Origin of the sequence: Neisseria subflava (genome assembly GCF_003044645.1) — a bacterium.
In the GTDB taxonomy this organism is placed as follows: Bacteria; Pseudomonadota; Gammaproteobacteria; order Burkholderiales; family Neisseriaceae; genus Neisseria; species Neisseria subflava_B.
In genome coordinates, this window is the sequence record NZ_POXL01000003.1 from 286,039 (window position 1) to 341,468 (window position 55,430).

The following is a 55,430-nucleotide window of genomic DNA, read 5'->3' on the forward strand; positions in this document are numbered from 1 at the left end:
ACCATTCGTGTGTCCGGTTATGCGGTTCGCTTCAACTCGTTGACCCGCGAACAACAGCTTGACGTGATTACCCGTACGTTCACAGAAACCATGTAATCCGGGTAGCGAAACAAACCAGAAGCCAAATTTGCATTTGGTTTGTTTTGAAACAAAGCTCCAAGGCCGTCTGAAATGTTCAGACGGCCTTTATTGCCGTACAATTCACATCAGCAAAATTATTTTTGAGCCGAACACTATGTCCACGACTTTTGCCATTACCCCCGAGCCGGAACTAAAAAACCTTGGCCACCGTCACTATAACGGCAAAGGCATTATTCATTCGATTGAATCTTGCGGTGCAGTCGATGGTCCGGGTTTACGCTATGTCCTCTTTTTGCAAGGTTGCCTGATGCGTTGCCTTTATTGCCATAATCGCGATACTTGGGATTTGCATACCGAGCAGGCGCAGGAATTGGATGTGGCAACTGTAATGAAGCAGGTCATGACATATCGCCATTATTTGCGCGCGACAGGCGGAGGGGTAACGGCAACCGGCGGCGAGCCGTTATTGCAGTATGAGTTTGTGCGCGATTGGTTTACGGCCTGTCGGGAACACGATATCCATACCTGTCTCGACAGTAATGGCTATGCTTTGCACTATGATTCGATTTTGGATGATTTGCTCGATCATACCAATTTAGTCATGCTTGACTTAAAACAAATCGATCCTGAAATTCATAAAGTGCTTGTCGGTATCCCAAATACCAAAACGCTGAAATTCGCGCGCTATCTTGCCGAACGCAATCAGCCGACGCGGATTCGTTATGTGGTTGTTCCAGGCTACACCGATGATGAGCGTTCAGCGCATTTATTGGGCGAGTTTATCGGTGATATGGATAATGTCGAAATGGTCGAGCTTTTGCCGTATCACGAATTGGGCGCACATAAATGGGCTTTGTGCGGCGATGAGTACAAGTTAAAAGGCGTACATCCGCCGCCTAAAGAAACCATTTTGAAAATCAAAGAAATATTAGAGAGCTACGGAAAAAACATTATTTATTAAAACAGAAAAAGGCCGTCTGAAACGAAATAATCAGTTTCAGACGGCCTTTTCATTATTGAAAAAAACTTAAACGTTCAATGCGGCCAAAACCTTGGCGACAACTTCTGATACCGCAACGGCTTGAGCCTGATTGTCACGGCGTTCGGCATATTCGACATTGCCTTCTTTTAAGGCTCGATCGCCGATCACGATGCGGTGAGGAATACCCAACAGCTCGGAGTCATTCAGCAATACGCCCGCACGTTCGTCGCGGTCATCCAGCAATACATCCGCACCGACAGCTAGAAGCTCGGCATAGATTTTGTCGGCGGCTTCGCGTACGGCTTCAGATTTTTTGTAGTTCATCGGCACGATAACGACTTCAAACGGTGCCATTGCTTTGGTCCAAACAATGCCTTTTTCGTCGTTGTTTTGCTCGATGGCTGCAGCAACAACGCGGGTGATACCGATACCGTAGCAGCCCATTTCCATGATTTGGGATTTGCCGTTATTGTCCAAGAAGCTGACATTCATGGCTTGGGTATATTTGTCGCGCAATTGGAAGACATGGCCGACTTCAATACCGCGCGCCAGTTTCAGACGGCCTTGTTCATCAGGGCTGATGTCGCCTTCAATGACATTGCGCAAATCAACAAATTCAGGCTCGGCAGCATCGCGGCCGAAGTTGAAGCCGGTATAATGGTAGTCGTCTTCGTTCGCGCCGATAACCCAGTCTGCGCCTTTCTCGGTGGCGAAATCGGCATAGACTTTACCTTTGAAGTTGACAGGGCCGAGAGAGCCGCCGTTTGCGCCGAACTGTTCAACAATCGCTGCAGGGCTTGCCATGGTCAGCGGTGATTTCACACCGGCCAGTTTTTCTGCCTTGATGTCGTTAAACTCATGGTCGCCACGCAACAGCAGCAGGACGAGTTCGCCTTCGTTTTCGCCTTCAACCACGATGGATTTGAGGGTTTGTTCAACCGGAATATTCAGGAATTCAACCAAAGACTCAATGGTTTTGACGTTTGGTGTATGTACTTTGGTCAACTCGGCCTGAGCAGCAGCGCGTTCGCCTTTGAGCGGCAAAGTCGGTGCCAATTCGATATTGGCGGCGTAATCGGAAGTGTCGCTATATGCAATCACATCTTCACCACTTTCAGCCAATACTTGGAATTCGTGAGAGCCGGTACCGCCGATGCTGCCGGTATCTGCGGCAACAGGACGGAATTCCAAACCCAAACGGGTGAAGATACGGCAGTAAGCGTCGTACATATCTTGATAGGTCGTCTGAAGCGAGGCATAGTCGGCATGGAAGGAATAAGCGTCTTTCATGACGAACTCGCGCGCACGCATCACACCGAAGCGCGGACGCACTTCATCGCGGAATTTGGTTTGGATGTGGTAAAAGTTTTTCGGCAGTTGTTTGTAGCTGTTGACTTCTTTGCGCACGATGTCGGCAATGACTTCTTCGCAAGTCGGACCCATACAGAAATCGCGGTCATGACGGTCTTTTAGACGCAGCAGTTCTTTACCGTAAAACTCCCAGCGGCCGGATTCTTGCCACAGTTCGGCAGGTTGTACCACCGGCATCAGCAGCTCCACGCTACCCGCGCGGGCCATTTCTTCACGCACGATGTTTTCAACTTTACGCAATACGCGCAGGCCCATCGGCATCCAAGTATAAAGACCGGATGCGTTGGCTTTGATTAAACCGGCACGAATCATCAGCTTGTGGCTGGCAAGTGCGGCTTCGGCAGGGGCTTCTTTAAGGGTAGAAATGAAGAACTGGGAGGCTTTCATGGCGTATTTTTCTTTCTTAAAAATAAGTGCGTATTGTAACGCAAAATGTGTGGCCGCGTGTCTTTTGAATGGCATCTGATGAAATCGGCCGTTGTTTCATGCAGCTTTTGATTCGGGGCGATTTTTAGGGATGTCAACCCTAATTTATGCACAAAGCCGCATAACCTTGTTTTACCTATAAATTTTCACTGTATGATTATATTAAAATCTTATAAATATAACTATTTGATTTTATTAAGTTTTATTTGATTAAATTTTAGTCAATTTAAGACTTGGTTTGTTCCTAAAGAAAATTTTACGATTACCCAAAGCTTATCAACAGATTTATCCACAGAGATTGTGTATAGATTTTAAATGCCGTCAGCGTAATGATTTCGCATGATTGGCAAGCCTTGTTTAAAGCAGATTTGGTTGCCTTAAAAAGATGGGGTAACAACACGATGGATAGGTTTTGCGCTAACATTCTGCTTATTGTTGTTTCCTTACAAGGAATAAAATGAAAAATTCAGAATTGCATTTGCTGGAACACAGAAAGATGTTTAACGGGCATCAGGAACGGTACTGCCACTTTTCTCAAACCTGCCGGACGGATATGGTATTTGATGTCTATCTGCCGCCACAAGTCTTAAAAGGCTATCCCGCGCCTGTTTTATATTTTCTTTCCGGCTTAAATAGTGATGGTTCTGAATTGGTTCGGCAAAGCGGAATCCAACGTTTTGCGGTGCAATGGAATATTATCGTAGTTTTCCCGGATACCTCGCCACGCGGTCAGCATGTTGCCGACAGCGGTGAACATTATCTTGGACAGGGCGCCGGATTTTATGTCAATGCAACTGAAGCACCTTGGGCGCAGCATTACCAAATGGAGAGCTATATCAGCCAAGAATTGCCTGATTTAATCGAACATCATTTTCCAGTAACGCAAGAGCGAAGCATTGCAGGTTTCAGCATGGGCGGGCATGGCGCGCTGCATTTGGCTTTGAACTATCCCGGCCGATATGCTGCAGTTTCCGCTTTTGCGCCTTTATGTCATCCTATCGATACGGAAGGCGGCAGGCAGGCGTTTTCAGCTTATTTGGGTCAAAAGGTGGAAGCATGGAAACGCTATGACAGTACCGAGCTGCTTCAGACGGCCTCGCATAAATTGCCTGTTTTGATTGATGTCGGCAGTGAAGATGCTTTGTATCCTGAAGTCCTGCAACCGGAAGTGTTTGTCCGCTCAGCACGTGAAAAAGGTTTCAATATCCAATATAAAGTACGCCCGGGTTATGGGCATGACTATTTCTTTATTGCCAGCTTTATCGATTCGCATATTGAGTTTCACGCTCAGGCATTAGGGCTTTAAGCAGCATTGAATAAAAGGCCGTCTGAAATCCGATTAATGGTCGGATTTCAGACGGCCTTTATTTGGTCTTTTTTGACCTTTAATTTCAAACAGACTTATTCCTCAGGACGTTCGCCGTCGGTATCGTCCAATTTGCCTTCGGTAATATCGACATTGATACCGACTGCCGCACGGATTTTGGCATCGATTTCGTTGGCGATATCAGGGTTTTCTTTCAGCCAAACGCGTACATTGTCTTTACCTTGGCCGATTTTTGCGCCGTTGTAGCTGTACCATGCACCGGATTTCTCAACGATGTCATGTTTGACGCCCAAGTCGATCAATTCACCTTCCCAGCTGATGCCTTCACCGTAAAGAATATCGAATTCGGCTTGACGGAATGGAGGCGCAACTTTGTTTTTGATGACTTTGACTTTGGTTTCGTTACCAATAACGTCATCGCCTTTTTTAATCTGACCGGTACGGCGGATGTCGAGGCGGACGGAGGCGTAGAATTTGAGTGCGTTACCGCCGGTCGTGGTTTCAGGGCTGCCGAACATCACGCCGATTTTCATACGGATTTGGTTAATGAAAACAACCAATGTATTGGTGCGTTTGATGTGGCCGGTCAGTTTGCGCAAGGCTTGGCTCATCAGGCGGGCTTGCAGGCCGACGTGGCTGTCGCCCATTTCGCCTTCGATCTCGGCTTTAGGCACAAGTGCGGCTACGGAGTCGACAACGACCATATCGATACCGCCAGAACGTACCAATGTATCGCAGATTTCCAATGCCTGTTCGCCGGTATCCGGTTGCGAGAGATAGAGTTCTTCGACTTTTACGCCGAGTTTGCGGGCGTAAATCGGGTCAAAAGCATGCTCGGCATCGATGAATGCACAGATGCCGCCATTTTTTTGGCATTGGGCAATGGCTTCGAGACAGAGTGTAGTTTTACCGGAGGATTCCGGGCCGAAAATTTCAACCACACGGCCGCGGGGCAGACCGCCAACGCCGAGTGCCAAGTCCACGCCGAGGGAGCCGGTGGAAATAACATCAAGGTTTTCTTCCTGTTGGCTGCCGTCCATTTTCATGATGGAGCCTTTGCCGAAGTTTTTTTCGATTTGGGCAAGGGCGGCGGCTAAGGCTTTGCTTTTTTCGTCTGACATGTTTTCTCTCCGAAAGGAAATATGAATCGCTAAGAATTTATTTAGCTATTATCGCATAAATTAAGAAAAAGTATAGTTTTATTTTTATTTTTCAGACGGCCTGTGTTTTTTGTATGCAACAGGCCGTCTGAAACTTTGAATAATCAATCAGTTGGTCAATGATGCAAAAACTTGGAAATAGTCGGGGAAAGTTTTATGCGTACATTTTGGGTCGTTGATGATGACAGGGACGCCCAAAAGCGAAACCAGCGAGAAACACATGGCCATGCGGTGGTCATCGTAAGTATCGATGACGGCATCGGGGGTAAGCGTTTCGGGCGGCGTAATATGGATGGCTTCGGCTTCTTCAACGACTTCTGCACCCAGTTTGCGCAGTTCGGTTGCCATGGCGGCGATACGGTCGGTTTCTTTGACGCGCCATGAGCCGATATTGCGCAGGGTGCAGGGCTGTTTGGTAGCCAGAGCAACAATGGCCAGAGTCATGGCCGCATCAGGAATATGGTTGGCATCCAAATCAAAAGCCTGAATCTTGCGTTCGGCAGGACGGGAAATTTCAACAAAATTTTCGCCCCAAATGACATCCGCACCGATTTTCTCCAATTCACGTGCAAAGGCAACGTCGCCTTGAATGCTGTGTGCGCCGATACCGGTTACGCGGATGGGAGTACCCGCAATCAGGCCTGCGCCCAAGAAATAAGACGCGCTGGATGCATCGCCTTCTACATATAAATGTTCGGGCGCATGATATTTGGCACCGGCCGGGATGTTAAATACACGGTAGTCTTCATTGATGATGTCCACACCGAACTGCGCCATCAGCTTGAGCGTGATGTCGATATAAGGTTTGGAAATCAACTCGCCTACCATGTGGATTTCAAATGCTTGTCCGGTCAGGGGCAAAGCCATCAGCAGGGCGGTCAGGAATTGGCTGGAAACATTGCCTTTAATCGGAATAACGCGCTCGCCGTTGTCTTGGCGTTTGCCGATCTGAAGCGGAGGATAGTTTTCATTGCCCAGATATTGTACGTCCGCGCCTGCAATGCGCAATGCGTCCACCAAATCGCCAATAGGGCGTTCGTGCATACGCGGCACACCATGAAGATGATAGTCGCCACCCAAAACGGCAAGCGCGGCAGTCAAGGGGCGGAATGCCGTACCGGCGTTGCCTAAAAACAAATCGGCGGTTTGGTTGGGAAAGCGGCCGCCGGTGCCATGAACTTTCAGACGGCCTTCAGGTAAAGATTCAATTTGAACACCGAGTTTATCGAGTGCTTCAAGCATTCGGTCGGTATCGTCGGATTTGAGCAAAGAATGGATTTCGCAAACGTTGTCGGAGAGTGCCGCCAAGAGTAGCGTGCGGTTGCTGATGCTTTTGGAACCGGGCAGGGAAACGGTCGAAGGCTTGAGTGTAGAAGCGGGCAGGCGGATGGATTCGGTCATGGCTGGACTAAGCTCGTATGAATTGTAAATAGACCGATATTATACGCAGGCAAAGGCCGTCTGAAAAATGAAGAGGTCGCAATTTATTTGTGGAAAAATGAATTTTTATATCGTTACACAATTTTCTAATCATTTATTTTGAAATTTTCTGCTCCTGTTTTGTGTTTGCCGCTATAACTTATTTTGTTGTGGCAGGTATATAACCAAACACCATAAGAAAATCAGAAACCATTCTTTCCTATTTTTTCAGACGGCCTTTAATATCGGCGGACAATCATTGATAAAGCAAGAGCACGACCATGAGCCATTATCCTTTGTTTGCTGATTTGAGAAACCGCCCTGTTTTACTGGCAGGCGCGGGCAAGGTTGCCGAGCGCAAGGCGGAAAGTCTGTTTTCTGCCGGAGCGCGCGTGCGCGTTGTTGCGGAAACTTTGAATCCTCAGTTTCAGCAATGGGCGGATGAAGGGAAAATAGTTTGGCTGGGCGGCTTGTTTGAAGAAGCCATGCTGGACGAGGTGTATTTCGTTATTGCGGCGACGGATGACGGTATGTTTAACCGCCGTATTTTTGAAGCGGCGGAACGACGGGCAAAATTGTGCAATACGGTGGATACGGCGGATTTGTGTTCGTTTATCGTGCCTGCCGTTGTGGATAGAGGGCCGTTGAAGATAGCCATATCCAGCGGCGGTACTGCGCCTGTATTGGCGCGGAAATGGCGGCAAATTATTGAAACATTGATTCCGCTACATACGGGCACGATGGCGCGTATTGCCGGAAAATGGCGCGAAAAGGTTAAGCAAGTGCTGAATAATGTCGAACAACGCCGTTATTTTTGGGAGAAGTTGTTTGATGGCCGTTTTGGTATTTTTGCGGCTCAAAACAATATCGAGGCGGCAGAACGTGAATTGATCACGCAGTTAAACCGGGAAACGCCGTTTGGCGGCGAAGTGGTTTTGGTGGGCGCAGGGCCGGGAGATCCGGGCTTGCTGACCATACATGCTTTGCAGGCGATACAGGCTGCGGATACCGTGTTTTACGATGCTTTGGTGTCGGATGAGATTTTGGCGATGGTGCGTAAAGATGCGGTGAAAATCAGCGTGGGCAAGCGGGCTGGTGCGCACCATGTTCAGCAGGAAGAAACCAACCGTCTATTGGTTGAACACGCTCAAAAAGGCGAGCGCGTGGTAAGGCTGAAAGGCGGCGATCCTTTTGTGTTCGGGCGTGGCGGGGAGGAAGTACAAACCCTGCATCAGGCCGGAATTGCCTACCGCATTGTGCCGGGCATTACTGCTGCACTTGGAGCTACTGCTTATGCCGGTATTCCGTTAACCCATCGCGATTGCGCCCAAAGTGCTTTATTTGTAACTGGCCACAGCAAACACGAGGGCAATCAGCCTGATTGGCAGACTTTGGCTTTAAGCCGCCAAACGTTGGTAATCTATATGGGTACGCTTAAAGCGGCTGAGATTGCGGAAAAGTTGATGGCTTATGGCAGGCAGCCTTCTACACCTGTTGCCGTGATTTCCAATGGGACTTTACCCAATCAAACCGTGCGGATAGGCCGTCTGAAAGATTTGGGCTTGCTGGCTGCCGAAGCAGAGCGTCCAGCTTTAATGGTGATTGGCGAAGTGGTTGCCCTGCGCAATGAGATGAAATGGTTCGGAGAAGGTGTCGAATATTTCGAAGAAGCGGCGTAAAGAGGATTGATCAAATAAGGCCGTCTGAATATTGGTTTTCAGACGGCCTTGCCTTATTTAAAAGCTTGGTAATATTGCTGATAACGTTCTGCCAGTCCATATAGGATGATTGCTGTCAGACCCCAAATGTCGTAGTGTCGGAAAGGTAGGGCGGGGAGGGCGAGGGTTTGATTGTTGTGATGAAGATGACGGTATGAGTAGTTTTGCAGGTTTAAGGCGAAATCCAAAGGCAGATAAAAAATTTCAGCTACTTCGTCGGGATTGGCTTTTGGGTTGACGGGCTGGGTGCAAATTGCCGGAACAGGCGTAACACGGTAGCCGGAAGGCGTGTCATAAAAGGGTAGCGGCGCAAAAGTCTGCCATGCGGTAATCGGAATCGCGGTTTCTTCATAAGCTTCTCTTAGCGCCGTTGCCGTTAGGCTGTCGTCTTGGGTATCTTTGCGGCCGCCGGCAAAGGCGATTTGCCCAGTGTGCTGTCTTAAGGTTTCGGCCCTTTTGGTCAGTAAAATTTGCCACGCTCCTTCATGCAAGACAATGCCGACCAAAACGGCTGCTTCTTTGACTGTTTGGGCGGTAAATAATTGATTGCGCTCTGCTTGCATACGGCTGCTGAAGCGTGAAGCTTGAGTTAGGAAGTGGATAAGTTGGTCGGTATTCATTTTTGGCGCTGATCGTTTTATGCAGATGAGGATTACACAAGGTTTACGGTTACCGTGTCAACAAAATAGGGTGCGTGTGTTACAGTTATGCCTGAATGATAAATAAAGCTTTGCATCTGTTCTGCAAGTGCTTAGGCCGTCTGAAAATGCCGGCAGGTTCTCAAAAAGGATAGTTATGTTGTTTTCCCCATCCCGTATTCGAGTAGCAGCTGCGGCTGTCATGATGTTGTTCGCTGCACAAACTTTTGCCGCGCCCGGCGATTCAAAGGTTGTTTTTGAATCGGCTAAGATTATCAAAAAGAAAAGCCGTGCCGACCGTTTTTCTCCTGAAGAGCGCGAGCAGGAGCGGATACGTCTGTTGGGTATACAAAACCGTACTTCGCAGGTTTTCACTTTGTTAAATTCAGAACTGGCTCTGCAAAAAGGTGATGCGGCTTCTGCACTGTTTACTTATATTTTGGCGTTGCATCGCACCAAATCTCCCGAAGTGGCCGAACGGGCTTTGGAGATGGCGGTTTCTCTAAATGCCTTTGAACAGGCTGAAGCTATTTACCAAAAATGGCGCGAAATCGAGCCGGAGCCTGGTGAAACTCAAAAGCGTATGACTTGGTTGCGCAATTTGCTGCTGGGCAAAGCCGATAAGAATTTGAGCGGATTGGACAAGGTGATTGCCGGCGGTAGTGAAGATGAGCAAAAGCGCGTGTTCCTGCTTTTGGCACAAACCGCAGCCCAACAGTCGAATCTGACCAGTGATGCGGTCAAACAGGTGCATAAAACGGCCTTGAATTATAAAGACTTTCCAGAAGCGGCGATTGCGGATGCAATTTTTAGTGCAAAAGATGGTCAAAAGAAACATGCCATTGCCGCATTGCAACGCTTGGCCAAGTTGGACAACGAAATTCTGCCGCCGACTTTTGTTACCCTGCGTCTGATGGCGCAACGGCATCCTGATATTCTGGACGGCTTTTTCAAAGAGACAGACACCAAAACCTTATCTCCGATTTGGCAGGAATTGGATATCGCCAATTTGATCGCCCATGGCCAAAATGATAAGGCTTTTAAGCGTTTGCAGACTTTGTTGGAAGAAAATCCAAACCCTGATTTGTATATTCAGGCCGCCTTATTGTCCGCCAGCAAGACGGAAAATATTTCTGCGGTAAACAGCTATCTGGAAAAGGCTTATAAAGCCGGTACGGAAGAGCAGCGCAGTCGTGCAGCGTTGATTGGCGCGGTTTCATATAATGATGTAGAAGAATTGGCCAAAGCCAAACAATGGCTGGATAAGGTAACGGTAACGGCTTATACGTTTGATAAAACTATTTTGGCCGCTTCCATCGAAGCCAAACAGGGTAACCATAAAGAGGCTTGGGCATTGGTGCAACGCGCACAAAAAATGCCCGAGCAAAGAGGACGTTATTTTGAAGCTAAGGATTTGTTGAGTACGGCTTTGTTCGTATTGTCTAAAAATACCAATCTTCAAGAATCGTTGAACGCTTTAAACAGCTTGGTAAATTCCACCGAAAAATCCTTGAAAACCCAAGCTTCTCCGGAGTTGCTTGCTAATGTGTTGTATCAGCGTTCGATGGTTTATGAGAAGCTGAATCAGCCAGGCAAGGCGATTGCCGATTTGCGTCGAGTGGTAGAGCTGTATCCGGACAATCCGCACGGTTGGAATGCTTTGGGCTATACCTTGCTGTCCAACGGCAAGGATTTGGAAGAAGCGTTTAAAATGGTTCAGACGGCCTATCAAATGGAGCCGGAAAGCGCAGCCATTAATGATAGTGTAGGCTGGGTTTATTATCTTAAAGGCGATGCTCAAATGGCTTTGCCGTATATCCAATATGCCTATGAAAAAGAACCTGAAGCCGAAGTCGCCGCGCATTTGGGCGAAGTCCTATGGACGCTTGGCGACCAAGACAAGGCCAAAGAAATCTGGAATGACGGCTTGAAACGTGGAAGCAATCTCCGAGTATTAAAAGAGACAATGTCCAAATTCGGTATAACGCCCAGCAAACCGCATACTCAAAAACACAAATAAAACCAAAAGGCCGTCTGAAAAGCGTTTGATTTCAGACGGCCTATGAAGGAATATCCATGAATTTAAAACAATTATCATCGGTTGCAGCCTTATTGCTTTTGGCTGCCTGTGCGCAGCCAAACTTACCTCAACAAAACAGTTGGCAAGCAGCAGAGCAGGTGCAGGATTTTAGTGCGGATGGCCGATTGGCTGTCAAAGTGGAAGGAAAAGGCTCTTATGCCAATTTCGACTGGACTTATCAGAACGCGGTTCAAACCATTGATGTGAATACACCGTTGGGCAATACCGTAGGTCAGCTATGTCAAGACAGTGAAGGCGTATTGGCAGTAGACAGTAAGGGTAAGGTTTATCAGGCGGAAACGGCTGAGGAATTGAGCAGACAGCTTTTAGGCTTTGCTTTGCCGGTTCAATATCTGCATATTTGGGCTGATGGTAAACGCGTTGCCAATGCGCCATACAAAATCCTGCCTGATGGCCGTCTGGAGCAGTTTGACTGGACAATATCGCGTACTTTAAATAGTTCAGGACAGCCCAAAACGCTTCAACTTGAGAATGCCAAGTTTAATATCCGCTTGGTGTTCGATACAGTAAACCACTCTTTGGATAAAAATGGACAAACCCGATGCGCAGCACGCAAATAGAGGATGCCATGTCTGTTTCAGAGGAAATCCAAGCCTTTCCTGCGCCGGCTAAATTAAATTTGGATTTGAGGATTACCGGCCGCAGGAGCGATGGTTATCATAATTTGGAAAGTATTTTCTGTTTGATCGGCTTATACGATACCGTTCATCTGAAAATGCGTACTGATGAGCGAGTTATTCTGCATACGCCGGTCGAAGGGCTTGAACCCGAACAGGACTTGACTTATCGGGCGGCTAAATTATTACTGCCATATGCACGCGTGGCGCATGGTGTCGAAATCTGGTTGGATAAGGTGATTCCGACCGGAGGCGGATTGGGCGGCGGCAGCTCTGATGCAGCCACAGTCTTAATGGTTTTAAACCAATGGTGGCAATGCGGTTTGAGCAGGCAGCAACTGATTGATTTAGGTGTAAGTCTTGGTGCGGATGTTCCTTTTTTTATTTTTGGAAGAAGTGCTTTTGCCAAAGGCGTAGGCGAGAAGCTGGCTGAAATAGATGTCCCTAAACAATGGTATGTTATCGTTAAGCCCCCCGTTCATGTGGCAACAGCTAAAATTTTTGCGCATGAAGGCTTGACACGGGATTCCAAACCCAGCATAATGCCGACTTTCCAATCGTTACAGCCGTTTCAAAATGATATGCAGGCGGTTGTGTTTCAGGAATATCCTGAAGTTTGGAAGGCTTATATTGAGTTATCCCAATATGGTCATGCATTAATGACTGGTTCCGGGGCTTGTTTGTTTATAGCAAGTAAATCTCATCAAAAAGCACATACAATTTACCAACAGGTTTCTCAATCATATGAAGCTTATTGTGTGGAAGGATTAGATGTTCATCCGCTGTATCATATGATTTAGTAAGTTGGGGAGTCGTCAAGCGGTTAAGACACTGGATTTTGATTCCAGCATGCGAAGGTTCGAATCCTTCCTCCCCAGCCAAACCCTTTGTTGGGGAGTCGTCAAGCGGTTAAGACACTGGATTTTGATTCCAGCATGCGAAGGTTCGAATCCTTCCTCCCCAGCCAACACCCTTTATTGGGGAGTCGTCAAGCGGTTAAGACACTGGATTTTGATTCCAGCATGCGAAGGTTCGAATCCTTCCTCCCCAGCCAAATAAAAGCGTGTAAGTTTTCTTACACGCTTTTTTACGCTCAGAGCGAAATAACGCTGAAAAACTTTTTTTTACCCGTCTTTACGCGTATAATCGCGTGATTAGTGTCTTAGACATAGGGCGAAGGGAAGCGTAATGTTTTCTGCGCGTAAATCAAATCTAGAATCAGGTGAAGATATGGCTGCTTATGACAGTTTAATGGTGTTTACCGGTAATGCAAATCCGGAATTGGCGCAACGTGTTGTCAAACATTTGGATATTTCACTCGGTGAAGCCACTGTTTCCAAATTCTCTGATGGCGAAGTAGCCATTGAATTGTTGGAAAATGTGCGTGGTCGCGATGTGTTTATTTTGCAACCTACCTGCGCGCCTACCAATGACAACCTGATGGAAATTTTGACTATGGCTGATGCACTCAAACGTGCTTCTGCTGGTCGTATTACTGCCGCGATTCCTTACTTTGGCTATGCGCGTCAAGATCGTCGTCCTCGCTCTGTTCGTGTACCGATTTCTGCTAAATTGGTAGCAAATATGTTGTACTCAGCAGGTATCGACCGCGTATTGACTGTTGACTTACATGCCGACCAAATTCAAGGTTTCTTCGATATTCCGGTAGATAATATTTACGCTACCCCAATTTTATTGAACGATATTAAACAACAGCGCATTGAGAACCTGACTGTTGTCAGCCCTGATATCGGTGGTGTTGTACGTGCACGTGCTGTTGCTAAATCTTTAAATGCTGATTTGGCTATTATCGACAAGCGTCGTCCTAAAGCCAATGTGGCTGAAGTGATGAACATCATTGGCGATATTCAAGGCCGTACTTGCTTGATCGTAGATGATATGATCGATACGGCAAACACCTTGTGTAAAGCGGCTGTTGCCCTGAAAGAGCGCGGTGCAGATCGTGTACTGGCATACGCCAGCCATGCAGTATTCTCCGGCGAAGCAGTGAATCGAATTGCTTCTTCTGAAATTGACCAAGTAGTTGTAACAGATACGATTCCGTTGTCTGAAGCAGCTAAAAAATGTGAACGCATCCGTCAAGTAACTATTGCCGGTTTGCTGGCTGAAACGGTACGCCGTATCAGCAATGAAGAATCCGTCTCATATCTTTTCAATGAAGATGTGATGACTGGCGGCATGTTGCTGCCATAACCCGATGTCGTCTTAAGCTGGTCGCGGCCGATGACGACGATTTTATCTAAATTGGAGTATTAAACATGACTTACGAAATTCAAGCCTCTGTTCGCGAAGCCCAAGGCACTGGTGCGAGCCGCCGCCTGCGTCGCGAAGGCCAAATCCCTGGCATTCTGTACGGTGAAGGTCAAGAGCCTGTTGCTATCGCTGTAGACCACAAAACTGTATTCTACGCATTGGAAAAAGAATCTTTCCATACTGCTTTGATTAAACTGTCTTTGAACGGTGAAACTAAATACGTTATCGTGCGTGACTTCCAAATGCACCCATTCCGTCGTGAAGTTCAACACATCGACTTCCAAGCTGTAAAAGCTGACCAAGTTGTACGTATCCGTGTTCCTCTGCACATTGTTAACGCTGAAAACTCTCAAGCTGTTAAATTGCAAGGTGGTCGCGTATCTCTGTTGAACACTTCTGTTGAAGTAGTTGCTTTGCCTGCAAACATTCCTGCTTTCTTGGAGCTGGATTGTGCATCAGTAGTTGCCGGCGATATTCTGCACTTGTCAGACATCAAATTGCCAGAAGGTGTTGAAAGCGTTTCTCTGAAACGTAACGAAAACCTGGCTGTTGCTACTGTTACCGGTAAAAAACGCTAATCGGTAGTTAATATAAGAAAACCGTATCAGATTTATCTGATACGGTTTTTGTTTACATATATAATCATTTGCTATAAAACTTGGGTAAATGTAATAGCATATGCACTTTATAAGATTGAAGCAATTTCATTGCGAAGTTTATTAAGAAAGCGTCCATGCTGTACCCATTGTACGGCTGATTCATAATCCTGTTGTTCAAATGCTTGTTGCAAATCTTGATATAGGTTGCTTTGTACTTCTTGGATTTCTTGATCCAGTGCTCGGATGGCATCATGGTTTTGTTCTATTTGAGCATCCATCAATGTTTCCCGCCATTCCATCTGCTGCATGAGGAATTCTGGTGAAAACGAAGTGTGTTCAGGTGCATCAGCATCGATATTTTGGCTTTTCAAGAGATAAGCGGCCCGATCAATAGGGCTTTTTAATGTGCGGTAGGCATCATTAATTGTAGAAGACATCATAACGGCTTGTTTCTGCTCAAAAGCTGAAGCAGAAGCAAATTTATCGGGATGAAATCGGGCAGCTAAAGCTCGATAGGTCTGTTCGAGTGCTTCGGTATCAATATTGAAAGATGGCTCAAGCTGGAAGAGGTTGAAGTATTGAGACATGATATTAAAGGAAAAAATCTAAAGAACAGGATTATTTTACGATATAATCCGGAAACTGTTTATACGAAAGGAAAACAATATGACCGGTAAGATGCAGCACAATAAAGGCAAAATACGAGACAATGCCTTAAAAGCCTTAGTCAAATCTGATTTGTTCCGACACAAAGTAGAACGAAAAAGAAAAGGCAAGGGTAGCTATAATAGACAAGAAGCCAAAAAATGGCGGGATGGTTTTGATACTTTCCTGCCATTTTTTATATTTTAAACGTGGAAGCTCTCGCCGCAGCCGCAAGAATCTTTGACATTCGGATTTTCAAATTTGAAACCTTCCTGCAAACCTTCTTTGGTGTAATCGACTTGTGTGCCGTCCAGATAAACTAAGCTTTTCGGGTCGATATAAATGCGTGCGCCGTGTTCTTCGAAAATCAGGTCGTCCTCGTTCGCTTCATCGACAAATTCAAGGTTGTATGCCATTCCTGAGCAGCCACTGGTTTTCACACCCAAGCGCACGCCCAATCCTTTGCCGCGTTTGGTCAGGTAGTTATTGATGTATTTGGCTGCGTTTTCTGTGATGGTAATCATGCTTTTTTCCTCATTTCGCAATCATTTTCTGTTTTGCCTGCTTTTTTATTCCAGACGGCCTCTTGAACTATCAGGCCGTCTGAAAACGCTGTTTTGCCCACTCTATTGCGGCGGCAATAGCAGCTTTAGCCTGCGGACTATTTTTCCAACAGGTCGAGCCGGTCAATTTTGCGCCTTGTTCCAAAATATTGTCCAAATCTGCCACCGCCAGCTTGGCAATATCATCCAACCCTATTTGCTGCAAACGCGTCAATATGGTTTTATCTATGCCTTTGACAGCAAGTAGGGATTGGATTTCTTCATCGGTAAAAGGCATATCGTCTTCTTTGATTTTGCAGGTACTGGCGCACTTAATATGGCAGTTGGTGCCCATCAAGCCGATTTAGACATTAATAAGTATCTGGCAAACAAGATTATTTATTTTCCTGACGTTTGCGATAGTCGGCAACAGCTGCTTTTACCGCATCTTCAGCCAAGATGGAGCAGTGGATTTTCACTGGGGGCAGTTCCAATTCTTCGGCGATTTCGCTGTTTTTGATTGCCAGCGCGTCATCCAGACTTTTGCCTTTGACCCACTCGGTAATCAAACTGGAAGAAGCAATGGCGGAGCCGCAGCCGTAAGTTTTGAATTTTGCATCTTCAATGATACCCTCATCGTTTACTTTGATTTGCAGACGCATTACGTCACCGCAGGCCGGTGCACCGACCATGCCGGTACCGACAGATTCGTCATTTTTGTCGAAAGTACCAACGTTGCGGGGATTTTCGTAGTGGTCGATTACTTTATCGCTGTATGCCATGATGTGGTTTCCTTTGTGTTTTTAGTGGTGTAAATGGTTTGTTTACGAATATTCAGACGGCCTGAAGTTTAGATTTTACACGCGCCACCTTCGCAGCCGTCATCATTCTCTGAATCAACGCCGCCTTCTACAGTAACGCCGTCAAAATCTTCGAGCAGGTTGTCGAGATTATCGAGGTCGAGTTCTTGTTCGTTCATGGGTTTGTATCCTTAATTTGAAAATTGTAGCTTTTAGGTTATATGAAAAGCTTTTTTAGAATTTCAGACGGCCTTTTTTGTTCAGATTAGGTAGCTCATTTTTTCCTATTACAGTTGTTTCTTCAACCATCTACAAAGGCACATTCTAAAATTGTTTGGGGTTTTCCGTTAACATTAATCGGTTTTAGTTTTGCTTGCAGGGTTTCGTATTCTTCTAAAATCAAACTGTATTTTCGAATAGGGCGGTATTTTCCTTTTAACACCTTGCGTGCCTGTTCCAAAGGTACATCCAACAATAAACGGGTGTAACTGTAACCTGCGGTTTCTAATTGGAACGTCTGGCTGATATGAACCACAGGCAAGCCATAGTAAGTACCGCTGAGTTTCAAACGGGTTTGATCAAGAATAAACGGTTTTCCATTTTCACTAAATTCCGCTCGGTGCAAAGTCATCGGAGGGTGCGCAAGATCACGGCAAGCCTTTGGCAGCTTGACTCTATTGGGATAATTCAAACGCAGGTTTTGATATTTAGAGTCTTTATCGTTCCAGTCATAGCTTACATCACTAAATGGATCCAACAGGTTTTCCAAATGTTTATCGAATTGGCAGCCATTTTCAAATGATTTGAATATAGTTGACCAATCAGATTGTGTCTGTGCTGAAACCAGCTGGGCCGAGCATAGAATCAGACAAGAAAGTAAGTGGCGTATTTTATTTTTTATTATCGTCATTTTATTATTTTTCTTGATGAGGTCGTCTGAAAAGATAAAGGCCTTTTAGATTTTTCAGACGACCTTTTCCTTTGATTAATGTGCCGCCCATTCAATCGAGTTCAAATCGATACCTTCTTTAAACATTTCCCACAGCGGAGACAGTTCGCGCAGTTTGCCGATTTTGGATTTGATCAGTTCTGCTGCAAACTGCACTTCTTCTTCGGTGGTCATGCGGCCGAAGGTGATGCGCAGGGAAGAGTGTGCCAATTCGTCGTTGCGGCCGAGTGCGCGTAAAACGTAGCTTGGCTCAAGGCTTGCGGAAGTACAGGCGGAGCCGCTAGATACTGCGAGTTCTTTCACCGCCATAATCAGGCTTTCGCCTTCGACGAAGTTGAAGCTGACGTTCAGGTTGTTCGGAGCGCGGTGTTCGAGGTCGCCGTTGATATAGACTTCTTCGATGCCTTCGATGCCTTTGAGGAAGATATCGCGCAGTTTTAAGTAGTGTGCAGTGTCTTGTGCCAATTCTTCTTTGGCAATGCGGAAGGCTTCGCCCATGCCGACGATTTGGTGGGTCGGCAATGTGCCGGAACGGAAACCGCGCTCGTGGCCGCCGCCGTGCATTTGGGCTTCGAGGCGGACGCGTGGTTTACGGCGTACATATAGGGCGCCGATGCCTTTAGGGCCGTATACTTTGTGGCCGGACATAGACAACAAATCAACTTTGGCGGCTTCAACGTCAACAGGTACTTTACCGCATGCTTGTGCTGCGTCAACGTGGAAAATGATTTTGCGTTCGCGGCAGATTTCGCCGATGGCAGGAATATCTTGAACCACGCCGATTTCGTTGTTTACCCACATGACGGAAACGAGGATGGTGTCTTCGCGGATGGCGGCTTTCAGTACGTCTAAATCAACCAAACCGTTTTCTTGTACGTCCAGGTAAGTCACTTCGTAACCTTGGCGTTCGAGTTCGCGCATGGTGTCGAGCACGGCTTTGTGCTCGGTTTTTACGGTGATGAGGTGGTTGCCTTTGGATTTGTAGAAGTGCGCCGCGCCTTTAATGGCAAGGTTGTTGGATTCGGTCGCGCCGCTGGTAAAAACGATTTCTTTGGAGTCGGCGTTAATCAGGGCTGCAATGTCTGCGCGTGCTTTTTCTACCGCTTCTTCTGCTTCCCAGCCGAAGCTGTGGCTGTTGGAAGCTGGGTTGCCGAAAATATCGGACAGGTAGGGAATCATTTTTTCGGCAACGCGGCGATCAACGGGAGTGGTTGCGGCGTAGTCGAGGTATACGGGGGTTTTGACGGTCATGGTTTGCTCTTTCGTTTGGTCATCTGCCTGCGGTCTTTGCCGCAAGTCGGTTTAATGAATGTGTGTAAAGGTAACGACATGACTGCTGTCGCTGCAGTTTTTTTGTTCAATGATGCTTTGCAGCGTAACGCCGCTGAGGTAATCATTGATGGTTTTGTTTAAGTTTTCCCAAAGGTCATGGGTCAGACAGGGGGCGCCGTGGTGGCAGTTTGCTTTGCTGCCGCATTGTGTGGCATCCAGTCGGTCTTCGGCTGCGGAAATGATTTGTGCAATATTGATTTGCTCGGCGGGCGCGGCAAGGATGTAGCCTCCGCCTGGGCCGCGTAGGCTTTCAACCAATCCGGCACGGCGCAGCTTGCTGAATAATTGTTCGAGGTAGGAGAGCGATATGCTTTGTCGTTCGCTGATAGCACTGAGTTTGACAGCGCCGGTTTGCGCGTTCATCGCCAAATCTATCATGGCGGTTACTGCAAATCGCCCTTTGGTAGTCAGTCTCATGGTGTGGTTGCCTGTATGGGCGTTTTTATTAGTGGAGGGAATTGTCTAATATCTGAGTGTTTCAGTCAAGTATGTGGCGGCTTGGTTTGATTGTTTGTTTAAATGGTGGCATTGGCTGATTTTTAAATCGGAAAATATTTTCTTTATTTTTCTGTAATTTGGATTTAAGGCCGTCTGAAAAAAGGCTATCAACCCTACAAATATCAGGGTTAAAATGTTTTGATTTAGTATTGATACTAATATAGATTATCAAAATTATTCTTAAAATTTAGTTGTTTTGATGGAGTAAAATAATGAGGTGTTTGAAATGTTCAGACGGCCTTGACCATCCATCTTTACCTTAACAGAGGCAATCGACAATGAAATGTGATTTAAGCAAAATAACCTGTATCGAAGACTTGCGCCTTGTTGCCAAACGTAAAATGCCGCGTATGTTTTATGACTATATTGACTCAGGCTCTTGGACGGAAACTACTTATCGTGAAAACACTTCGGATTTCAAAGACATCCGTTTCCGCCAAAAGGTATTGGTTAATATGGAGGGGCGCAGTCTCGAAACCAAAATGATTGGGCAGGATGTGAAAATGCCGGTAGCGATTGCGCCAACAGGTTTCACGGGTATGGCGCACGCCGACGGCGAAATCTTGGCGGCGCGGGCGGCGGAAAAATTTGGTATTCCGTTTACGCTGTCGACCATGTCCATTTGTTCGATTGAAGATGTGGCTGAAAACACCAGCTCACCGTTTTGGTTTCAGCTTTATGTGATGCGCGACCGTGAGTTTATGGAAAACCTGATTAAGCGTGCAAAAGATGCCAATTGTTCGGCTTTGGTATTGACTGCCGATTTGCAGGTTTTGGGTCAACGCCACAAAGATATTAAAAATGGCCTGTCTGCGCCGCCGAAACCGACCATCGCCAATTTAATCAATCTGGCGACCAAACCGGAATGGTGCATGAAAATGCTGAACACGGAACGCCGCACCTTCCGCAATATTGTCGGTCATGCGAAAAACGTGGGTGATTTGTCTTCGCTGTCTTCATGGACTTCCGAACAATTCGACCCGCGTCTGAGCTGGGACGATGTAGCGCGTATTAAGGATTTGTGGGGCGGCAAGTTGATTATTAAAGGCATTATGGAACCTGAAGACGCGGAAAAGGCAGCGAAAAGTGGCGCGGACGCATTGGTCGTTTCCAATCATGGCGGCCGTCAGCTTGACGATACCGTGTCTGCCATTAAGGCTTTGCCGGATGTGGTCAGCGCAGTGGGCGGCGACATCGAGGTTTGGATGGACAGCGGCATCCGCAGCGGTCAGGATATTTTGAAGGCTTGGGCTTTGGGTGCGAAAGGTACGATGATAGGCCGGGCGTTCCTGTATGGTTTGGGTGCGTATGGTGAAGAAGGCGTAACCCGTGCGCTGGAAATCCTGTATAAAGAAATGGATATTTCCATGGCGTTTACCGGTCATCGCAATATTCAAGATGTGGATTCTAGCATTTTGCGTTCTACGCGTTGGGTTCAAGATGAATTTTAATTTCTGAACATAAGAAGAGGCCGTCTGAAAATTTGTTTTCAGACGGCCTTTTTATAGACGGCTATTTCTCGTTTTTGCGATACCATTCGATGAAGGCATCGGGTTTGACAAAGCCTAACAAGGCTTCGCTATGACTGCCGTCGGCGCGGACAACAAACACGCCTGGAGGGCCGAAGAGGCCGTATTCTTTCAGTAGGGCCTGATGATCGGGAGTGTTGGCGGTTACGTCGATTTGGAAGAAGCGTTGCATATCGACTGCTTCGTGTACCTGCGGTTGGTTGAGCGTGTAGGCGGCCATTTCTTTGCAGGATACGCACCAGTCGGCGTAGAAATCAATCAGCACGGGCTTGCTTGGATCGGCTTTCAAAGCGGCATCCATAGCGGCTTTGAGTTCGCCGACATCGGTAAACATCTTGCCGTGGTCGGTTTCTTGTCCGGCTTCGGATGGCGGAACCAGTGTTAAGAAGTGGTGCAGGGCGGTGGTTTGTTTATTAAAGCTTTGCCAGCCAAACCATGAGCCGCCAATCAGCAGTAAAAAGCCCAATACGGTGGCAACCGTTTTCAGACGGCCTTTTTGTTTGCCGGATTTCGCCAAAAGCATAAGGGCGGGAACAATCATCAGTAAGGTGTAGAGGCCGACTACTGCGAAATAAGGCAGATGCGGTGTGGCAAGATATACGGCAACGGCCAGCAAGATGAAGCCGAATGCGTATTTGATGCCGTTCATCCAGTCGCCTGCTTTAGGCAGGATATGGCCGCCGAATGTGCCGATGATGATGAGCGGTACGCCGGTGCCGAGTGCCAAGACATAAAGAGCAAGGCCGCCCAATACGGCATCGCCGGTCTGGCCGATATAGCCCAAAGCAAATGCCAGCGGAGGCGCAACGCAAGGGCCGACAATCAGGGCGGACAAAATACCCATGATGAAGACGGAAACGATTTTACCGCCGGAGAGTTTGTTGCTTTGGTTTTGGAAATAGGATTGGACTGAGTTTGGCAGCTGGATATTGAAGAAGCCGAACATGGACATAGCCAGTACCACCATCAGCGCTGCGGCGGCAAGTACGACCCAAGGTTGTTGCAGCCATACGGTCAACAGCGCACCGGTCAAACCGGCAATCACGCCGACCAAGGTATAGGTCAATGCCAAGCCTTGTACATACACCATAGACAAGGTAAACGCGCGGCCTTTACCGGCTTTTTTATCGCCTACGACAATGCTGGAAACAATCGGCAGGAGCGGATACATACAGGCGGTAAAGCTTAAGCCCAAACCTGCGACAAAAAACGCCAACAGGTTGGCGTTTAAAGTATCCCAAGAGAGCTTAAAGCGGCTGCTGTCGGGATTGTTTGTACTGGGTTGCGTGGGCATTTGGCCGTCTGAAGAGGCGGATGGTTGCAAGAATCGGTCTTTGGCAGAAACCGGCTCGTCGCTTTGCGGCTGGTAAACCCCGTTGCCTTTTACGTCAAACTCGGTGTCCACAGGCGGATAACACACACCCACTTCGGCGCAGCCTTGATAAGTCAGTGTCAGTTTGTATTGCGGCGCGGCTTGTTTGTAAGGCAGGTCAACCTGTGCGGTATGGTGGTAAACCGTTTGTTTGCCGAAGAATTCGTCTTCTTTTTCTTCGCCTTTGCTGAATTTGGGTTCGGCCAAGACTTTGTCAGGATTGGTCGCTGCAACGATTTTGGACTGGTACATATAGTAGCCGTCAGCGATTTTGAACTGCACGCTGATGCCTTGATCGGTTACATTGACTTGAGGCACAAAGGCTTGCTCGGGTGGCAGCAAATCATTGGCATCTACTGCGAATGCGAAGCTGCTCAAGCCTAAAAATGCAATAAGGAAATAAAGGAATTTTTTCATAGTATCTACGGAGATGCCGTTGAGGAACCATCATTATAAATGATGGTTAAAACAATCGGCTTAATTTATGTTAAATATTGCGAGAGAAATCTAATGCTTTTGAATTATATCGAAATAGGGTTGCCCATATATGACCGATAGTCTCATGTTATCGTTCAATCTATGCCAAAGGCCGTCTGAAATGTTCAGACGGCCTTTGTTTTTATTCGGCTCGGCTTTTAAGGATAAGCGATATAAGCGTAAGCGGAATGGTTGTGTATCGATTCGAAGTTTTCGCTTTCGACGACGAATGATTCGATGCGTTTGTCTGCAATTAACACCGTGGCCACATCACGAACCATGTCTTCGACAAACTTCGGATTTTCGTATGCTTTTTCCGTTACATACTTCTCGTCAGGGCGTTTGAGCAAACCGTAGAGCTGGCAGCTTGCTTGTGCTTCAACGTAATCGATGATTTCTTCAATGCCTACATCCGCATTCGCAATCAGACTGACCGTCACATGCGAACGTTGGTTGTGCGCGCCGTATTGGGAAATTTCTTTGGAACACGGACACAATGAAGTAACCGGAACCATCACTTTCAGGCTGTGGCTGTATGTACCGTTTTTAATTTCGCCGGTCAGGGTAACATCATAGTCAAGCAGCGATTGGATGCCGGAGACAGGTGCACTTTTCTTGCGGAAAAACGGGAAGGAAACGCTGATTTTGCCGGAATGCGAATCTAGCAGGGCAACCATATCGGCGGTCAGCTTGTGCAGCGTATCGAAATCCAAAGCATCGGTTTGTTTTTCCATCAGAGCGACAAAGCGCGACATATGCGTGCCTTTTTGGTCGGCAGGCAGGAAAACCGTCATGGTCAGGCGGGCGACGGTGGATTGTTCGCCTTCTTTGCTTTTGAGCGAGATTGGAAAGCGCAGGTCTTTGATGCCGACCTGATTAATCGGCAGGTTGCGTAAATCGCGGCTGGATTGCACGTCTGCAATGGCGTTCATGCGTGGTATGTCCTTCATGATGGGATTGTTGAGATGCGTGTAGGGGAATCGGCTCGTATCGGCCGATTTGCAAATGCGAGATTATATCACTTGCTTTATCTGCCTGCATTGATTGTTTCTATTTTTCAGATAGTGATAAAATCTTTGATTATTCACATCTACATAGGCAGAGACCAAATGAAATTCGCCACGAAAGCCATCCATTCCAGCTACGATTGCGACGAACACAACCGTGCGCTGATGCCGCCGATTTATCAAAACAGTATGTTTGCGTTGCACGAGATTGGCGAAAATGTGCCTTACCGCTACTCGCGCCTGAGCAACCCGACCCGTCAGGTATTGGAAGATACCGTTGCCGATTTGGAGCACGGTGCGGCCGGCTTTGCGTTTTCCAGCGGTATGGCAGGGATTGATGCCGTATGGCGTACTTTCCTGCAACCTGGTGATACCATTGTTGCCGTCGCCGATATTTACGGCGGCGCTTATGATTTATTGGTCGATGTTTATCAAAAATGGGGTGTGAACGTTGTTTTTGCCGATTTGGGCAATCCGGATAATTTGGACGAGCTGCTCAAAGCGCACAATGTCAAACTGGTCTGGCTGGAAACGCCGTCCAATCCGCTTTTGCGCTTGGTAGACATCAAAGCGCTTGCCGCAAAAGCCAAAGCGGCTGGTGCGCTGGTCGGCATCGACAACACCTTTGCCACGCCGTATTTGCAACAGCCCTTGGATATGGGTTGCGATTTTGTGTTCCATTCCGCTACCAAATATTTGTGCGGCCATTCCGACGTATTGATGGGCGTAGTTGTTGCCAAAACCAAAGAGCTGGCGCAGCCTTTGCACGATATGATGGTGCATACCGGCGCGATTGCAGGTCCGATGGACTGCTGGCTGGTGTTGCGCGGTATCAAAACATTGGCCTTGCGCATGAACGCCCATTGCCAAAACGCACTCGAAATCGCGCGCCGTTTGGAAGCCCATCCTGCCATTGAAAAAGTGTTCTATCCCGGCCTGCCGTCGCACGAACATTACGAACTCGCCCAAGCACAAATGCCCAAAGGCATCGGCGGCGTAGTTACGGTTTATCTCAAAAACGACACGCGTGAAGCGGCCAATAGCGTGATTAAAAACATGAAACTGGTCAAAATGGCTTCCAGCCTCGGCGGTGTGGAAAGTCTGGTCAACCATTGCTATTCCCAATCCCACAGCGGCGTGCCGCATGATGTGAAAATGGAAATGGGCATCAAAGTCGGCCTGCTGCGTTTCTCGGTTGGCATCGAAGATGTGGACGATATTTGGAACGATATTTCCAAAGCATTGGATACGACTTTGTAAATAAGACTTAAAGGCCGTCTGAAGGTGGATAGTTTTTCAGACGGCCTTTAGCAATAATTAAGGGATGGATATGAAAACATTATTCGGCGCATTGATGAGTATGGTAGTTTTGGCAGCTTGTACATCTCCTTCAGCATCTAAGCCTGAACAAGCCTCTAAAGTGCAGGTGCAAACTCAACAAACGGCGCAACCTACTTTAGCCGCCAAATGGCGTGTTGTTGCTTTCAATAAATTTACTGAAAAAGATTTGGCCGGTACTGATGCCTATCTGGATTTGAGCGAGATGCCTAAGGCGTATGGCAAGATGGGGTGTAACGGTATGATGTTCCAAACCAATACGATTGGTTCGGACAAAATTGATTTTGGCCATATTGCGGTAAGTATGATGCTGTGTGAAGACATGAAGCTGGAAGATGCGTTTTTGCGTAAACAAAGCGTGTGGAACTATCGTTTTGATGGTAACGATTTGATTTTGGAACAAAAAGGCATCAGTATCCGTTTGCGCCGTGAATGATCTTAAAGGCCGTCTGAAAATAAATATTTCAGACGGCCTTTTGAATCTTTATAATAAGCCCTATTTGAAACTGATACCGAATATCAAGGAAACCTATTATGGCAGCTTCTCCAGAAGCCAAGTTTACCGAAGAAAAAGTCTTGTGGATCAAACACCATACGCCTAAGTTGATGACTTTTGCCATCAGCCGTCCTGAGTCCTACCGTTTTTCGGCAGGGCAGTTTTCGCGCCTTGGTTTCCGTGACGGCGAGGGCTTTATTTGGCGCGCGTATTCTGTCGTATCTGCCGAATACGCCGATACGCTTGAGTATTTCGCGGTGTTAATCGAAGGCGGCCCGATGTCGGCGCGTTTTGCTGCGATGAAAGAGGGCGATACTATTTTGCTGGATAAAACGGCTACCGGTTTCCTCTTGCCCGAGCGATTCCCCGACGGCAAAGACTTGGTCATGCTCTGCACGGGTTCCGGCATTGCGCCTTTCCTCTCCATTATCGAGCAGCCTGAAATTTGGCAGCGTTTCGACCGTTTGGTTTTGGCGCATTCCGTCTCTTATGCCGACGAGTTGATTTTCAACCAGTGCCTTGCTGATTTGAAAGGGCATCCGCTGATTGAAGAATATTTCCATAAATTCACTTTTGTTCCAGTTACCACGCGTGAGGAAACAGAAGGCGCATTGAGCGGTAAACGGATTCCCGAATTGCTGAAGAATGGCGACTTGGAAGAAAAAGTCGGCTTCAAGTTCACCAAAGCCGATACGCGCTTTATGGTCTGCGGCAATCCGGCAATGGTCAAAGACACTTTCCAAGCCCTGATGGATTTGGGCTACGCCATGCACCGCAACCGCATCCCCGGCGAAATCATGATGGAAAATGGTTTCTAACAGGTAAATGGTCAAAGGCCGTCTGAAAGTTTCAGACGGCCTTCAATATTAAATATAAATCGAAAATCAGAGAAAATATGAATATCAAACAAATTATCCAAGCCCTGCCCAAAGCCGAGCTACACGTCCATATCGAAGGGACGTTCGAGCCGGAGCTGATGTTTGAAATCGCCAAGCGTAACCACATAGCGATTCCTTATAAAAATGTCGATGCGGTACGGCAGGCTTATGATTTTCACAATTTGCAGTCGTTTTTGGATATTTATTATGCCGGTGCCGGCGTCTTGCTGTACGAGGCGGATTTTTACGATTTGACCCGCGCGTATCTTGAGCGTTGCCGCGAAGACAATGTCGTGCATACGGAAATATTTTTCGATCCGCAAACCCATACTGCGCGGGGCGTGGCGTTTGAAACCGTGATTAACGGCATTGTCCGATCCTGCCGTGAAGCCGGACAGCAGTGGGGTATAAGTACGCGTTTGATTATGTGTTTCCTGCGTCATTTGTCGGAAGAAAGCGCATTTGAAACCTTAAATCAGGCTTTGCCTTATAAAGAACACATCATCGGCGTAGGCTTGGATTCGAGCGAGCAGGGGCATCCGCCGGCCAAGTTTGAACGCGTATTTGCTCAGGCGCGGGCGGAGGGTTTGTTGACGGTGGCCCATGCCGGAGAAGAAGGCCCGCCGGAATATGTTTACGAGGCTTTGGACTTGCTGCATGTCCGCCGTATCGATCATGGCGTACGGGCAGAAGAAGATGAGGCCTTGATGGCGCGTTTGATTAAAGAACAAATGCCGTTGACCGTTTGCCCGTTGAGCAATTTGAAATTAAAAGTATTTCCGGAAATGGCGAGACACAATTTGCGCCGTATGTTGCAACGCGGCGTGTTGGTAACCGTCAATTCCGATGATCCGGCGTATTTCGGTGGCTATATGAACCGCAATTTTGAAGCGCTTGCCGAGGCTTTGGATTTGAGTGCGGAAGAAATCAAAACCTTGTGCGCTAATTCGTTCCGCGCTTCGTTTTTGAGCGAGGCGGAAAAGGAAGAATGGATACGGAAGATTGAAAGTTTTCATGTTGAATAACGATAAAAGGCCGTCTGAAAAAGTTTCAGACGGCCTTTTATGATGACGGTTAATAGTCGACTTTGATTTTAGGCGTTTCCTGAGCGGCTTTGTATTCTTCTTCCAATTCAAAGCGCAGCGGATACAAATTCAATTTTTCCATCAGCAGGCGGTCGCCGTCTTCGTCCGGATTGCCCGTAGTCAGCAGCTTGTCGCCGTAGAAAATCGAGTTTGCGCCAGCCATGAAACACATGGCCTGCATGGATTCCGGCATATTGCTGCGGCCTGCGGAGAGGCGGACGTAGCTATGCGGCATGGTAATGCGCGCGACGGCGATGGTGCGGACAAATTCCGTCCAGTCCAAATCTTCGGCATCGGCCAGCGGCGTGCCTTCCACTTTGACCAACTGGTTAATCGGCACGCTTTCGGGTTGCGGATCGAGGTTGGCAAGGCTGGCAATCAGGCCTGCGCGTTCGGCGCGGGTTTCGTTCATGCCGACAATGCCGCCGCAGCAGACTTTCAAACCGGCATTGCGAACTTTGCCCAAAGTATCCATGCGGTCTTCGTGTTTGCGCGTATGGATGATGTCGTTGTAGCGGTCGGGGTCGGTGTCGAGGTTGTGGTTGTAGTAGTCCAGACCGGCTTTTTTGAAGTCTTCCGCCATGCCGTCTTCGAGCATGCCGAAGGTGCCGCACACTTCCATGCCCAAGCTTTTCACCGCGCTGATGATTTCGGAAACAACAGCCACGTCTTTGGGTTTGGGGCCGCGCCATGCCGCGCCCATGCAGAAACGGCTGGCGCCGCGCGATTGGGCAATTTTGGCTTTTTCGACGATTTCGTCCACGTCCATCATCTGCTCTTTGCCCAGATTGGTGTTGTGGTGTGCCGATTGCGGGCAGTAGGCGCAGTCTTCGGGGCAGCCGCCGGTTTTGATGGAGAGCAGGGTGGAAAGCTGGATTTCGCGCGGGTTGAAGTTTTGGCGGTGGATTTCGGCGGCTTGGAAAACGAGGTCGAGGAAAGGCAGTCCAAACAAAGCCTCGACATCGCATTTTTTCCAATAACGCGCAGTCGGATGCGGCTTGCGCTCGGTTTGACGGCGCAAGGCTACGGGAGATACGGTCATAGTGTGTTCTTTCGTGTTTACAGCGACGCAGTGTCGCTGACGGCTTGACTGCCGGCGCAATGACGGCAGCAGCAGGTTTGAAATCAATATAAAAGGCCGTCTGAAACGGCGCAGCAAGTGTAACGCTTTTGATAATGTAGAGCAAATGTTTCAGACGGCCTGAAATATGGTTTGCCCGGGTTTGCTATAATCGCATTTTTAATTTTTCCGTTTTCTTATGAACGCGCCCAAAGCCTTCGCCGTACTCGGCCCGACCGCCGGCGGTAAAACCGCACTGGCCTTAAATATTGCCCAATCTTTGCCGGTGGAAATCATCAGTTTGGATTCCGCACTGGTGTATCGCGGCATGGACATCGGTACGGCCAAGCCGACTGCCGAAGAGCTTGCCGCCGTACCGCATCATTTGATTGATATTATCTCGCCGCTGGAAAGTTACAGTGCGGCAGATTTTGTCGGCGACTGCGTGCGCTTGGTGAACGAAATATATGCGCGCGGTCGCTATCCGCTGATTGTCGGCGGCACGATGATGTATTTCCACGCGCTGACGGAAGGTTTGAATGATTTGCCCGGCGCAGATACGGCGGTGCGCGCACAGCTTCAGGCGGAAAAGAACGAACATGGTCTGGCAGGCCTGTATCGCCGTTTGCAGGAAGTTGACCCGATTACGGCAGGCCGTCTGAAAGCCAATGACAGCCAGCGTATTGAGCGCGCTTTGGAAGTCTATCTTCTGACCGGCAGGCCTTTGAGCGAACATTTCACAGAGCAGAAGCAGGCTGCGTCTTTATTGGATTTATGCACGGTTGCCCTTATCCCCGAAGGCCGCCATTTGTTACACCAGCAAATTGAAAAACGCTTTTTAAGTATGCTGGAACACGGTTTCCTCAATGAAATGCACGCTTTACGCCGCGATTATCCACAGCTGCATGCGGATATGCCGTCTATGCGCTGCGTGGGCTACCGTCAGGCTTGGGATTATCTCGAAGGCGAAACCGATTATGATACCTTTGTCGAAAAAGGCATTGTCGCCACGCGCCAGCTTGCCAAACGCCAGTTGACCTGGTTGCGGAAAATTCCTTTGGCGCACACGTTAGATCCTTACGCAGACAGCGATTATGTTCAGGCGGCCTTAGCCTTGGCGCGTCAGCATTTTCAGGAATAATCCATGCTGACCACGCCACCACTTGCCCCTAAAACATTGGCCGCGCTAAAAGAATTGGGTATTCGTACACTGGAAGATTTACAGGAAATCGGCGCAGTCCGCACGTTTCTATTGCTGAAAGCGTCGGGTTTGACCGTAACCAAAAGCACCTTGTGGCAACTGGCTGCGCTGGTTTCGGGTGTGGATGTCCGGCATATTTCCGAGGAGAGAAAGACGGAGCTGGGCGAGGCATTAAAAAACCATCCGCCTGTTGCCGTTTTCCCTTCTCAAAACGATATGGAAACCTTTATGCGACTGGCGATAGAACAGGCCAGACAATCGGCGGCATTGGGCGAAGTACCCGTTGGCGCAGTCATCGTATATCAAGGCAAGGTAATCGCAGCGGCACACAATACCTGCATTGGCGACCACAATGTCAGCCACCACGCCGAAATCAACGCGCTTGCCGCCGCAGGCAAAGCTTTACAAAACTACCGTTTGGAAGATTGCGACGTGTACATCACCTTAGAGCCTTGCTCTATGTGCGCCTCTGCCTTGATACAGGCACGGGTCGGGCGCGTGATTTATGGTGCGGCCGAAGCTAAAACCGGTGCGGCAGGCAGCGTGGTCGATTTGTTTGCCGACAAACGTCTGAACAAGCATACCGCAATTTTGGGCGGCATATTGGCAGAAGAATGCCAAAGCGTATTGCAGGATTTCTTTGCGGCCAAACGTAAGGCCGTCTGAATTTCAGACGGCCTGTCAGCAAAAATACTTTATTTTAAATTTTCGGATTTCCCATGTCAGTCAATCATTACGAAAACTTCCCAGTCGGCTCCATTGTGCTGCCGCGCCGTTTGCGCAAGCCGGTTCACGCCGTTTACGCTTTTGCGCGGACGGCGGACGATATTGCCGACGAAGGCAATGCCGAAGCAGCCGAACGCCTACGCCAACTGGACGAACTGAAGGCAGAGTTAGACCGCATTGCACAAGGCGGGAAACCGCAAATGGCATTGATGCAGCGTTTGTACAACGAAGCGATTGAGCCGTTTCAATTACCGTTGCAGCCGTTTTATGATTTGCTGGCGGCGTTCAGTCAGGATGTAGTCAAAAACCGTTATGAAAACTTTGGCGAATTGATTGCCTATTGCCGTTTGTCCGCCAATCCGGTGGGGCGCATTATGCTGCATTTGTACGGGCAAACCGATGAAGTGAGCATGGCGCAAAGTGACGGCATTTGCACTGCCTTACAGCTGATTAATTTCTGGCAGGACGTGGCGGTAGATTGGCAGAAAGGGCGCGTGTACATCCCTCAGGAAGATTTGCAGAAGTTCAAAGTCAGCGAAGAACAGATTGCGGCCGGCAAAGCCGACTTCGCCTTTCAACGACTGATGGCGCACGAGTGCCAACGTGCTTTTCAAATGTTGAAGGCAGGCTCGCCGTTGGGCAAAACCCTCAAAGGGCGAATCGGTTTTGAGCTGCGCATGATTATTGTCGGCGGCCAGTTGATTTTGCAGAAGCTGGACGGTTGCAAGTATGACGTGTTTAACCAGCGGCCGCTGTTGGATAAGAAAGACTGGATGATTATCATCAAACGGGCTTTAATGAAGAAATAAAAAAAGGCCGTCTGAAACTGATGTTTCAGACGGCCTTGATGTTTTTGATTAGCGGTTTTTCAAACGGTTGATGCGGTTGTCCAAAGAAGGATGGGTACTGAACCAAGAATCTTTGGCTTCGCTGGCAATGCCCATTGCCGTCATGGTTTGCGGCAGGTCGCTGGGGTTGCCTTTTAAGCGTTGCAGGGCGGCAATCATTTTCGGCGCGCCCACCAGTTTTGCAGCGCCCGCATCGGCGCGGTATTCGCGTTGGCGGCTGAACCACATTACGATGATGCTGGCGAGGAAGCCGAATACAATTTGTAATACCATGCTGACCATGAAATATGTACCTTGCGAAGTGCTGCCGTCATTGTTGCGCGCCACCATGCTGGAAACGATACGCGCCAAGAAGACGACAAAAGTATTCACGATACCTTGAATCAGCGTCAGCGTTACCATATCGCCGTTGCCGACGTGCGCCATTTCATGAGCCAAAACGGCTTCGACTTCATCGCGGGTCATGTGGTTGAGCAGGCCGGTGCTGACAGCGACGAGCGAGCTGTTTTTGGTCGCGCCGGTTGCGAAGGCGTTAGGCTCGGGCGAGTTGTAAATGGCGACTTCCGGCGTTTTCAGATTCCATTGGCGGGCTTGCGCTTCAACAGTTGCCAACAGCCAAGCTTCTTCTTCGCTTTGGGGCTGGTCGATGACGACGGCGCCAACCGAATGTTTGGCAATGGTTTTCGACATTAGCAGGGAGACAATCGAGCCGCTGAAGCCGACGACTGCGGAATAAGCCAACAGGCTGCCGACTTGGTCGGTACTGTTGATACCCAAGATGGCCAAAATAACACGGATGACAACCAGAACTGCGATATTGGTTGCGATAAATAAGAAAATGCGTTTCACCGATTATTCCTTTTTAGTGTGGTTTGTGAGGTGATTTTTTATATGGGCGCATTGTCTCAAAAACTCTATAGAGATGAAACAGCGCAATAGGCAAAGGTATGCAAATTCAAAGCAATTGAAGCAAAGGCCGTCTGAAAAGGTAGTCTCAACCAGTGAGAATCGCTCTTCAGGCGGCCTTTTATAGGTAAAACTATCTGCCGGCTTCTTCCAGCCAGTTGCGCGGTATAAGGAATTGATTGAGGCGTGCTTCGGGTGAACCTTCTTCCGGCACATATTGATACTCAAAGCGTACCAAAGGCGGCATGGACATCAAAATGCTTTCCGTGCGTCCGCCGCTTTGCAGGCCGAACAGCGTGCCTCTGTCCCAAACCAAGTTAAATTCGACATAGCGTCCGCGACGGTAGAGTTGGAAATTGCGTTCACGTTCCCCATAAGGCGTGTTTTTACGTTTGGCCACAATCGGCAGATACGCTGCGATATAGCCTTCCCCGACTGCCTTGATAAAATTCAAGCAGGTATCGAAATCCCAGCGGTTTAAATCGTCAAAAAACAGGCCGCCCACGCCGCGTGTTTCATTACGGTGTTTCAAATAGAAATATTCGTCACACCATTGTTTGAATTCAGGATAAACCGATTCGCCAAATGGCGCGCATACGTCCCGAGCCACTGTGTGCCAATGCACAATATCTTCTTCAAAAGGATAAAACGGCGTCAAATCAAAGCCGCCGCCAAACCACCACACAGGTTCGGCATTTTCAGGATAGGCAATAAAAAAGCGCACATTGGCATGGCTGGTCGGGACATAAGGATTTTTCGGATGAATGACCAGCGACACACCCATGGCTTCAAACGCCGCGCCTGCCAATTCAGGACGATGGGCCGTGGCAGAAGCCGGCATTTGGGTTCCTTTTACATGCGAAAAATTCACACCTGCCTGCTCGAATACTGCGCCGTTTTTCAATACGCGGGTTTCGCCGATGCCCAGTTTCCCCGTCCATGCTTCATGCACAAATTTGGCTTCGCCATCTTCTTGCTCCAGCGCGGTGCAGATTTGGTTTTGCAGGGTTTTGAGGAGGGTGAGAACGGATTCTGTGTGCATGATATTTCCTTGATGGTTTTGTACTTACAAAATGACAGGGCGAAAGATGATTTAAGCTTTTAAAACTGAGTGTTATTTTACTATTGCTTTGTTATGGGTAAATTTTGCATGAGCTTATCTTGTAATCAAGCTTGACTCATCAGCAATAGATTGAAAGGTATCGATGATGTGGCGATACCTTTCAGACGGCCTTGATTTATTCAGTAAAAAAAGTATGTGCGCCCAAATAGTTTTTGGCGTAAAACGGAGTGGAAAGTTTTTCGGTTTTGATGGTTTTGCCGCTGCTGGGGGCGTGGATGAATTCGCCGTTGCCGATGTAGAGGCCGACATGGGAATATTTGTGTGCGCCGCCGGTATTGAAAAAGACCAGATCGCCGGCTTTTAATTTGTCATCGGAAATTTTACGGCTGGCGGCGGCCATATCGCGTGCGGTGCGTGGCAGGTTGACGTTGAGGGCGTTTTTATAGACGAATTGGATCATGCCGCTGCAGTCAAAGCCTGTGGATGTCGTGCTGCCGCCCCATTTGTAGGGCGTGCCGATCAGGCCTAGGCTGTGAAGCATCAATTCCTGCGAACCTTGGGTGCGGTCGATATGGGAAATGCGGACAGGTTGGACTTTTCTGGCGGTTGTTTGCGGCTTATGGGATTTGTGTTTGCCAGTGGTGCCGCAGGAGGCCAACAATAGGCCGGTGGTACAAACAAATAGGGTTTTACAGATGAGTCGAGACATGGTGAATTCCTCCGGCCGCATGATTTCTGTTTTCAGACGGCCTCTATAATAATCCTTCTATGGGTAGGATGGATAGGATTTTTGAAGTAATCCGTTTCCAGAATTTGGCTTCGGGCTCGTGTGCGTAAGTTCGTTTTTCGCTTGGGTCATACCAGTATAGTTTATTGTAATTGCCAAGCGTTACCTGATAGGCGTAGCTTGGGGTGGTCGTTACAAGGGCACGCTGCATTTGGCCTGCGATTTCGGGGCTTTCGATGACGACGCCCATTTCGGTATTAAGGCGTGCGGAGCGTGGGTCGAGGTTGAATGAGCCGATGAAAATGCGTTTCTCGTCCACGATGAATGTTTTGGCATGCAAGCTGGTGGCGGAGCTACCGGTCAAGCCGCGGTCTTTGGAGGTTGGAACAGCGTGGTTGGGTTGGAGCTCGTAAAGTTTGACCCCGGCTTTAAGCAAGGGCTTGCGGTATTTGACGTAGCCGGAATGGACGGCGGCAACGTCGGTCGCTTGGAGGGAGTTGGTCAGGACGGTAACGTCCACGCCGTTGTGAATCAGCTTTTCTATGGCCTTAACGCCCGATTTTGTGGGTACAAAATAAGGGGAGACAAGGTAAACGCTTTTTTCTGGTTGCTTGAGGGCGTCTTGCAGGCGTTCGGAAATAGGCGGTTTGTGCCGGTCGCGGTCTAAACCTTTGGCCGGGTCATCGCTGATCAGGCGTGTGCTGACACTTTGCCACTCCATAAGGTTGCTCTGCATTTTTTGATAGAGGTTGGAGTGTTCGATGCTTTGACGGTAGCGGATGAGCGTTTGATTTTTATCTTGGTCGGTGTAATCAAGCTCTGCTAATCCTTTTTGCAGGTTTCCCCGTTTGATGATGCTGGTCGCGTTATAGGCGGATTGGCTTGCCCAATAGCGGTCAAAGTCTTGGGAAACTTCTGTTACGACACGGCCTGTGGCGAGGATGTCGAGGTCGGCAAAGATGGTATCGTCGTTAACCTTAAAATATTCGTCGCCGATATTGCGTCCACCCAAAATGGTGGCACGGTTGTCGGCGGTAAACGATTTGTTGTGCATTCGGCGGTTAAGTCGCGGAAAGTCGGCAACGTAGCCGAGTGCACGCCATTTTCTGAAAATAAAGGGATTAAACAGACGGACTTCGATATTGGGATGATTGTCGAGTGCCAGCAGGAGATCATCCATGCCGTTGGTGTTGTTGTCATCCAGAAGCAAACGCACACGGACGCCGCGTTCGGCCGCGCGATGAATTAGGTTGAACAGAAGTTTGCCGGAGATGTCATTGTGCCAGATATAGTATTGTAAATCGAGGGTATGGTCGGCGGATTCAATCAGTGCAGCACGGGCGACAAAGGCTTCATGGGCATCGTTCAGTAGATAGATATGGGAAATATCGGCCTTGGAGGGGGTTGAAGGAATACCTAAGGCACTGTCCAGTCGCGGCGTTGAAGGGATGTCAAGATAACTGCTTTGGGTGCGTTCGTCCAATGATGGCAAAAACGCGGCGCAACCGCCCAATAGCAGAGTATAAAGAAAGGGAAGATGAAATTTCATGGGAAACCGGTACAAACAATCCCTACCTAAATGACATTTAGGCAGGGATTGAATTGAAATTAGGTTGCTTGAATCAGCTTAGAAGGCAACATAATTTGCCGGATTGACCGGTTTGCCGTTTTGACGGATCTCAAAGTGCAACTGGGTACGAGATGCATCTGTATTACCCATGTGCGCAATGGTTTGACCGCGTTTCACGGTTTGGTTTTCATTAACCAGCAGGCGTTGGTTGTGGCCGTATGCGCTCAAGAATGAGGAGTTGTGTTGGATGATGACCAAGTTGCCGTAACCACGCAAGCCTGAGCCTGCGTAAACGACTTTACCGTCTGCCGCTGCAACAACAGGCTGACCTTGCGTACCGGCGATATCCACACCTTTGTTGCTACCGCCGAAGTTGGCGATAACGTTACCGGTAGTCGGACGCTGCCATGTGATGCCACTGACGTTGCGGCTGCTGCCGGTAGATACGGTTGGTGTATTGGCAGGAGTGCTTGGAATCGGAGCAGTAGTTGTTGGCGTAGAAGGTTTGCTTGCAGAAGCTGCAGGTGCAACGTAGCCTTCAGGTTTCACGCGCAGGGTTTGACCAATGCTGATGGTGTTGTCGGCCAGGTTATTCCATGCACGCAGATTGTCTTGGGTAATGTTGTAGCGTTTGGAGATGTTGTAAACGGTATCACCACGAACAACAGTATGTGTCGCTGCATTGATATCAACAGGCGCGTAAGAAGGCGTGTAAGTGCCGGTGCTGCCGCTGTTGTATGTTGGAGCAGGTGTACTTGCCGGCGGAGTGTATGGAGCATCTGCCGCTGGGCTGGTGTTGGTATTGTAAGGCGCTGCACCGTAAGGATTGTCAGCGGTAGAGCTTGTTGTTGAACCACCGCTTTGTGTGCCGACGACTACAGGAGCCGGTTGTTGGCTGGCACAGGCTGCAAGTAATAAAACCAAAGCTGCCGATCCGGCATAAGATACACTTTTTTTCAACATGTTAATGACTTTCGTATTCGGGTAATTGTTCTCGTCGGAGCATATCATAATAAAAATATGCTTGTTTCTCAAGTGTTCGGCTGTTAGGGACTGTTAAGGCGCAGGGATTTCTGACCAAAAGGAAGCGGTTTGCTCCATTTGTCCGTAGGCAGTCAAATCGACTTGCAGCGGGGTAATCGTGATGAAGCCGGACGCGCATTCGCCAAAGTCGGTACCTTCTTCGCTGTCGGAAACATCGCCGACCGGCCCAATCCAATAAATTTGTTCGCCACGTGGATTATACATGGGAACAATGCTTTGTTCATGATGGCGACGACCAAGCCGTGTAATTTTTATGCCTTGGATATCTTCAGGTGCGACGGCAGGGATATTGATGTTCCATAAGATGGGTTTGGAAATAGGGCGTTTAAGAAAGTAGGAAAGCAGCATCCAAGCGGCTTTTTCCGCAGTTTCCCAATAACGGCCGCTGGAATCGGCAAGCGAAAAGGCAATAGCGGGAATGCCCATTAAATAGGCTTCCGTTGCGGCGGCAACCGTACCGGAATAAAGCGTATCATCACCCATGTTTGCCCCGTTGTTAATGCCGGATAAGACTAAGTCGGGTTTGAAATCGGCAAGGGCGTGTTGGCCGACATGAATGCAGTCGGTGGGCGTGCCGTTCACATAGTAAAACCCGTTTTCCGCCTGTTTCAGTTGTAAAGGACGGTCTAAAGTCAGGGAATTGCTGACGCCGCTGCGATCGCGTTCGGGCGCAACTACCCTGACATTGGCAAATTCTGCACATACTCTTGCCAAAACTGCCAAACCGGGCGCAAGATAACCATCGTCGTTTGAGATTAATATGTTCATGTGACAATATTGTGTCTATCGGTAAGATGGGCGGTATTGTACTGGTTTGCTTGAGCGATTGTCCACGAATCGGCAACGTTTGGGCGGAAAGGATAATAATGAAACATTATGAGTTAGACCCCAAAGCTTTATTGGGAGGCGTGATTGCTTCAGACGGCAATCAGGAGATTGTTCAGCTTTCACTGCAGAAAAATAATGAAATTCCGGCATATGAGGCGGATGCGATTATTTTGCTTTTGGTTTTAAACGGCAAAGCCGAAATCAAAACGGTGGGCGAAGTGTTGCAGACTGAAGGCTTGCAAGTTATCCGTCTTGAGCCGATGGAAGCGCACAGCATTCGCGCCTTGGCCGATAACACCAATATTTTGGTTATCAAACAATTAATTCACGAAACAGGTCTCAGCAAACGTTTGAGATTTGGAAGTTGCTGTCTGTAATGGCAATAAAGGCCGTCTGTAAAGTTTCAGACGGCCTTTTTAAAATCAGCTAGATTTATTTCAAACCTTTTTTCACCAAGTCTTCATAACCGCCATGGTTGGTTACGTTGGTGTAGCCGGCTTTTTTCAGCTCAGTCAGCGCGGCTTCTGCACGGCGGCCGCTGCGGCAGTAGAGGTTTACCGGCGCATTTTTATCCGGACTGACGGATTTGATGCGGTCAACGATTTGGTCATGCGGAATATTGAGCGCACCTTGCAAATGGCCTTCTTTAAACTCTTCGGCAGAGCGGACATCAATCCAAACGCCTTTTGCTTTTGCAGGTTGAGCCGCGCTTTTTTCAACTTTAGGCATAGAGGCTGCGGAAGCGGCCAAAGGAGTGGCCACAGCGGCGGCAAAAAGTACGGCGGTCAGCAGTTTCTTCATGGTTCAATCTCCTATTAGACAGAAAACAATATGATAACTTTATCAGTTTAGCATTTCATCAGGCCGTCTGAAAGGGGAGTTGGCTTTCAGACGGCCTGATTTTACAAACCGATTAGCGTTGGGTTTCTACTGCTTCCAAAGCGCGCAAAGCGTAGGTATAAGCGGCACCTGCGTTCAGGGCGATAGCGGTGGCCAATGCGCCGGCGATTTCGCTTTCGGTTGCACCTGCTTTGGCTGCTGCGGCTGCATGCACGCTGATACAGCTTTCGCAACGTGTGGTAATGGCAACGGCGATGGCGATCAGTTCGCGAGTTTTGGCATCCAGTGCTTCGGCAGCGGCTGCTTGATCCAGTGCGCCGTAGGCTTGCAGCATTTTAGGATGGTTTTTACCCAGTTCGCCGAATGCTTTTTTTACCAAGGCGGTATGTTCAGGCCAGTCTTTAAACATGATATGTCCTTTCTTAATGTGAGTGGATAAGATAAAAAATCCTATCCGTTTGTGTTTGGTGTGTGTATTATTGCAATAATTGGAAGAATAAAATCGTCAAAACATCTCATTTATTGGTAAAAAACACTATGGATATTTTGGATAGGCTGGTTGAATTGGCGCAGGTAAGAGGTAGCGTGGATGTTCAATGTCTTTTTCGGGGGGAGTGGTATGTGCGGCATGAACCAAAGCGTGCGCATGGTTTGGTGCATATCGTAACTGCCGGTTCGGGTTATATCCGAATTGATGGGGAGCAAGAGGCAAGGCTGCTGAGTGCGGGGGATGTCATTTTTTTCCCGCGTAGTGTAGGGCATACTTTGAGCAGCGATAGCAGTTGTGAAAATCTCGGCGTCAACGTGCTGACGAGTGAAAAAGGCGCATTTAAAGTCAAGCAGAGTCATGCAGGAGGCGATGCGGCTTTGCATCTTTTCTGCGCGCGGTTTGAATATGAAGCGCAGGCAGATATTATGGTGGGGCTGCCTGATACGGTTTTGCTGAATATCAACCATCCTTCTTTACAGTATTTGGTGGCATTGTTGCAGTATGAGAGCGGTCAGGCTTTGTCCGGTTCGGTAGCGGTTGTGAATGCATTGGCTTCGGTGTTGCTGGTATTTCTACTTCGAGCCAGCTTGGAAAAAAATGGGGAAGCGCAATTAAGCGGTTTGTTGAATGGTTGGCAGGACAAACGCCTGCGGAATTTGCTTCAGGCAGTAGTGGATAAGCCGGAAGAGGAATGGAATATCGAGAAAATGACCGTGATTGCCAACTTGTCTCGCGCCCAGTTAATGCGTGTATTTAAGCAGCAGACGGGAACAAGCCCGCATGCCTTTGTAAACAGTATCCGCTTACAGCAGGGGGCATTATTGTTGAAACAGACGGCGGATTCGGTTTTATCGGTTGCGCTCTCGGTCGGTTTTCAATCGGAAACGCATTTTGGCAAGGCATTTAAAAAGCAATATGGGATATCGCCGGGGCAATATCGTAAGAATGATCGCGCTGATGAAGCAGCAGTACAAGCGGAAGAAATGCCGATTTATTTTATTTGAACAGATGATAAAAGGCCGTCTGAAAGTGTAAAAATGAAATCTAGGATTTCCAAAACACTTTTCAGACGGCCTTAATTTTAAAACGTATCAATCAAACAGAATTAGTCCAGTTTTTTGAAATGACGGCGACGTTCCAATTCGCTCAGATAGCGTTTACGCAGGCGGATGGATTGTGGCGTGATTTCAACCAGTTCGTCATCGTCGATGAACTCAACTGCACCTTCCAAAGTCAATTTGATCGGCGTAGTCAGGCGTACGGCTTCATCTGTACCGCTGGCACGGACGTTGGTCAGTTTTTTACCTTTCAGAGGGTTTACCACCAAGTCGTTGTCGCGGCTGTGAATGCCGATAATCATGCCTTCGTAGACTTTGTCGTTTGGAGAAACGAACATACGGCCGCGGTCTTCCAAGTTCCAAAGGGCGTAAGCAACGGCTTCACCTTGCTCTTGAGAAACCAATACGCCGTTGTGACGGCCGGGCATATCAGGTTTAACCGGAGCATAGTCGTCAAAAACGTGGCTCATCAAGCCGGTACCGCGGGTCAAGGTCATAAACTCACCTTGGAAACCGATCAGGCCGCGTGCAGGAATATGGTATTCCAAACGTGTGCGACCGTTACCGTCGCTTTCCATATTGGTCAATTCGCCACGGCGGCGGCCGAGTTCTTCCATGACCGCGCCTTGGTTTTCATCTGGTACGTCTACGGTCAGGTTTTCGTAAGGCTCGCATTTTTGACCATTGATTTCACGGAATACCACGCGCGGTTTACCGACTGCCAATTCAAAGCCTTCGCGGCGCATATTTTCCAACAAAATGGTCAGGTGCAATTCGCCACGGCCGGAAACGCGGAATACATCAGCGTCGGCAGTATCTTCAACACGCAGGGCAACGTTGGTCAGTAATTCTTTTTGCAGGCGGTCGCGGATTTGGCGGGAAGTCACGAATTTGCCTTCAGTACCGGCCAAAGGAGAAGTATTGACCATAAAGTCCATGGTCAGGGTCGGCTCGTCCACGCTCAACATAGGCAAGCCTTTGGGATTGTCTTTGTCGGTAATGGTTACGCCGATACCGATGTCTTCGATACCGGAAATAATCACGATGTCGCCGGCTTCAGCTTCTTCCAAAGGTACGCGTTCCAAGCCTTGGAAGCCCAACAGCTGGTTGATGCGGCCTTGGGCAACTTGTTCTTCATGGTTCATGACGGCAACCATTTGGCCGGGTTTAATGCGGCCGTTCAGGATGCGGCCGATACCGAGGCGGCCGGTGTAGTTGTCGTAGTCCAGTTGGGAAATTTGCAGTTGCAGCGTTTCGTCCGCGCTGCCGCTTGGTGCAGGTGTGTGTTTCAAAATGGTCTCGAACAGAGGGCGCATGTCGCTGCTCTCGTCGTTTTCATCCAGTTTGGCAAAGCCGGACAGGCCGGAAGCATAGACGATAGGGAAGTCCAATTGTTCGTCTGTTGCGCCCAGGTTGTCGAACAATTCGAATGTTTGGTCGATAACCCAGCTTGGACGGGCAGACGGTTTGTCGATTTTGTTGATAACAACGATAGGTTTCAGACCCAAAGCCAAGGCTTTTTTGGTCACGAAACGGGTTTGCGGCATAGGGCCTTCTTGCGCGTCAACCAACAGTACGACGCAGTCAACCATGCCCAAGACACGTTCCACTTCGCCACCAAAATCGGCGTGTCCTGGGGTATCTACGATGTTGATATGGTAGCCTTCGTATTCGATGGCGGTATTTTTAGCGAGAATGGTAATGCCGCGCTCTTTTTCAAGATCGTTGCTGTCCATGACGCGTTCTTCGACTTGCTGGTTGGAACGGAATGTACCAGATTGACGCAGCAATTGGTCAACTAATGTGGTTTTGCCATGGTCGACGTGGGCGATGATGGCAATATTGCGGATTTGTTTCATGATGATTTATGTGTTTCAGCTAGGTGCTTAAAAAAAAGATAACTGGTAATTATAGCACGATTCCTAAGTGTTGACCGAGTAGAAGATTCAAAAAAATGAGACAAAAGCAGTTGAGAATAATTCATAATTAAATTTGATTGATTTTGTTGGATTATTTGCTTTTATTTATGGTTAACGAATGTAAATGTTTTTGAATAATGCAATGGATTCTTAATACTAATGTCAAAAAAATATTATTAAAAACAGGGGATTAATTTTTCAGACGGCCTTTTTGGCTGGTTAACTTTTTTGATAATTGTTTGTATTTTAAATAGAAAATTTGTCAAAAGTGCTACTTGTGCATACAATTACCTCATTCCATAACAACACACGAATCTTCATTTCGTGATTATCAACTTTTAAAAGAAAGAGAAAGAATTATGCAAGGCAACCAAGCAGTTATTGATTACATGAACGAATTATTGTCTGGTGAGTTGGCTGCTCGCGACCAATATTTTATCCACTCTCGCCTGTACTCTGAATGGGGTTACACCAAACTGTTCGAACGTTTGAACCACGAGATGGAAGAAGAGACCACTCACGCCGAAGACTTCATCCGTCGTATCCTGATGTTGGGCGGTACGCCTAAAATGACCCGTGCCGAACTGAACATTGGTACTGACGTAATCTCTTGCCTGAAAGCAGACTTGAACACTGAATACGAAGTACGCGATGCGCTGAAAAAAGGTATCAAGTTGTGCGAAGAAGCTCAAGACTACGTTACCCGCGATTTGATGATTGCCCAACTGAAAGACACTGAAGAAGATCACGCTCACTGGTTGGAACAACAACTGCGTCTGATCGAATTGGTCGGCGAAGGCAACTACTACCAAAGCCAACTGTAATCTAGCGTATAACATACAAGGAGCTGAATATGAAAGGCGATCGCTTAGTTATCCGCGAATTGAACAAAAACTTAGGCTTGTTGCTGATTACCATCAACCAATACTTCCTGCATGCCCGCATTTTGAAAAACTGGGGCTTTGAAGAATTGGGTAGTCATTTCTACAAACAGTCCATCCGCGAAATGAAATCCGCAGACGATTTGATCGAACGTATTTTGTTCTTGGAAGGCCTGCCTAATCTGCAAGAATTGGGTAAACTGTTGATCGGTGAATCTACCGAAGAAATCATTGCCTGCGATCTGAAAAAAGAGTATGAAAAACATGATGCTCTGGTTTCAGCCATCGCTCTTGCAGAAGAGCAACAAGACTACGTCAGCCGTGATTTGTTGGAAAAACAAAAAGACATCAACGAAGAACACATCGACTGGCTTGAAACCCAGCAGGAATTGATTGGCAAAGTTGGTTTGCCAAACTACCTGCAAACTGGGGCGCAAGAGGACTAAAACACAAACCACTGCCAAATATAGCAGTCCCTGCTCCCATCGACGGCATATCTTTACGGATATGCCGTTTTCTTTTATGAAAATGCTTAAAGGCCGTCCGAATGTTCAGACGGCCTTGATTTTATATCGCTTTCAAACGGTATAGATAAGTAGTTTCCTTGTTTCTGGCAAACGCCAAAGGATCGGATTCATCTATTGCTTTTTTGTGTTGCGGTTTGGTTTTCAAAATATCGACTATATTGAGCGAGGCCGTCTGAAAGCATTGGTTTAGAAAGTCTTTATCGCGCAAATGCAAGTGTTCTGCCAAGTCGGAAATAATCAACCAGGCTTCGCCGTTCGGATTTAAGTGCTGGCGTACGCCGTTGAGAAACGCGGTCAGCATGGCATTATTGGGGTCGTAAAGGGCAGTCTCAATAGCGGATGTCGGTTTTGCCGGCAGCCAAGGCGGATTGCAGACGATAAGGTCGGCGCAACTTTCGGTAAATAAATCAATCGATTGAATGCTGACGGCTTTATCCAAGCCTAGGCGTTCGAGGTTTGCTGTGGCGCAGGCAATTGCTTTTGGGTTGGTGTCTGTGGCAATGATGTCGGGTATGCCTCGTTTGGCGAGAATAGCGGCAATCACGCCTGAGCCGGTGCCGATGTCAAAGGCCGTCTGAATATTGGGAGCGAGTGGCGCTTGGGCGATTAAATCCAAATATTCGCCACGCAGTGGAGAGAATACGCCGAAAGGAACATGGATTTTTCCATCAAGCTGAGGAATGTCTATGCCTTTTTTGTGCCATTCGTGCGCACCGATAAAGCCCAGTAATTGATTCAGCGGTAAAAGAAACGGCTTATCGTTTGGTGTGTCGTAAACATCGCACAGAGCGGCGTAGATGTCGGGTGCACGCGCATTGTCCAGTTGAAAATTAGGTTGGATTTCGATGGCAAGCATATTGAGCAAACGGCTTTGTTGCGCCTGTTTCATACGGTGGGCATGAAAGGCTGTCTGAATATCGGCAGGTGCGCCTTTCTTTTTTTCAGACGGCCTGCGGATACGTTTTTTCATTGCAGATAAGACTTGCGTGGCATTGTGAAAATCGCCAGTCCAAACAGTTGCAGTTTGCGCGTGGGCATTTTTTAAGATTTCTGTTGCGCCTGCTCCTTGTATGTAAACCGCCTGCTTGGGTGGCTTTTGTGTACTTTCGTTGCGCCATTCGATGTCGGAGCGGTTGGTAGGGATGGTATGGGGCATAATGTGTTTCAAATCGGGGAAATAGGGGATTAGTTTACTATATTTAGGATGTGTTCGGTTTGAGAGGAGCTTTTAATAGTCCAAATTAGACAAAATGTATAAAAATTTCTCAAGTTTTAAAATTTATACCAATATTTTGATAAAAATAGATTGTCGTTTTGTCTAAAATGAGTATAATGCAAAACTAGAACTCAATAATCTTAATCAGATTTGGACAAGGAACATCATGCAATTAGACATTGACCGTTTGGTTGCCTATTTTGGCGGTGTAAACGCGCTGGCCGAAGCCCTGAAACAGCACGACCCGGAAAATGCTGCGACCACTGCGGCTATCTACAAATGGCGTACACGCGGTTCCCTGCCTTTGGCTCAGTTGCAAAAACTGACCGCTTTGGCGGAAGCGCAAGGCAGACCGCTTGATTTGAATGCTTTTTTACAAAAAAATGAATCTCTGGAGAGAACAGAAATGACACAAACCAACCGCGTTATCATTTTCGATACCACCATGCGCGACGGCGAGCAGTCGCCGGGTGCATCCATGACCAAAGAGGAAAAAATCCGTATTGCCCGCCAGTTGGAAAAGATGGGTGTCGATGTGATTGAAGCAGGTTTTGCCGCAGCCAGTCCGGGCGATTTCGAGTCGGTTAATGCGATTGCCAAAATCATCACCAAATCCACGGTCTGCTCGTTGGCGCGTGCCGTTGAAAACGATGTGCGTAAAGCAGGCGAAGCCGTTTCCCCCGCGCCGAAAAAACGTATTCACACTTTTATCGCCACCAGCCCCATCCACATGGAGCACAAACTGAAAATGAAGCCGCAGCAGGTCATCGATGCGGCGGTCAAAGCGGTGAAAATCGCCAAAGAATACACCGATGATGTGGAATTTTCCGCCGAAGACGCCGTGCGTTCGGATTTGGACTTCCTCGCCAAAATCTTTACGGCGGTTATCGAAGCGGGCGCAACCACCATCAATATTCCCGATACTGTCGGCTACTCCATCCCTTCCGTATGGTACGAGCGTATCAGCAACATCATCAAAAGCGTGCCCAACGGCGACAAAGTAGTCTGGTCGACCCACTGCCACAACGACTTGGGTATGGCGGTTGCCAACTCGCTGGCCGCTGTTCAGGCAGGCGTGCGCCAGGTGGAATGTACTATCAACGGTTTGGGCGAACGCGCGGGCAATGCCAGCCTTGAAGAAATCGTGATGGCGTTGAAAGTGCGCCATGATTTGTTCGGCTTGGAAACAGGCATCGATACCACGCAAATCGTGCCGGTATCCAAACTGGTATCCACCATTACCGGCTATCCGATTCAGCCAAACAAAGCAGTAGTCGGCGCAAATGCCTTTGCACATGAATCAGGCATCCATCAGGATGGCGTGTTGAAACACCCTGAAACCTATGAAATCATGACTGCCGAATCAGTCGGCTGGTCAACCAACCGCCTGACTTTGGGCAAACTCTCCGGCCGCAGCGCATTCCGCAGCAAGCTGGCAGATTTGGGTATTGAATTGGAAAGCGAAGAAGCGTTGAACGCGGCATTTGCACGCTTCAAAGAGCTGGCGGATAAGAAACGCGAAATCTTTGATGAAGACCTGCACGCTTTGGTGTCTGACGAAATGGGCAATATGAATACCGAAAGCTACAAATTCATTTCCCAAAAAATCAGCACTGAAACTGGCGAAGAACCGCGCGCCGATATTGTGTTCAGTATTCGCGGCGAAGAAAAACACGCTTCCGCTAGCGGCTCGGGCCCTGTTGATGCCATCTTCAAAGCCATTGAAAGTGTGGCACAAAGTGGCGCAACCTTGCAGATTTACTCTGTCAATGCGGTAACTCAAGGTACAGAAAGCCAAGGTGAAACTTCCGTCCGCCTGCAACGTGGCGACCGTGTGGTCAACGGCCAAGGTGCAGATACTGACGTATTGGTGGCAACTGCTAAAGCCTATTTGTCTGCGCTGAGTAAATTGGAATTCGGCCAAGCCAAGCCAAAAGCGCAAGGCAGAGGCATGATTTAATGCTTTGAACAAGTAAAGGCCGTCTGAAAACGTTGTAATACGTTTCAGACGGCTTTTTTATTAGTCCGAAGAACCAGCTCGGTTATTGAAGTTTCAGCAGCCTATCTTGTTCGACGGACAATACGCCGTTTACCTTTTTAAAATAGGCAATGGCATCTTCAATCTTGGTCTTGGAAGACGGACGAATAGCAATGCCGTTCAGGTTTTTGTATTCATAAATCAAACTTGCGCCGGAGGCTTTCACTGCTTTTAGCAATGGCTCAGAACCGGTTTGTACATCATAGAAGATAATCAGGTTGCCGGTAGTATCTTGGGCCTGTTGCTGAGATGGAGTAGCGTTTGATTGGGCAGGAATACTTGGGCTTTGGCAGGCACAAAGCAGGGTGGAGAGTAGGATGAATAGCAGCGTTTTCATGATGTTGATTTAATCAATAAACAAGGCCGTCTGAAAAGCGTAAAACGAAATCTAAGTTTCCTTTTACAATTTCAGACGGCCTTAGTCCGTTATGCTTCAGGCAATTCCATGGCTAGAACGGTTTGCTCTTGTTTGGCACGGAAAGCCGCCAATTTTTCAGCCAATTCAGGATTTTCGTTGGCTAAAAGTGAAATGGCAAACAGCGCCGCATTGGCCGCGCCTGCTTCGCCAATGGCAAATGTGGCAACTGGAACGCCTTTGGGCATTTGTACAATCGAAAGCAGGGAGTCTTCGCCGCGCAGATATTTGCTGGGAACGGGTACGCCCAATACGGGGACGGTGGTTTTGGCTGCGACCATGCCCGGCAAATGCGCTGCGCCGCCTGCGCCGGCAATGATGGCTTTGATGCCGCGTTCGCGTGCGGTTTCGGCGTATTCAAACATCAAATCAGGCGTACGGTGTGCAGAGACGACACGCGCTTCGTATTCAACGCCGAATTCTTTGAGAAATTGTGCTGCCTGCTGCATCACCGGCCAATCGCTGTTGCTGCCCATAATAATGCCGACTTGGATCATGAGGAGTTCCTTTTGCTTGAATGGATTAAGGGTAAAAAATATTCAGACGGCCTTGGGAATGACAAGGCCGTCTGAACGTTTATCTTTGTTTAAGGCTGATGGAAGCGCGCTTTGCCGCTTCGCTATTGGGGAAGCTTTGTATCAGTTTGCGCCATGTGCTGCGGGCGATGTCTTTTTGTTGCAGTTTGTATTGGCACTGGCCGATGCTGTACATCGCATCGGGAGCTTGCGGGCTGTTGCGGAATCGGTTGGCGTAGCGGTTGCCGATTTCGATAACGGATTCGCAGTTGCCCAGACGTTGTTGGCTTTGCAGGAGCAGATACATATTGCGGCGGGCAATTTCGCTGCCGTTGCCACCGTCAGCCTCTTTCAAAATGGCTACTGCGGCAGAGAAGTTGTTGCGCTGATAGTATTTTTGCGCCTGATTATAAAGGCGCAATTCGTTTTGCGAAGCTGAGTCTGTTTCAGACGGCACGCCGCCGCCATTTGCCAAATAGTTCATTTTCAGCTTGCGGTCGTCCAATCTTTGGGCTTTGGGGTTGGAAACCGAAGTAGTCGGACGTTTGATGTTTCGTTGTTGTTCCAATGTGTGCAAGCGTTGATTTAATTCTTCAACCGTGCGTTCCAGTCGGGCAATTTGTATGCCCAAGTGGTCAATCTGGGTTTGTGCGTCCAAACGCGGATAGGGAATATTTTTCTCAGGTAAAGGCTCACGCGGAATATCCGGCAGGACAAAGTTGGGATTGTCGACAGGTTGAGGAGGATGGGAAACGGCGCATGATGCGGCCAATAGAGTAAGCGGCAAAAGAAACAGAGAATGTGATAATGTTTTCATCGGATTGTGTCGTTTTATTTTTTTAGTAGCAATGTCAAACCGTCGCCGATTGGCAGGGTAATGGGAATAATGCGTGTATCGTGCGGCAGATTTTGGTTGAAATGGCGCAGGATATCCAAGCTGGGCGGATCGTTTTCGGCAGCTTCATTCATGACGCGACTGCCCAACAAGATATTGTCGATGGCAATCACGCCGCCGCTCCGTACCAGTTGCAAACAGCGTTCAAAATATTTCGGCGTAGGCGGTTTGTCGGCATCGATAAGCGCTAAGTCGTAGCTTTCCGATTCGCCTTGCGCAATCAAATCGTCCAAAGTCAGCAAAGCCGGTTGCAGATGAAGCGAGATTTTATGTGCTACGTCTGCTGCCTGCCATGTTTCGCGGGCAATATCGGTAAAGGTTACATTAATGTCGCAAGCCGTGATTTTGCCGTCTTCGGGGAGGGCAAGCGCCACGGAGGTGCTGCTGTAACCGGTAAAGACGCCAACTTCCAAATATTTTTTGGCATTCAATAATTTGGCCAACCACACCAACATGGCTGCCTGCTCTTGTGCGATGGCCATCTTTCCCAGACGATGTGATTGGGTACGCTCGCGCAATGCGGTCAAAACGGGATGTTCGGATTGACCGATGCTGTTGAGGTAATGTTGTAATGCCGGATCGGTATTGTGCGTGTTGGTCGTCATGCCGATACGGGATTAGTCTTGATAGTAGGTGTAGGGTTTTTTGTTGACTTTGGCCGCTTCAAATTCGGCCTGCTCTGTCGGATTGAGGGTAACATCCCACAGCAAATGGCGGTTTTCGAGGCGTTGCGCTTCCATTTCGGGGTTGTCTTCCATGAGTTTGTCGAGGAATTGGGTAGCTTCGGATTTGTAGTGGTACATGATGTTCTGCCTGAATCGTTGTCAAACTGTCATTATAGCCGATATTTTTTGCCAATACGCTAATTAATCGAACTTCCATAAGGTATAATGGCACGTCTTTTTTAGGCCGTCTGAAGCCTTTGCTCAATGTTTTGCCCCTTCCGCGGCAGAATATTGTGCAAAGGCTTAAGCCGGACAAGTTTCAGACGGCCTTTTTTATTGTGAAAAGAGCTGCTTATGTTAAAAAAATGGCTGCATAAAGTGTTGCCTAAAAAACACGTCAAGTCGTTGCCTGAAAAGGAGATTATTCCATTTGAGCAACATGGTATCCATGCGGATATGTTGAGCTTTGCCGCGGAGAAAATTGCCAAACGCCTGCATGAAGCTGGTTTTCAGGCTTATGTTGTGGGTGGGGCCGTTCGGGATTTGTTGCTCGGGGTCGAGCCCAAAGACTTTGATATCGCAACTGATGCCACGCCGGAGCAAATCCGTAAAATATTCCGCCGCAGCCGCATTATCGGCCGCCGCTTCCAAATCGTTCATGTGATGATCGGCCCTGAAACCATTGAAGTGACGACGTTCCGCGGCGGCGATAAGGTTCAGCAAAATGCGCAAGGCCGTATTATGAAGGACAATACTTACGGCAGCATTGAAGAAGATGCCATGCGTCGCGACTTTACTTGCAATGCGCTGTATTACGACCCGATTAAAGAGGAGATTTGGGACTTCCATCAGGGCGTGGCTGATGTTGCCGATAAAAAATTGGTGATGATAGGCGATCCTGCCGAACGCTATCAGGAAGATCCTGTCCGTATTCTTCGCGCTGTACGTTTATCGGGCAAGTTGGGCTTTGAAGTGGAAGAGCAAACGGCTTTGCCGATTGCCGAATATGCAGGCCGTCTGAAAAATGAGCCTGTTGCTCGTCTTTTTGATGAAATTCTGAAAATTCTGTTTTCCGGTTATTCCTGCTCCTGTTTAAAACGATTGAATGAGTTGGGTATTCCCGAAGGCATCCATCCGCTTTTAGATGCCTTGAAAACTGCTGAAGCGGCTGAAAACCGTATGATTATGTTGGCCTTGAAAAATACCGACGAGCGTATCCGTGCGGATAAGTCCGTTTCCGTCGGTTTCGTATTGGCGGCGGTATTGTGGCCGACACTAAATGCTATGTGGCAACGCAATCTAAGCCATGGACAAAAACCTGTCCCTGCATTGATGGATGCGATGAACACCATGCGAGATACGGTAGAGAAGGGTTGGGGCGTACCGCAACGATTTTCTGCAACCATGCGTGAAATTTGGCAATTTCAGCCGCAATTCGACAATATGCGTGGCGCACGCCCGTATCGCCTGCTATCACAAGCACGTTTCCGAGCCGCATATGATTTCCTGATTTTGCGTAGCGAGGTTGGCGAGGTTGATAAAGAGATGGCTTCTTGGTGGACAACTTTCCAACATGCCGATGAGGAAACACGCCAGCAAATGATTGCGGCCAATGATCACAAACGTCAGAAACAAAGTGGATCAACTGATGGTAAACCCAAACGTCGCCGCCGTCGTCCGAAAAAGAAAACCACTGAGGCTGAATAAGTTATCAAAATAAATTTAAGGCCGTCTGAAACGATTAAATCTTCTGAGATTTGGTTTTCAGACGGCCTTCGTATTTCAAAAAAACCGCAGGTCTTTCAACCTGCGGTTTGCTTTTATGATTTGTTTTCTTCGCTGTCGAGGAAGCTGCGGAGGCGGTCGCTGCGGGTCGGGTGGCGCAGCTTGCGCAGGGCTTTGGCTTCGATTTGACGGATACGTTCACGGGTTACGTCAAATTGTTTGCCGACTTCTTCCAAAGTGTGGTCGGTATTCATATCGATACCGAAACGCATACGCAAAACTTTGGCTTCGCGCGGCGTCAGGCTTTCGAGGATTTCTTTGGTTACTTCGTGCAGGCTGGTGTACATCGCAGCTTCTGCCGGCGCAACGTTGTTGGCATCCTCGATGAAATCGCCTAAGTGCGAATCGTCGTCGTCGCCAATCGGTGTTTCCATGGAAATCGGCTCTTTGGCGATTTTCATGATTTTGCGGATTTTGTCCTCCGGCATTTCCATCAACTCGGCCAGTTTGGCGGAATCAGGCTCTTCACCTGTTTCTTGCAGGTATTGGCGCGAGATACGGTTCATTTTGTTGATGGTTTCAATCATGTGAACCGGAATACGGATGGTACGTGCTTGGTCGGCGATGGAACGGGTAATCGCTTGACGGATCCACCATGTGGCGTAAGTCGAGAACTTGTAGCCGCGGCGGTATTCGAATTTGTCCACCGCTTTCATCAGACCGATATTGCCTTCTTGAATCAAATCAAGGAACTGCAAGCCACGGTTGGTGTATTTTTTGGCAATGGAAATAACCAAACGCAAGTTGGCCTGAATCATTTCCTGTTTGGCGGCTGAGGTTTCTTTTTCACTCAACACCATGTTTTTGTTGATTTCTTTCAACTCTTCGATGGAAATGCGGGTTTCAGCTTCCATATTTGCCAGCTCGGTTTGTTTTTCGAGGATGGCGTGGCGGAAACGATCCAACGCGTTTGCCCATACACGGCCTTTGGCTACTTCTTCTTCTACCCATTTCAAATCGGTAATGGCAGGCAGGAAGTTTTTGATGAAGTAGTCGCGCTCCATACGGACGCGGTCGATACAGATGTCACGGATTTCGCGTTCGAGTTTGCGGATGTTTTCAACGCGGCTGCGCAGGCTGCTGCTCAGGTTTTCGATTTGACGTGTGGCGAAACGGACTTCCAACAGTTTGTTGGCAATGGCATCGCGATGTTTCAGGTAGTTGGCGTGTTGGCTGCCGTGTTTTTCCAACTGCTTGATCATTTTGCCGTATTCACTCTCGATAAAGGCGAAGTGTTCCAAAACTTTTTGTTTCAGTTCGGCCAAATGGGCGGCGGATATGGCTTCAGAGTCGCTACCTGAATCGTCTTCATCTTCATCGTCGCTATCTTCATCATCGCTAACGGTTTCGCCTTCTTCGTCATCTGGTTTGGCATTTTCTAAGTGACCTAAGCCCAATTCGTTCAACAAGACTTCATTAGGGTCGATAATGGCTTCAACGACTTCATCCACACGGATTTCGTCGTTGCGGACTTGTTCGATCAAAGCCAGAATTTCGGCAATCGAGCCTGGGCAGGCTGAGATTGCCTGCACCATGTTTTTCAGTGCATTTTCGATTTTTTTGGCGATGATGATTTCATCTTCGCGCGTCAACAGATCGACTTGACCCATTTCACGCATATACATGCGCACAGGGTCGGTAGTGCGGCCGAATTCTGAATCTGCGCTGGAGAGTGCTGCTTCGGCTTCTTCAACGGCATCGTCGTCGGTCATGGCGGCGGCGTTGTCGCTCAAGAGGATGTCTTCAGCATCGGGGGCTTGCTCGGTTACTTGGATGCCCAAGCCGGAAATCATGCTGACGATGTTGTCGATTTGCTCGGCGTCGGACATATCGTCGGGCAGCGCGTCGTTAATTTCGGAATAAGTGATGTAGCCGCGTTCTTTACCCATGATAATGAGTTGGCGCAGACGGGCGCGCTGCTCTTCGATACTCAAGGGACGGTTGTCATCTTGGTCTTGGTATTCTTCGTAGTTTTGGTTTTTAGACATGGATTGCTCTCTAGGTTGATAGGATGCCGACGGTTTACGGTGATGTGGCCGTACCTGAAGGCGGAGCAGAGCTTTTTGTTGTGAAATCAGATTTCACTTTAATACTCTGAGGCCGTCTGAAAATATTACGGATGGAGTGTTCTGCGTGTCATGTTTCGCAGCGTGTGTTTAGATTGTTCAGACGGCCTGAGGGGTTAGTTTTGCTTTGCCGTCAAAAGTGACAGCAATAGTCTTTTTTCATTTTCGGTCAAACCAGTTTGAATACTTTTTTGCTTTAAAGTTTCGATTTGACTGTATTTTAATTCATTTAACAACTTTTTCATGCCGATTTGGAAACTTTCGCAATCTTCTTCGTTATCCCCTTCCATTTCTTCAGAGTGAAGGGTTGATAAAAAGATTTGATTGACGGTTTCCTCATAGGGCGAACCGCGCATATATTCAAGCACTTGTGCGGTTGCAGGAATCGTATCGTGATGCTTGATGGTTTCGGCCAGATTGGCAAGGCAGGCGAAGTCGCCACTTAAAGCCAAATAATCGGGCAGGTCTATATATGAAGCCCAAGCCGGATTTATCAAGAGGCTGCGTATCTGTCTTTGAACCAGTGTTAGCATGGTTGGCTGTTTGACAGAAATAGGCGGCAGTTTGTAACTTTTTTGTTTGACGTGCCGCTTTGGCGCTTCTTGTCCGAGTAATTGGGCGAGGTTGTCAGGGTCAATGCCCACCAGCTCGCTGAGTTTTTGTTTCAGAAGATAGCCCAATGCCGGTGCGGTAATCTGAGCCAAAAGCGGAGAACTGGTTTTGACTAATTCTGCTTTGCCTTCTTGCGTATTGAGGTTGAGGCCGTCTGAAAGATGTTCCCAAAAATATTCGGATAGAGGCTTGCTTTGGTTTAACAAGGCATCTTCAAATTGAGTCTTGCCGTAGGCGCGGATGTAGCTGTCTGGGTCGTGTTCTTCGGGTAGGAAGAGAAAATGCAGCGATTTATCGTCTTTTAATTGCGGCAACGCATTTTCCAGCGCGCGCCAAGCCGCTTTACGTCCTGCGCCGTCGCCGTCAAAACAAAAATAAATACTGTCGGCCTGGCGCATCAGGATTTTGACATGTTCCGCCGTGGTTGCCGTACCTAAAGCCGCTACGCCGTAGCCGACGCCGAACTGCGCCAATGCGACCACGTCCATGTAGCCTTCGACCACCAAAATCCGTCCGGCCTCTTTTACGGCAGCACGCCCTTCATATAGCCCGTAAAGGTTTTTCCCTTTGTCAAACAAAGGGGTATCGGGAGAGTTGAGGTATTTGGGTTTTGAGTCATCCAATACGCGGCCGCCAAAGCCGATGACCTGCCCACGTGGATTACGGATAGGGAACATAATCCGATGGCGAAAGCGGTCGTAATGTTTGCCTTCGTTGTCGATGACCATGCCCGTATCCACCAACGCAGTATTCGGATAGGGTTGGAATACTTGCGCCAAAGATTGCCAACCGTCAGGCGCATAGCCCAAACCATAATGCGCGATGACTTCCGCACTCAAGCCGCGTTTGTCCAAATAAGCCTTCGCTGCCGGATTGAATTTCAACTGTTGCGCGTAAAAATCCGCTGCCGCTGCCGTCGTTTCTTCTAAAGTCTGCTGTTTTTTCTTACGTTCGGCACGGATTTCGGGATTGTCTTCCTGCTCGCGAACTTTAGGCACCGTCATACCGACGCGATCAGCCAAAAACTGCACCGCCTCCGGAAACGACAGCCCCTGATGTTCCATCACAAAACCAATCGCCGAACCATGCGCCCCGCAACTGAAACAATGGTAAAACTGCTTGGTCGGGCTGACCGAAAACGACGGCGTCTTTTCCTTGTGAAACGGACAGCAGGCCATATAGTTCGCCCCGCCTTTCTTCAGCGGAACCTGCTCGTCGATAATATCGACAATATCGACTTTGGACAAAAGCTCGTCAATGAAATCAGATGGAATCATGGCTCGGCAGAAGAGGATGGACGGAAAACATTTCAGACGGCCTTATAAACAGACAAAGGCCGTCTGAAAATGGAATTTTGGATGAGGGTTGAACTGAGTTTTATATTATAGCAAATTGTTGTAATACATGTGTCTTATCCTTTTTAGTGTATTTGGAAAGAGTATTTCATGTTCAAAATAATCACAAATATTACAAATTTTTGTTATACCAAGGAGCCTAGGTTAAGGGAGATGTTGTTCCAAAATTGTAGATTTCACTGGATATTTTGACTAAATTTCTTTATACCTATGGGCAAAGAAATAATTACTTGTAGGAGTAGAAATCCTCTTTCCTTTTTGGAAAGAGGATTTTTCAAGTTTACCTAATTGCTTATTTCTTCTCTTTAGGCATTTGAGATACCAATGACAAGTTGACATCCAAGCCTTCGATTTGGAAGTGCGGGCGGGCAAACAGGCGGACTTTGAAGAAACCCGGGTTGTCCTCGATATCTTCCACCAATACTTTTGCCTCCCTTAACGGATGTGTTGCCTGCAGCTCGTCGCTCGGGTCGGTCATTTCCGTTACCAGGGTATTGATCCAATTATTCAGTTCCAACT

55 protein-coding genes, 3 tRNA genes and 2 pseudogenes (1 of these 60 running past the window's edge) are annotated in these 55,430 nt (G+C 48.1%); 27 read left to right on the forward strand and 33 right to left on the reverse strand.

What is annotated here, in order from left to right; genetic code table 11:
- Positions 1–96 carry the final stretch of a formate C-acetyltransferase gene (gene pflB, locus DBY97_RS05005; RefSeq protein ID WP_107857661.1) on the forward strand. Its footprint begins 2,190 nt before the window's first position, so 96 of the gene's 2,286 nt are visible here — the last part of the coding sequence; its start codon lies beyond the left edge, outside the window; it ends in the stop codon at positions 94–96.
- Positions 97–235: 139 nt separating this feature from the next.
- Positions 236–1,042, forward strand: coding sequence for a pyruvate formate lyase 1-activating protein (gene pflA / locus DBY97_RS05010; protein WP_107723667.1), 807 nt, complete (start codon positions 236–238; stop codon positions 1,040–1,042).
- A 66-nt stretch (positions 1,043–1,108) separates the two neighbouring features.
- Here pflA and DBY97_RS05015 read toward each other — a convergent pair whose 3' ends face one another.
- The gene (locus DBY97_RS05015) at positions 1,109–2,821 is read right to left on the reverse strand and encodes a proline--tRNA ligase (protein WP_107857698.1); all 1,713 of its coding nucleotides are present in this window, start codon (positions 2,819–2,821) and stop codon (positions 1,109–1,111) included.
- Positions 2,822–3,317: 496 nt separating this feature from the next.
- Between DBY97_RS05015 and fghA the strand changes: the two genes are divergently transcribed.
- A complete protein-coding gene (fghA, locus tag DBY97_RS05020) occupies positions 3,318–4,166 on the forward strand; it encodes an S-formylglutathione hydrolase (protein WP_107857662.1) in 849 nt (282 codons plus the stop codon).
- 95 nt (positions 4,167–4,261) lie between these two features.
- Here fghA and recA read toward each other — a convergent pair whose 3' ends face one another.
- Together recA and aroA are read right to left on the reverse strand one after the other, a co-directional pair.
- A complete protein-coding gene (gene recA, locus DBY97_RS05025) occupies positions 4,262–5,308 on the reverse strand; it encodes a recombinase RecA (RefSeq protein ID WP_003680794.1) in 1,047 nt (348 codons plus the stop codon).
- A 147-nt stretch (positions 5,309–5,455) separates the two neighbouring features.
- Entirely contained in the window at positions 5,456–6,748 is a 1,293-nt protein-coding gene (aroA, locus tag DBY97_RS05030) for a 3-phosphoshikimate 1-carboxyvinyltransferase (protein ID WP_107857663.1), read from the reverse strand.
- A 299-nt stretch (positions 6,749–7,047) separates the two neighbouring features.
- Between aroA and cysG the strand changes: the two genes are divergently transcribed.
- Positions 7,048–8,445 carry a siroheme synthase CysG gene (cysG, locus tag DBY97_RS05035; RefSeq protein ID WP_107857664.1) on the forward strand — a complete coding sequence of 466 codons (1,398 nt, stop codon included), beginning with the start codon at positions 7,048–7,050 and terminating at the stop codon, positions 8,443–8,445.
- A gap of 53 nt (positions 8,446–8,498) precedes the next feature.
- On the opposite strand, the gene DBY97_RS05040 is transcribed toward cysG, so the two are convergent.
- Positions 8,499–9,104 (reverse strand): CoA pyrophosphatase, encoded by a 606-nt coding sequence (locus tag DBY97_RS05040; RefSeq protein ID WP_107857665.1) that lies wholly within the window; start codon positions 9,102–9,104, stop codon positions 8,499–8,501.
- Positions 9,105–9,279: 175 nt separating this feature from the next.
- On the opposite strand from DBY97_RS05040, the gene DBY97_RS05045 reads away from it, so the two are divergent.
- From DBY97_RS05045 to DBY97_RS05080, 8 genes are all read left to right on the forward strand, one after another.
- Positions 9,280–11,142, forward strand: coding sequence for a tetratricopeptide repeat protein (locus DBY97_RS05045; RefSeq protein ID WP_107857666.1), 1,863 nt, complete (start codon positions 9,280–9,282; stop codon positions 11,140–11,142).
- Positions 11,143–11,198: 56 nt separating this feature from the next.
- Positions 11,199–11,783 carry a lipoprotein insertase outer membrane protein LolB gene (gene lolB / locus DBY97_RS05050; RefSeq protein WP_070824019.1) on the forward strand — a complete coding sequence of 195 codons (585 nt, stop codon included), beginning with the start codon at positions 11,199–11,201 and terminating at the stop codon, positions 11,781–11,783.
- A complete protein-coding gene (gene ispE, locus DBY97_RS05055; RefSeq protein WP_107857667.1) occupies positions 11,765–12,640 on the forward strand; it encodes a 4-(cytidine 5'-diphospho)-2-C-methyl-D-erythritol kinase in 876 nt (291 codons plus the stop codon). Before lolB ends, ispE begins: the two co-directional genes overlap by 19 nt.
- 5 nt (positions 12,641–12,645) lie before the next feature.
- A tRNA-Gln gene (locus DBY97_RS05060) sits at positions 12,646–12,721 on the forward strand.
- 10 nt (positions 12,722–12,731) lie between these two features.
- A tRNA-Gln gene (locus DBY97_RS05065) sits at positions 12,732–12,807 on the forward strand.
- An 11-nt stretch (positions 12,808–12,818) separates the two neighbouring features.
- Positions 12,819–12,894: transfer RNA gene (locus DBY97_RS05070), tRNA-Gln, on the forward strand.
- 176 nt (positions 12,895–13,070) lie between these two features.
- Positions 13,071–14,054 (forward strand): ribose-phosphate pyrophosphokinase, encoded by a 984-nt coding sequence (locus DBY97_RS05075; RefSeq protein WP_107723665.1) that lies wholly within the window; start codon positions 13,071–13,073, stop codon positions 14,052–14,054.
- A 65-nt stretch (positions 14,055–14,119) separates the two neighbouring features.
- Positions 14,120–14,692 carry a 50S ribosomal protein L25/general stress protein Ctc gene (locus DBY97_RS05080; protein WP_107857668.1) on the forward strand — a complete coding sequence of 191 codons (573 nt, stop codon included), beginning with the start codon at positions 14,120–14,122 and terminating at the stop codon, positions 14,690–14,692.
- Between the two features lie 107 nt (positions 14,693–14,799).
- Here DBY97_RS05080 and hscB read toward each other — a convergent pair whose 3' ends face one another.
- Positions 14,800–15,300: a Fe-S protein assembly co-chaperone HscB gene (gene hscB, locus DBY97_RS05085; protein WP_107857669.1), complete on the reverse strand. Its 501-nt coding sequence runs from the start codon at positions 15,298–15,300 to the stop codon at positions 14,800–14,802.
- 79 nt (positions 15,301–15,379) lie between these two features.
- On the opposite strand from hscB, the pseudogene DBY97_RS05090 reads away from it, so the two are divergent.
- Positions 15,380–15,602 (forward strand): annotated as a pseudogene (locus DBY97_RS05090) (alternative ribosome-rescue factor A).
- Here the strand turns inward: DBY97_RS05090 and iscA are convergent.
- The 7 genes from iscA to iscR all read right to left on the reverse strand — a co-directional run bounded on the left by iscA (position 15,562) and on the right by iscR (position 19,398).
- Positions 15,562–15,882, reverse strand: coding sequence for an iron-sulfur cluster assembly protein IscA (iscA, locus tag DBY97_RS05095; RefSeq protein ID WP_003680782.1), 321 nt, complete (start codon positions 15,880–15,882; stop codon positions 15,562–15,564). The pseudogene DBY97_RS05090 and the gene iscA overlap by 41 nt on opposite strands.
- A 70-nt stretch (positions 15,883–15,952) precedes the next feature.
- Positions 15,953–16,198: a recombinase RecA gene (locus tag DBY97_RS05100; protein WP_107857699.1), complete on the reverse strand. Its 246-nt coding sequence runs from the start codon at positions 16,196–16,198 to the stop codon at positions 15,953–15,955.
- A 97-nt stretch (positions 16,199–16,295) separates the two neighbouring features.
- Positions 16,296–16,682, reverse strand: coding sequence for a Fe-S cluster assembly scaffold IscU (gene iscU, locus DBY97_RS05105; RefSeq protein ID WP_003674559.1), 387 nt, complete (start codon positions 16,680–16,682; stop codon positions 16,296–16,298).
- Positions 16,683–16,750: 68 nt separating this feature from the next.
- Complete coding sequence (locus DBY97_RS11550) at positions 16,751–16,879, reverse strand: hypothetical protein (RefSeq protein WP_003712319.1); 129 nt, start codon at positions 16,877–16,879, stop codon at positions 16,751–16,753.
- Positions 16,880–17,001: 122 nt separating this feature from the next.
- A complete protein-coding gene (locus DBY97_RS05110; RefSeq protein WP_107857671.1) occupies positions 17,002–17,610 on the reverse strand; it encodes a hypothetical protein in 609 nt (202 codons plus the stop codon).
- A 75-nt stretch (positions 17,611–17,685) separates the two neighbouring features.
- Entirely contained in the window at positions 17,686–18,900 is a 1,215-nt protein-coding gene (locus tag DBY97_RS05115) for an IscS subfamily cysteine desulfurase (RefSeq protein WP_004519895.1), read from the reverse strand.
- 51 nt (positions 18,901–18,951) lie between these two features.
- A complete protein-coding gene (iscR, locus tag DBY97_RS05120; RefSeq protein WP_003746476.1) occupies positions 18,952–19,398 on the reverse strand; it encodes a Fe-S cluster assembly transcriptional regulator IscR in 447 nt (148 codons plus the stop codon).
- Between the two features lie 359 nt (positions 19,399–19,757).
- Here iscR and DBY97_RS05125 point away from each other — a divergent pair, with 359 nt between their 5' ends.
- Positions 19,758–20,930 carry an alpha-hydroxy acid oxidase gene (locus tag DBY97_RS05125; protein ID WP_107857672.1) on the forward strand — a complete coding sequence of 391 codons (1,173 nt, stop codon included), beginning with the start codon at positions 19,758–19,760 and terminating at the stop codon, positions 20,928–20,930.
- A 61-nt stretch (positions 20,931–20,991) separates the two neighbouring features.
- Here DBY97_RS05125 and dsbD read toward each other — a convergent pair whose 3' ends face one another.
- A complete protein-coding gene (gene dsbD, locus DBY97_RS05130; RefSeq protein WP_107857673.1) occupies positions 20,992–22,797 on the reverse strand; it encodes a protein-disulfide reductase DsbD in 1,806 nt (601 codons plus the stop codon).
- A gap of 218 nt (positions 22,798–23,015) precedes the next feature.
- Entirely contained in the window at positions 23,016–23,789 is a 774-nt protein-coding gene (gene folE2, locus DBY97_RS05135; protein WP_003685690.1) for a GTP cyclohydrolase FolE2, read from the reverse strand.
- Positions 23,790–23,966: 177 nt separating this feature from the next.
- Between folE2 and DBY97_RS05140 the strand changes: the two genes are divergently transcribed.
- The 4 genes from DBY97_RS05140 to DBY97_RS05155 all read left to right on the forward strand — a co-directional run bounded on the left by DBY97_RS05140 (position 23,967) and on the right by DBY97_RS05155 (position 27,601).
- Entirely contained in the window at positions 23,967–25,124 is a 1,158-nt protein-coding gene (locus DBY97_RS05140) for a trans-sulfuration enzyme family protein (RefSeq protein WP_107857674.1), read from the forward strand.
- Between the two features lie 70 nt (positions 25,125–25,194).
- Positions 25,195–25,638 carry an META domain-containing protein gene (locus DBY97_RS05145; protein WP_107857700.1) on the forward strand — a complete coding sequence of 148 codons (444 nt, stop codon included), beginning with the start codon at positions 25,195–25,197 and terminating at the stop codon, positions 25,636–25,638.
- Positions 25,639–25,736: 98 nt separating this feature from the next.
- Complete coding sequence (locus DBY97_RS05150; RefSeq protein WP_107857675.1) at positions 25,737–26,516, forward strand: ferredoxin--NADP reductase; 780 nt, start codon at positions 25,737–25,739, stop codon at positions 26,514–26,516.
- A gap of 77 nt (positions 26,517–26,593) precedes the next feature.
- A complete protein-coding gene (locus DBY97_RS05155) occupies positions 26,594–27,601 on the forward strand; it encodes an adenosine deaminase (RefSeq protein WP_107857676.1) in 1,008 nt (335 codons plus the stop codon).
- 49 nt (positions 27,602–27,650) lie between these two features.
- On the opposite strand, the gene bioB is transcribed toward DBY97_RS05155, so the two are convergent.
- Positions 27,651–28,703 carry a biotin synthase BioB gene (bioB, locus tag DBY97_RS05160; protein ID WP_070814209.1) on the reverse strand — a complete coding sequence of 351 codons (1,053 nt, stop codon included), beginning with the start codon at positions 28,701–28,703 and terminating at the stop codon, positions 27,651–27,653.
- Between the two features lie 217 nt (positions 28,704–28,920).
- Between bioB and miaA the strand changes: the two genes are divergently transcribed.
- From miaA to hpnC, 3 genes are read left to right on the forward strand one after another with little or no spacing between them, the layout of a single operon-like run.
- Positions 28,921–29,862 carry a tRNA (adenosine(37)-N6)-dimethylallyltransferase MiaA gene (gene miaA / locus DBY97_RS05165; protein ID WP_107857677.1) on the forward strand — a complete coding sequence of 314 codons (942 nt, stop codon included), beginning with the start codon at positions 28,921–28,923 and terminating at the stop codon, positions 29,860–29,862.
- Between the two features lie 3 nt (positions 29,863–29,865).
- Positions 29,866–30,588, forward strand: a complete 723-nt coding sequence (gene tadA, locus DBY97_RS05170) for a tRNA adenosine(34) deaminase TadA (protein ID WP_107857678.1) — start codon at positions 29,866–29,868, stop codon at positions 30,586–30,588.
- 53 nt (positions 30,589–30,641) lie between these two features.
- Complete coding sequence (hpnC, locus tag DBY97_RS05175; protein WP_107857679.1) at positions 30,642–31,457, forward strand: squalene synthase HpnC; 816 nt, start codon at positions 30,642–30,644, stop codon at positions 31,455–31,457.
- 48 nt (positions 31,458–31,505) lie between these two features.
- Here the strand turns inward: hpnC and htpX are convergent, their stop codons facing one another.
- From htpX to surE, 6 genes are all read right to left on the reverse strand, one after another.
- Positions 31,506–32,345, reverse strand: a complete 840-nt coding sequence (gene htpX, locus DBY97_RS05180; RefSeq protein WP_107857680.1) for a protease HtpX — start codon at positions 32,343–32,345, stop codon at positions 31,506–31,508.
- A 190-nt stretch (positions 32,346–32,535) separates the two neighbouring features.
- Complete coding sequence (gene hemF, locus DBY97_RS05185; RefSeq protein ID WP_107857681.1) at positions 32,536–33,444, reverse strand: oxygen-dependent coproporphyrinogen oxidase; 909 nt, start codon at positions 33,442–33,444, stop codon at positions 32,536–32,538.
- 196 nt (positions 33,445–33,640) lie between these two features.
- Positions 33,641–34,174 (reverse strand): C40 family peptidase, encoded by a 534-nt coding sequence (locus tag DBY97_RS05190; protein ID WP_107857701.1) that lies wholly within the window; start codon positions 34,172–34,174, stop codon positions 33,641–33,643.
- A gap of 43 nt (positions 34,175–34,217) precedes the next feature.
- Positions 34,218–35,741: a phospholipase D family protein gene (locus DBY97_RS05195; protein ID WP_107857682.1), complete on the reverse strand. Its 1,524-nt coding sequence runs from the start codon at positions 35,739–35,741 to the stop codon at positions 34,218–34,220.
- Between the two features lie 78 nt (positions 35,742–35,819).
- Complete coding sequence (locus tag DBY97_RS05200) at positions 35,820–36,725, reverse strand: peptidoglycan DD-metalloendopeptidase family protein (RefSeq protein ID WP_107857683.1); 906 nt, start codon at positions 36,723–36,725, stop codon at positions 35,820–35,822.
- A gap of 93 nt (positions 36,726–36,818) precedes the next feature.
- The gene (gene surE, locus DBY97_RS05205) at positions 36,819–37,574 is read right to left on the reverse strand and encodes a 5'/3'-nucleotidase SurE (protein WP_070827020.1); all 756 of its coding nucleotides are present in this window, start codon (positions 37,572–37,574) and stop codon (positions 36,819–36,821) included.
- Positions 37,575–37,672: 98 nt separating this feature from the next.
- Here surE and DBY97_RS05210 point away from each other — a divergent pair, with 98 nt between their 5' ends.
- Positions 37,673–38,011: a hypothetical protein gene (locus DBY97_RS05210; RefSeq protein WP_107857684.1), complete on the forward strand. Its 339-nt coding sequence runs from the start codon at positions 37,673–37,675 to the stop codon at positions 38,009–38,011.
- Between the two features lie 55 nt (positions 38,012–38,066).
- Here DBY97_RS05210 and DBY97_RS05215 read toward each other — a convergent pair whose 3' ends face one another.
- Together DBY97_RS05215 and DBY97_RS05220 are read right to left on the reverse strand one after the other, a co-directional pair.
- Positions 38,067–38,435, reverse strand: a complete 369-nt coding sequence (locus DBY97_RS05215; protein WP_070838085.1) for a rhodanese-like domain-containing protein — start codon at positions 38,433–38,435, stop codon at positions 38,067–38,069.
- A gap of 112 nt (positions 38,436–38,547) precedes the next feature.
- A complete protein-coding gene (locus tag DBY97_RS05220; protein ID WP_003686488.1) occupies positions 38,548–38,883 on the reverse strand; it encodes a carboxymuconolactone decarboxylase family protein in 336 nt (111 codons plus the stop codon).
- 128 nt (positions 38,884–39,011) lie between these two features.
- Here DBY97_RS05220 and DBY97_RS05225 point away from each other — a divergent pair, with 128 nt between their 5' ends.
- On the forward strand, positions 39,012–39,968 hold the full coding sequence (locus tag DBY97_RS05225; protein WP_107857685.1) for a cupin domain-containing protein: 957 nt from the start codon (positions 39,012–39,014) through the stop codon (positions 39,966–39,968).
- 101 nt (positions 39,969–40,069) lie between these two features.
- On the opposite strand, the gene typA is transcribed toward DBY97_RS05225, so the two are convergent.
- Positions 40,070–41,881, reverse strand: coding sequence for a translational GTPase TypA (gene typA, locus DBY97_RS05230; protein WP_107857686.1), 1,812 nt, complete (start codon positions 41,879–41,881; stop codon positions 40,070–40,072).
- A 419-nt stretch (positions 41,882–42,300) separates the two neighbouring features.
- Here typA and bfr (DBY97_RS05235) point away from each other — a divergent pair, with 419 nt between their 5' ends.
- Positions 42,301–42,765, forward strand: coding sequence for a bacterioferritin (gene bfr, locus DBY97_RS05235; RefSeq protein WP_004520304.1), 465 nt, complete (start codon positions 42,301–42,303; stop codon positions 42,763–42,765).
- Between the two features lie 29 nt (positions 42,766–42,794).
- Positions 42,795–43,268 (forward strand): bacterioferritin, encoded by a 474-nt coding sequence (bfr, locus tag DBY97_RS05240; RefSeq protein ID WP_107857687.1) that lies wholly within the window; start codon positions 42,795–42,797, stop codon positions 43,266–43,268.
- Positions 43,269–43,389: 121 nt separating this feature from the next.
- Here the strand turns inward: bfr (DBY97_RS05240) and DBY97_RS05245 are convergent, their stop codons facing one another.
- Positions 43,390–44,505: a methyltransferase gene (locus DBY97_RS05245; RefSeq protein WP_107857688.1), complete on the reverse strand. Its 1,116-nt coding sequence runs from the start codon at positions 44,503–44,505 to the stop codon at positions 43,390–43,392.
- A 226-nt stretch (positions 44,506–44,731) separates the two neighbouring features.
- Between DBY97_RS05245 and DBY97_RS05250 the strand changes: the two genes are divergently transcribed.
- On the forward strand, positions 44,732–46,525 hold the full coding sequence (locus DBY97_RS05250; protein ID WP_003746532.1) for a 2-isopropylmalate synthase: 1,794 nt from the start codon (positions 44,732–44,734) through the stop codon (positions 46,523–46,525).
- An 82-nt stretch (positions 46,526–46,607) separates the two neighbouring features.
- On the opposite strand, the gene DBY97_RS05255 is transcribed toward DBY97_RS05250, so the two are convergent.
- The 5 genes from DBY97_RS05255 to DBY97_RS05275 form a co-directional block, all read right to left on the reverse strand.
- Positions 46,608–46,940, reverse strand: coding sequence for a hypothetical protein (locus tag DBY97_RS05255; RefSeq protein WP_107857689.1), 333 nt, complete (start codon positions 46,938–46,940; stop codon positions 46,608–46,610).
- 89 nt (positions 46,941–47,029) lie between these two features.
- Positions 47,030–47,515: a 5-(carboxyamino)imidazole ribonucleotide mutase gene (purE, locus tag DBY97_RS05260; protein ID WP_003686478.1), complete on the reverse strand. Its 486-nt coding sequence runs from the start codon at positions 47,513–47,515 to the stop codon at positions 47,030–47,032.
- A 79-nt stretch (positions 47,516–47,594) separates the two neighbouring features.
- On the reverse strand, positions 47,595–48,350 hold the full coding sequence (locus DBY97_RS05265; protein ID WP_107857690.1) for a tetratricopeptide repeat protein: 756 nt from the start codon (positions 48,348–48,350) through the stop codon (positions 47,595–47,597).
- Positions 48,351–48,364: 14 nt separating this feature from the next.
- Positions 48,365–49,033 carry a class I SAM-dependent methyltransferase gene (locus tag DBY97_RS05270; protein WP_107857691.1) on the reverse strand — a complete coding sequence of 223 codons (669 nt, stop codon included), beginning with the start codon at positions 49,031–49,033 and terminating at the stop codon, positions 48,365–48,367.
- Positions 49,034–49,045: 12 nt separating this feature from the next.
- Positions 49,046–49,231, reverse strand: coding sequence for a DUF3460 family protein (locus DBY97_RS05275; protein WP_003680728.1), 186 nt, complete (start codon positions 49,229–49,231; stop codon positions 49,046–49,048).
- 216 nt (positions 49,232–49,447) lie between these two features.
- On the opposite strand from DBY97_RS05275, the gene DBY97_RS05280 reads away from it, so the two are divergent.
- The gene (locus tag DBY97_RS05280) at positions 49,448–50,800 is read left to right on the forward strand and encodes a polynucleotide adenylyltransferase PcnB (protein WP_107857692.1); all 1,353 of its coding nucleotides are present in this window, start codon (positions 49,448–49,450) and stop codon (positions 50,798–50,800) included.
- Between the two features lie 113 nt (positions 50,801–50,913).
- Here the strand turns inward: DBY97_RS05280 and rpoD are convergent, their stop codons facing one another.
- The 3 genes and pseudogenes from rpoD to DBY97_RS05295 all read right to left on the reverse strand — a co-directional run.
- Positions 50,914–52,866 (reverse strand): RNA polymerase sigma factor RpoD, encoded by a 1,953-nt coding sequence (rpoD, locus tag DBY97_RS05285; protein WP_107857693.1) that lies wholly within the window; start codon positions 52,864–52,866, stop codon positions 50,914–50,916.
- A gap of 194 nt (positions 52,867–53,060) precedes the next feature.
- The gene (dnaG, locus tag DBY97_RS05290; RefSeq protein ID WP_107857694.1) at positions 53,061–54,833 is read right to left on the reverse strand and encodes a DNA primase; all 1,773 of its coding nucleotides are present in this window, start codon (positions 54,831–54,833) and stop codon (positions 53,061–53,063) included.
- Positions 54,834–55,203: 370 nt separating this feature from the next.
- Positions 55,204–55,430, reverse strand: a pseudogene (locus tag DBY97_RS05295) (type VI secretion system contractile sheath large subunit); the annotation flags it as partial.

Coding starts and splice junctions, on each gene's coding strand:
- pflA (WP_107723667.1), top strand. CDS start 236: ATGTCCACGACTTTTGCCATTACCCCCGAGCCGGAACTAAAAAACCTT.
- DBY97_RS05015 (WP_107857698.1), bottom strand. CDS start 2,821: ATGAAAGCCTCCCAGTTCTTCATTTCTACCCTTAAAGAAGCCCCTGCC.
- fghA (WP_107857662.1), top strand. CDS start 3,318: ATGAAAAATTCAGAATTGCATTTGCTGGAACACAGAAAGATGTTTAAC.
- recA (WP_003680794.1), bottom strand. CDS start 5,308: ATGTCAGACGAAAAAAGCAAAGCCTTAGCCGCCGCCCTTGCCCAAATC.
- aroA (WP_107857663.1), bottom strand. CDS start 6,748: ATGACCGAATCCATCCGCCTGCCCGCTTCTACACTCAAGCCTTCGACC.
- cysG (WP_107857664.1), top strand. CDS start 7,048: ATGAGCCATTATCCTTTGTTTGCTGATTTGAGAAACCGCCCTGTTTTA.
- DBY97_RS05040 (WP_107857665.1), bottom strand. CDS start 9,104: ATGAATACCGACCAACTTATCCACTTCCTAACTCAAGCTTCACGCTTC.
- DBY97_RS05045 (WP_107857666.1), top strand. CDS start 9,280: ATGTTGTTTTCCCCATCCCGTATTCGAGTAGCAGCTGCGGCTGTCATG.
- lolB (WP_070824019.1), top strand. CDS start 11,199: ATGAATTTAAAACAATTATCATCGGTTGCAGCCTTATTGCTTTTGGCT.
- ispE (WP_107857667.1), top strand. CDS start 11,765: ATGCGCAGCACGCAAATAGAGGATGCCATGTCTGTTTCAGAGGAAATC.
- DBY97_RS05075 (WP_107723665.1), top strand. CDS start 13,071: ATGGCTGCTTATGACAGTTTAATGGTGTTTACCGGTAATGCAAATCCG.
- DBY97_RS05080 (WP_107857668.1), top strand. CDS start 14,120: ATGACTTACGAAATTCAAGCCTCTGTTCGCGAAGCCCAAGGCACTGGT.
- hscB (WP_107857669.1), bottom strand. CDS start 15,300: ATGTCTCAATACTTCAACCTCTTCCAGCTTGAGCCATCTTTCAATATT.
- iscA (WP_003680782.1), bottom strand. CDS start 15,882: ATGATTACCATCACAGAAAACGCAGCCAAATACATCAATAACTACCTG.
- DBY97_RS05100 (WP_107857699.1), bottom strand. CDS start 16,198: ATGCCTTTTACCGATGAAGAAATCCAATCCCTACTTGCTGTCAAAGGC.
- iscU (WP_003674559.1), bottom strand. CDS start 16,682: ATGGCATACAGCGATAAAGTAATCGACCACTACGAAAATCCCCGCAAC.
- DBY97_RS11550 (WP_003712319.1), bottom strand. CDS start 16,879: ATGAACGAACAAGAACTCGACCTCGATAATCTCGACAACCTGCTCGAA.
- DBY97_RS05110 (WP_107857671.1), bottom strand. CDS start 17,610: ATGACGATAATAAAAAATAAAATACGCCACTTACTTTCTTGTCTGATT.
- DBY97_RS05115 (WP_004519895.1), bottom strand. CDS start 18,900: ATGACCGTCAAAACCCCCGTATACCTCGACTACGCCGCAACCACTCCC.
- iscR (WP_003746476.1), bottom strand. CDS start 19,398: ATGAGACTGACTACCAAAGGGCGATTTGCAGTAACCGCCATGATAGAT.
- DBY97_RS05125 (WP_107857672.1), top strand. CDS start 19,758: ATGAAATGTGATTTAAGCAAAATAACCTGTATCGAAGACTTGCGCCTT.
- dsbD (WP_107857673.1), bottom strand. CDS start 22,797: ATGAAAAAATTCCTTTATTTCCTTATTGCATTTTTAGGCTTGAGCAGC.
- folE2 (WP_003685690.1), bottom strand. CDS start 23,789: ATGAACGCCATTGCAGACGTGCAATCCAGCCGCGATTTACGCAACCTG.
- DBY97_RS05140 (WP_107857674.1), top strand. CDS start 23,967: ATGAAATTCGCCACGAAAGCCATCCATTCCAGCTACGATTGCGACGAA.
- DBY97_RS05145 (WP_107857700.1), top strand. CDS start 25,195: ATGAAAACATTATTCGGCGCATTGATGAGTATGGTAGTTTTGGCAGCT.
- DBY97_RS05150 (WP_107857675.1), top strand. CDS start 25,737: ATGGCAGCTTCTCCAGAAGCCAAGTTTACCGAAGAAAAAGTCTTGTGG.
- DBY97_RS05155 (WP_107857676.1), top strand. CDS start 26,594: ATGAATATCAAACAAATTATCCAAGCCCTGCCCAAAGCCGAGCTACAC.
- bioB (WP_070814209.1), bottom strand. CDS start 28,703: ATGACCGTATCTCCCGTAGCCTTGCGCCGTCAAACCGAGCGCAAGCCG.
- miaA (WP_107857677.1), top strand. CDS start 28,921: ATGAACGCGCCCAAAGCCTTCGCCGTACTCGGCCCGACCGCCGGCGGT.
- tadA (WP_107857678.1), top strand. CDS start 29,866: ATGCTGACCACGCCACCACTTGCCCCTAAAACATTGGCCGCGCTAAAA.
- hpnC (WP_107857679.1), top strand. CDS start 30,642: ATGTCAGTCAATCATTACGAAAACTTCCCAGTCGGCTCCATTGTGCTG.
- hemF (WP_107857681.1), bottom strand. CDS start 33,444: ATGCACACAGAATCCGTTCTCACCCTCCTCAAAACCCTGCAAAACCAA.
- DBY97_RS05190 (WP_107857701.1), bottom strand. CDS start 34,174: ATGTCTCGACTCATCTGTAAAACCCTATTTGTTTGTACCACCGGCCTA.
- DBY97_RS05195 (WP_107857682.1), bottom strand. CDS start 35,741: ATGAAATTTCATCTTCCCTTTCTTTATACTCTGCTATTGGGCGGTTGC.
- DBY97_RS05200 (WP_107857683.1), bottom strand. CDS start 36,725: ATGTTGAAAAAAAGTGTATCTTATGCCGGATCGGCAGCTTTGGTTTTA.
- surE (WP_070827020.1), bottom strand. CDS start 37,574: ATGAACATATTAATCTCAAACGACGATGGTTATCTTGCGCCCGGTTTG.
- DBY97_RS05210 (WP_107857684.1), top strand. CDS start 37,673: ATGAAACATTATGAGTTAGACCCCAAAGCTTTATTGGGAGGCGTGATT.
- DBY97_RS05215 (WP_070838085.1), bottom strand. CDS start 38,435: ATGAAGAAACTGCTGACCGCCGTACTTTTTGCCGCCGCTGTGGCCACT.
- DBY97_RS05220 (WP_003686488.1), bottom strand. CDS start 38,883: ATGTTTAAAGACTGGCCTGAACATACCGCCTTGGTAAAAAAAGCATTC.
- DBY97_RS05225 (WP_107857685.1), top strand. CDS start 39,012: ATGGATATTTTGGATAGGCTGGTTGAATTGGCGCAGGTAAGAGGTAGC.
- typA (WP_107857686.1), bottom strand. CDS start 41,881: ATGAAACAAATCCGCAATATTGCCATCATCGCCCACGTCGACCATGGC.
- bfr (WP_004520304.1), top strand. CDS start 42,301: ATGCAAGGCAACCAAGCAGTTATTGATTACATGAACGAATTATTGTCT.
- bfr (WP_107857687.1), top strand. CDS start 42,795: ATGAAAGGCGATCGCTTAGTTATCCGCGAATTGAACAAAAACTTAGGC.
- DBY97_RS05245 (WP_107857688.1), bottom strand. CDS start 44,505: ATGCCCCATACCATCCCTACCAACCGCTCCGACATCGAATGGCGCAAC.
- DBY97_RS05250 (WP_003746532.1), top strand. CDS start 44,732: ATGCAATTAGACATTGACCGTTTGGTTGCCTATTTTGGCGGTGTAAAC.
- DBY97_RS05255 (WP_107857689.1), bottom strand. CDS start 46,940: ATGAAAACGCTGCTATTCATCCTACTCTCCACCCTGCTTTGTGCCTGC.
- purE (WP_003686478.1), bottom strand. CDS start 47,515: ATGATCCAAGTCGGCATTATTATGGGCAGCAACAGCGATTGGCCGGTG.
- DBY97_RS05265 (WP_107857690.1), bottom strand. CDS start 48,350: ATGAAAACATTATCACATTCTCTGTTTCTTTTGCCGCTTACTCTATTG.
- DBY97_RS05270 (WP_107857691.1), bottom strand. CDS start 49,033: ATGACGACCAACACGCACAATACCGATCCGGCATTACAACATTACCTC.
- DBY97_RS05275 (WP_003680728.1), bottom strand. CDS start 49,231: ATGTACCACTACAAATCCGAAGCTACCCAATTCCTCGACAAACTCATG.
- DBY97_RS05280 (WP_107857692.1), top strand. CDS start 49,448: ATGTTAAAAAAATGGCTGCATAAAGTGTTGCCTAAAAAACACGTCAAG.
- rpoD (WP_107857693.1), bottom strand. CDS start 52,866: ATGTCTAAAAACCAAAACTACGAAGAATACCAAGACCAAGATGACAAC.
- dnaG (WP_107857694.1), bottom strand. CDS start 54,833: ATGATTCCATCTGATTTCATTGACGAGCTTTTGTCCAAAGTCGATATT.